The 44,879-nt window shown below is 35.4% G+C and carries 49 protein-coding genes and 3 other annotated features; of the genes, 44 read left to right on the top strand and 5 right to left on the bottom strand.

Annotated features, from left to right (window positions below; translation table 11 throughout):
• Positions 1–130: 130 nt before the first annotated feature.
• From pepV to LJE08_RS04685, 18 genes are all read left to right on the top strand, one after another.
• Positions 131–1,519: a dipeptidase PepV gene (gene pepV / locus LJE08_RS04770; protein ID WP_117923791.1), complete on the top strand. Its 1,389-nt coding sequence runs from the start codon at positions 131–133 to the stop codon at positions 1,517–1,519.
• 1 nt (position 1,520) lies between these two features.
• Positions 1,521–2,162 (top strand): tRNA (guanosine(46)-N7)-methyltransferase TrmB, encoded by a 642-nt coding sequence (gene trmB, locus LJE08_RS04765; protein WP_117923793.1) that lies wholly within the window; start codon positions 1,521–1,523, stop codon positions 2,160–2,162.
• A complete protein-coding gene (locus LJE08_RS04760) occupies positions 2,155–2,493 on the top strand; it encodes a thioredoxin family protein (RefSeq protein ID WP_117923795.1) in 339 nt (112 codons plus the stop codon). Before trmB ends, LJE08_RS04760 begins: the two co-directional genes overlap by 8 nt.
• Complete coding sequence (locus LJE08_RS04755; protein ID WP_117923797.1) at positions 2,487–3,155, top strand: hypothetical protein; 669 nt, start codon at positions 2,487–2,489, stop codon at positions 3,153–3,155. Before LJE08_RS04760 ends, LJE08_RS04755 begins: the two co-directional genes overlap by 7 nt.
• Before the next feature lies 1 nt (position 3,156).
• Positions 3,157–4,464 carry a UDP-N-acetylmuramate--L-alanine ligase gene (murC, locus tag LJE08_RS04750; RefSeq protein ID WP_227402530.1) on the top strand — a complete coding sequence of 436 codons (1,308 nt, stop codon included), beginning with the start codon at positions 3,157–3,159 and terminating at the stop codon, positions 4,462–4,464.
• A 143-nt stretch (positions 4,465–4,607) separates the two neighbouring features.
• Positions 4,608–5,030 carry an arsenate reductase ArsC gene (locus LJE08_RS04745; RefSeq protein ID WP_186998440.1) on the top strand — a complete coding sequence of 141 codons (423 nt, stop codon included), beginning with the start codon at positions 4,608–4,610 and terminating at the stop codon, positions 5,028–5,030.
• 263 nt (positions 5,031–5,293) lie between these two features.
• Positions 5,294–5,644: a hypothetical protein gene (locus LJE08_RS04740; protein ID WP_117923803.1), complete on the top strand. Its 351-nt coding sequence runs from the start codon at positions 5,294–5,296 to the stop codon at positions 5,642–5,644.
• Position 5,645: 1 nt separating this feature from the next.
• The gene (locus LJE08_RS04735) at positions 5,646–6,179 is read left to right on the top strand and encodes a hypothetical protein (protein ID WP_117923805.1); all 534 of its coding nucleotides are present in this window, start codon (positions 5,646–5,648) and stop codon (positions 6,177–6,179) included.
• A gap of 2 nt (positions 6,180–6,181) precedes the next feature.
• A complete protein-coding gene (locus LJE08_RS04730; protein ID WP_117923807.1) occupies positions 6,182–7,189 on the top strand; it encodes a LacI family DNA-binding transcriptional regulator in 1,008 nt (335 codons plus the stop codon).
• Positions 7,190–7,493: 304 nt separating this feature from the next.
• Positions 7,494–7,949, top strand: coding sequence for an rRNA maturation RNase YbeY (ybeY, locus tag LJE08_RS04725; RefSeq protein ID WP_117923899.1), 456 nt, complete (start codon positions 7,494–7,496; stop codon positions 7,947–7,949).
• Positions 7,930–8,277, top strand: coding sequence for a diacylglycerol kinase family protein (locus LJE08_RS04720; RefSeq protein ID WP_186998438.1), 348 nt, complete (start codon positions 7,930–7,932; stop codon positions 8,275–8,277). The genes ybeY and LJE08_RS04720 overlap by 20 nt, the downstream gene beginning before the upstream one ends.
• Positions 8,278–8,289: 12 nt before the next feature.
• Entirely contained in the window at positions 8,290–9,198 is a 909-nt protein-coding gene (era, locus tag LJE08_RS04715; RefSeq protein WP_227402529.1) for a GTPase Era, read from the top strand.
• Positions 9,188–9,910: a DNA repair protein RecO gene (gene recO, locus LJE08_RS04710; RefSeq protein ID WP_227402528.1), complete on the top strand. Its 723-nt coding sequence runs from the start codon at positions 9,188–9,190 to the stop codon at positions 9,908–9,910. Before era ends, recO begins: the two co-directional genes overlap by 11 nt.
• Positions 9,910–10,326 (top strand): HD domain-containing protein, encoded by a 417-nt coding sequence (locus tag LJE08_RS04705; protein WP_117923816.1) that lies wholly within the window; start codon positions 9,910–9,912, stop codon positions 10,324–10,326. Before recO ends, LJE08_RS04705 begins: the two co-directional genes overlap by 1 nt.
• 191 nt (positions 10,327–10,517) lie before the next feature.
• Positions 10,518–11,897, top strand: a complete 1,380-nt coding sequence (locus LJE08_RS04700) for a glycine--tRNA ligase (protein WP_227402527.1) — start codon at positions 10,518–10,520, stop codon at positions 11,895–11,897.
• Positions 11,897–13,666, top strand: a complete 1,770-nt coding sequence (dnaG, locus tag LJE08_RS04695; RefSeq protein ID WP_117923818.1) for a DNA primase — start codon at positions 11,897–11,899, stop codon at positions 13,664–13,666. The genes LJE08_RS04700 and dnaG overlap by 1 nt, the downstream gene beginning before the upstream one ends.
• Before the next feature lie 4 nt (positions 13,667–13,670).
• Positions 13,671–14,894 (top strand): RNA polymerase sigma factor RpoD, encoded by a 1,224-nt coding sequence (gene rpoD, locus LJE08_RS04690; RefSeq protein ID WP_117923820.1) that lies wholly within the window; start codon positions 13,671–13,673, stop codon positions 14,892–14,894.
• Complete coding sequence (locus tag LJE08_RS04685; protein ID WP_227402526.1) at positions 14,894–15,547, top strand: class I SAM-dependent methyltransferase; 654 nt, start codon at positions 14,894–14,896, stop codon at positions 15,545–15,547. The genes rpoD and LJE08_RS04685 overlap by 1 nt, the downstream gene beginning before the upstream one ends.
• Here LJE08_RS04685 and ispH read toward each other — a convergent pair.
• Entirely contained in the window at positions 15,532–16,431 is a 900-nt protein-coding gene (gene ispH, locus LJE08_RS04680; protein ID WP_117923824.1) for a 4-hydroxy-3-methylbut-2-enyl diphosphate reductase, read from the bottom strand. The two genes, LJE08_RS04685 and ispH, sit on opposite strands and share 16 nt — an antisense overlap.
• Positions 16,432–16,512: 81 nt before the next feature.
• On the opposite strand from ispH, the gene LJE08_RS04675 reads away from it, so the two are divergent.
• On the top strand, positions 16,513–17,835 hold the full coding sequence (locus tag LJE08_RS04675; protein ID WP_186998433.1) for a DEAD/DEAH box helicase: 1,323 nt from the start codon (positions 16,513–16,515) through the stop codon (positions 17,833–17,835).
• Complete coding sequence (locus tag LJE08_RS04670; protein WP_117923828.1) at positions 17,832–18,671, top strand: deoxyribonuclease IV; 840 nt, start codon at positions 17,832–17,834, stop codon at positions 18,669–18,671. The genes LJE08_RS04675 and LJE08_RS04670 overlap by 4 nt, the downstream gene beginning before the upstream one ends.
• Before the next feature lie 6 nt (positions 18,672–18,677).
• On the opposite strand, the gene ispG is transcribed toward LJE08_RS04670, so the two are convergent.
• On the bottom strand, positions 18,678–19,727 hold the full coding sequence (ispG, locus tag LJE08_RS04665) for a flavodoxin-dependent (E)-4-hydroxy-3-methylbut-2-enyl-diphosphate synthase (RefSeq protein WP_117923830.1): 1,050 nt from the start codon (positions 19,725–19,727) through the stop codon (positions 18,678–18,680).
• Between the two features lie 102 nt (positions 19,728–19,829).
• Here ispG and LJE08_RS04660 point away from each other — a divergent pair, with 102 nt between their 5' ends.
• The 13 genes from LJE08_RS04660 to tyrS all read left to right on the top strand — a co-directional run bounded on the left by LJE08_RS04660 (position 19,830) and on the right by tyrS (position 31,696).
• The gene (locus tag LJE08_RS04660; protein WP_227402525.1) at positions 19,830–21,905 is read left to right on the top strand and encodes a penicillin-binding protein 2; all 2,076 of its coding nucleotides are present in this window, start codon (positions 19,830–19,832) and stop codon (positions 21,903–21,905) included.
• A 79-nt stretch (positions 21,906–21,984) separates the two neighbouring features.
• Positions 21,985–22,134, top strand: coding sequence for a 50S ribosomal protein L33 (gene rpmG / locus LJE08_RS04655; protein ID WP_003864966.1), 150 nt, complete (start codon positions 21,985–21,987; stop codon positions 22,132–22,134).
• A 39-nt stretch (positions 22,135–22,173) separates the two neighbouring features.
• Entirely contained in the window at positions 22,174–22,797 is a 624-nt protein-coding gene (locus LJE08_RS04650; RefSeq protein ID WP_217255775.1) for an MBL fold metallo-hydrolase, read from the top strand.
• 44 nt (positions 22,798–22,841) lie between these two features.
• Positions 22,842–23,834 (top strand): ATPase, T2SS/T4P/T4SS family, encoded by a 993-nt coding sequence (locus tag LJE08_RS04645; RefSeq protein ID WP_117923834.1) that lies wholly within the window; start codon positions 22,842–22,844, stop codon positions 23,832–23,834.
• Positions 23,794–24,741, top strand: coding sequence for a type II secretion system F family protein (locus LJE08_RS04640; RefSeq protein WP_227402524.1), 948 nt, complete (start codon positions 23,794–23,796; stop codon positions 24,739–24,741). The genes LJE08_RS04645 and LJE08_RS04640 overlap by 41 nt, the downstream gene beginning before the upstream one ends.
• Positions 24,742–24,755: 14 nt before the next feature.
• Entirely contained in the window at positions 24,756–25,055 is a 300-nt protein-coding gene (gene comGC / locus LJE08_RS04635) for a competence type IV pilus major pilin ComGC (protein ID WP_117571621.1), read from the top strand.
• Complete coding sequence (locus LJE08_RS04630) at positions 25,033–25,425, top strand: prepilin-type N-terminal cleavage/methylation domain-containing protein (protein WP_186998429.1); 393 nt, start codon at positions 25,033–25,035, stop codon at positions 25,423–25,425. Before comGC ends, LJE08_RS04630 begins: the two co-directional genes overlap by 23 nt.
• Positions 25,412–25,573, top strand: coding sequence for a hypothetical protein (locus LJE08_RS04625; protein WP_158567574.1), 162 nt, complete (start codon positions 25,412–25,414; stop codon positions 25,571–25,573). The genes LJE08_RS04630 and LJE08_RS04625 overlap by 14 nt, the downstream gene beginning before the upstream one ends.
• Positions 25,536–25,928, top strand: coding sequence for a competence type IV pilus minor pilin ComGF (locus LJE08_RS04620; RefSeq protein WP_158567575.1), 393 nt, complete (start codon positions 25,536–25,538; stop codon positions 25,926–25,928). Before LJE08_RS04625 ends, LJE08_RS04620 begins: the two co-directional genes overlap by 38 nt.
• Positions 25,909–26,277: a hypothetical protein gene (locus LJE08_RS04615; protein WP_227402523.1), complete on the top strand. Its 369-nt coding sequence runs from the start codon at positions 25,909–25,911 to the stop codon at positions 26,275–26,277. Before LJE08_RS04620 ends, LJE08_RS04615 begins: the two co-directional genes overlap by 20 nt.
• An 18-nt stretch (positions 26,278–26,295) precedes the next feature.
• Positions 26,296–26,492 (top strand) — a binding site (T-box leader).
• Positions 26,493–26,529: 37 nt separating this feature from the next.
• Complete coding sequence (gene leuS, locus LJE08_RS04610) at positions 26,530–28,944, top strand: leucine--tRNA ligase (RefSeq protein WP_227402522.1); 2,415 nt, start codon at positions 26,530–26,532, stop codon at positions 28,942–28,944.
• A 12-nt stretch (positions 28,945–28,956) separates the two neighbouring features.
• Positions 28,957–30,210: a peptidoglycan bridge formation glycyltransferase FemA/FemB family protein gene (locus tag LJE08_RS04605; protein ID WP_227402521.1), complete on the top strand. Its 1,254-nt coding sequence runs from the start codon at positions 28,957–28,959 to the stop codon at positions 30,208–30,210.
• Positions 30,211–30,235: 25 nt separating this feature from the next.
• Positions 30,236–30,432 (top strand) — a binding site (T-box leader).
• Positions 30,433–30,463: 31 nt separating this feature from the next.
• Entirely contained in the window at positions 30,464–31,696 is a 1,233-nt protein-coding gene (gene tyrS / locus LJE08_RS04600; RefSeq protein ID WP_117923849.1) for a tyrosine--tRNA ligase, read from the top strand.
• 14 nt (positions 31,697–31,710) lie between these two features.
• Here the strand turns inward: tyrS and LJE08_RS04595 are convergent, their stop codons facing one another.
• A complete protein-coding gene (locus tag LJE08_RS04595) occupies positions 31,711–32,640 on the bottom strand; it encodes a TIGR01212 family radical SAM protein (protein WP_227402520.1) in 930 nt (309 codons plus the stop codon).
• Between the two features lie 50 nt (positions 32,641–32,690).
• The gene (gene aroF / locus LJE08_RS04590) at positions 32,691–33,704 is read right to left on the bottom strand and encodes a 3-deoxy-7-phosphoheptulonate synthase (RefSeq protein WP_227402519.1); all 1,014 of its coding nucleotides are present in this window, start codon (positions 33,702–33,704) and stop codon (positions 32,691–32,693) included.
• 348 nt (positions 33,705–34,052) lie between these two features.
• Between aroF and hpf the strand changes: the two genes are divergently transcribed.
• The 4 genes from hpf to ileS all read left to right on the top strand — a co-directional run bounded on the left by hpf (position 34,053) and on the right by ileS (position 38,856).
• Entirely contained in the window at positions 34,053–34,586 is a 534-nt protein-coding gene (gene hpf / locus LJE08_RS04585; RefSeq protein ID WP_227402518.1) for a ribosome hibernation-promoting factor, HPF/YfiA family, read from the top strand.
• Positions 34,587–34,702: 116 nt separating this feature from the next.
• The gene (locus tag LJE08_RS04580) at positions 34,703–35,134 is read left to right on the top strand and encodes a cell division protein SepF (RefSeq protein WP_117571610.1); all 432 of its coding nucleotides are present in this window, start codon (positions 34,703–34,705) and stop codon (positions 35,132–35,134) included.
• A gap of 54 nt (positions 35,135–35,188) precedes the next feature.
• The gene (locus LJE08_RS04575; RefSeq protein ID WP_227402517.1) at positions 35,189–35,887 is read left to right on the top strand and encodes an RNA-binding protein; all 699 of its coding nucleotides are present in this window, start codon (positions 35,189–35,191) and stop codon (positions 35,885–35,887) included.
• Positions 35,881–36,093, top strand: a binding site (T-box leader). Its footprint overlaps the gene before it by 7 nt.
• Positions 36,094–36,129: 36 nt before the next feature.
• Positions 36,130–38,856 carry an isoleucine--tRNA ligase gene (ileS, locus tag LJE08_RS04570; protein WP_227402516.1) on the top strand — a complete coding sequence of 909 codons (2,727 nt, stop codon included), beginning with the start codon at positions 36,130–36,132 and terminating at the stop codon, positions 38,854–38,856.
• 22 nt (positions 38,857–38,878) lie between these two features.
• Here ileS and LJE08_RS04565 read toward each other — a convergent pair whose 3' ends face one another.
• The gene (locus LJE08_RS04565; RefSeq protein WP_227402515.1) at positions 38,879–39,964 is read right to left on the bottom strand and encodes an FAD:protein FMN transferase; all 1,086 of its coding nucleotides are present in this window, start codon (positions 39,962–39,964) and stop codon (positions 38,879–38,881) included.
• Positions 39,965–40,100: 136 nt separating this feature from the next.
• Here LJE08_RS04565 and LJE08_RS04560 point away from each other — a divergent pair, with 136 nt between their 5' ends.
• From LJE08_RS04560 to LJE08_RS04530, 7 genes are read left to right on the top strand one after another with little or no spacing between them, the layout of a single operon-like run.
• On the top strand, positions 40,101–41,393 hold the full coding sequence (locus LJE08_RS04560) for an RnfABCDGE type electron transport complex subunit C (protein ID WP_227402514.1): 1,293 nt from the start codon (positions 40,101–40,103) through the stop codon (positions 41,391–41,393).
• 11 nt (positions 41,394–41,404) lie between these two features.
• Complete coding sequence (locus LJE08_RS04555) at positions 41,405–42,547, top strand: RnfABCDGE type electron transport complex subunit D (protein WP_117923865.1); 1,143 nt, start codon at positions 41,405–41,407, stop codon at positions 42,545–42,547.
• On the top strand, positions 42,544–43,053 hold the full coding sequence (locus LJE08_RS04550) for an FMN-binding protein (protein ID WP_117923867.1): 510 nt from the start codon (positions 42,544–42,546) through the stop codon (positions 43,051–43,053). Before LJE08_RS04555 ends, LJE08_RS04550 begins: the two co-directional genes overlap by 4 nt.
• A 13-nt stretch (positions 43,054–43,066) precedes the next feature.
• On the top strand, positions 43,067–43,726 hold the full coding sequence (gene rsxE, locus LJE08_RS04545) for an electron transport complex subunit RsxE (protein ID WP_117571603.1): 660 nt from the start codon (positions 43,067–43,069) through the stop codon (positions 43,724–43,726).
• A gap of 1 nt (position 43,727) precedes the next feature.
• Entirely contained in the window at positions 43,728–44,303 is a 576-nt protein-coding gene (locus LJE08_RS04540; RefSeq protein WP_117923869.1) for an electron transport complex protein RnfA, read from the top strand.
• Positions 44,303–44,485: a hypothetical protein gene (locus tag LJE08_RS04535; RefSeq protein WP_117923871.1), complete on the top strand. Its 183-nt coding sequence runs from the start codon at positions 44,303–44,305 to the stop codon at positions 44,483–44,485. Before LJE08_RS04540 ends, LJE08_RS04535 begins: the two co-directional genes overlap by 1 nt.
• 2 nt (positions 44,486–44,487) lie before the next feature.
• Positions 44,488–44,796 (top strand): (Fe-S)-binding protein, encoded by a 309-nt coding sequence (locus tag LJE08_RS04530; protein WP_117923873.1) that lies wholly within the window; start codon positions 44,488–44,490, stop codon positions 44,794–44,796.
• Positions 44,797–44,879 lie beyond the last annotated feature (83 nt).

Here is a 44,879-nt window from a genome sequence, read left to right as displayed (position 1 = left end):
ACGACCCTATAAAAATTTAAGGACTATGTTCGACCCTACAAGAATTTAAATATCCAAAGTTAGGAACTCGTTAAAAACGAGTTCTTTTTTCTTGACTATGTGGTAAAATAGTTGGGTAGAGGTGAAAATTATGGATTTTAATACAGAAGTACTTAAATATAAAGACGATTTCTTAAAAGACTTAAATACACTTGTATCATATGAAAGTGTTCGTGATGAATCAACGAAAGCTGAAAATGCTCCTTTTGGAAAAAACTGTCGTGACGTATTGGATGCCATGTTAGATATGGCAAAGCGCGATGGCTTTGAAACCAAAGACATTGATGGATATGCAGGCGTTGTTGAATATGGTCAAGGAGAAGAAACATTTGGTGTTTTAGGACACTTGGACATTGTGCCACTAGGCGAAGGATGGACAAAAGATCCTTTAAAAGTAACATTAGAAAATGGCTACATCTTTGGACGTGGTGTTATGGATGATAAAGGTCCTGCATTAGCTGGATACTATGCATTAAAGATGATTCGTGACTTAAACATTCCTTTGAAAAAAAGAGTCATGTTGATTACGGGATGCGATGAAGAATCAGGTATGGAATGTATGAACTACTATGTTGATCATGCCGAAGTTCCACAAATGGGATTTGTACCAGATGCCAATTTCCCAGTTATTTATGGTGAAAAAGGTGGCTTACATGTTGGCTTAGTAAGTAGTGATGCAACTGTCATCAAGAAACTTCATGCGGGAAGCCGTCCAAATATCGTGATTGGTAAAGCTGATGTCACAGTGGATGTCATGAGTTATCAACAAGAAGATTTATTTAAATTTTATTGTGCTACGCAAGGCGTTAAGGGTTCCATCAAAAGAAGTGAAGATGGTGTAACTTTACATATTGATGGTGCATTTGCGCATGCAGCTATGCCATATAATGGTGTAAATGCCGCCGTCTTATTGTTGAACTTTATTGGTGAAGCCTATAATGATCAACTTTCAAAAGATTTATATTTCTTACTAAAAGACTGGATGGGGAAACCAGTAGGTATTGAAAAAGATGGTTTATATATGTCTTTCTTGACAATGAATACGGGTATTGTCAATATGGAAAACAATGAAACAGACATCTTAATTGATATTCGTTATCCAAATGATACAAATGCCGATGAAATCATGTCAAAATTTGATGCAACTTGTGCAAACTTGACTTCAAATATCAAAGCAGAAAATCGTGGAGATTCAACACCATTATTCGTAGACCCAGATTCTCGTTTAGTGAAAGATTTAATGAGTGTCTACCAAAAATACACAGGCGATACTTTCTCTTGTCCAATCACAATTGGTGGTGGAACGTATGCTCGTAAATTTGAAAATTTTGTATCTTATGGACCAGAACTTCCAAATGAAGTGATAGAAACCGATGCTTTTGTAGGAGGATGTCACCAACGCGATGAAGGTATTAAATTAGATAACTTATTACAAGCTATCTGTATTTATGCCGATGCGATCGTGGCATTGTGCAGCTAATATGAGAATGCGTAAAGTAAAGTGGGCAACAGACTATTTGCCTACTGCGAGTTGTTTAGTAAAAGAACCATCCAAACAAGCAGGAAACTGGAAAAAGCTATTGGATACAGATACTTTACATATCGAAATTGGATGTGGTAAAGGAAACTATTCTTTAGATATGGCTAAGATGTATCCAGACACTGGATTTATTGCGATTGAAAAGAATGAGAGTGCTGCAGGTATTGCCGCAAAAAAATACGATGAGGATACAGAAAAGAAACGTTTGAAACTGATTCAAGAAGATGCGAGTTCCATTGGAGAATGGTTTGGTCCGCGTGAAGTGGATGTGATCCATTTGAATTTCTCGGATCCATGGCCTAAAAAGCGCTATGCGAAAAGACGTTTATCCAGCGCTACTTTTTTAGATCAATACAAGCGTATTTTATCTTTCAATGGTGAAATCCAAATGAAAACCGATAACAGTGCTTTATTTGAGTATAGCTTGATTGAATTTCAAAATGCTGGTTTTAAGATGGTTGAAATCAGTGTAGATTATCGTCGTGAAAAACATGATGAAGATGCGATTACAGAATATGAACAAAAATTCATTTCTTTAGGTCAACCAATTTATCGTTGTGTTTGGAGATATGCACATGACTGAACTTCGTAATAAAGATGAATTTTTAAACGCATTAACAAATTCAGGCATTCAAGTGATGATGTTTACGGCATTTTGGTGTCCAGACTGTATGTACATCAAACCTTTCTTGCCTGAAATTGAAGAGCAATTTAGTGATTTACAGTTCTATTCTTTAAATCGTGATCATTGTATGGATATTGCGATTGAATATGAAGTGATGGGTATTCCTAGCTTTATATGTTTCAAGGATGGAAAAGAAATATCAAGATTTGTTTCTACACTTCGCAAGACAAAAGAAGAAATAGAAGCATTTCTGAATCAGACAATAGAAAGTGAGAAGGAAATATGTTAAAGGATTTAATGCATGCGATCTTCAATGAAGATGTTGAAGAAGACGATGAAGAAGAAGTCGTAGAAGAACCTGCGAAACAAGAAGAAGTAACACCTGAACCTGTTGTTGCAGAGCCACAAGTTCAAGAAGAAGAAGTTGTAAAGCCAGAGCCAATTTTAAAGGAAGCAGAAAGCTCTATTGAAACGGATCCTGAAAACTTTATGAATTCTCCTATTTTTGAAAAGGCGATTATTCAACCTAAGCCTAAGAAAACAACAATTTTCCAAGGCTTAGATGTCGATTCGATTGCGCAAGAAGAGGCAAAACCGAAACAAAAAGTGTATAAATATGATCGTCATAAATCCGTAAAAGTACGTCGTGTTGCCGAAGATTTAGATTATCAACCAGTCATTTCTCCAATCTTTGGAAATGTGGAAGATTCTAAAAAAGAATTTGATAAAGTGCACGATGCGATTACGTTAAACAAACCAGAAGATGAAGATTTCTCAAAGATCTTATCTCCAATGTATGGAACATACTTACCAAGTATGCAGCCTGCGGATTCCATTCCTGAATACAAGGTTGAAGGATCAAAGAAAAATATGAATCTTTCTGAAATGTTAGAGAAGCCAAAAAAGGAAACCAACAAACAAGAATCGTTATTTGACAAAGAAGGTGAATAAAATGGCTTATCATTTTATTGGTATTAAAGGAACAGGTATGGCTGCCTTGGCATGTATCTTACATGATGAACATAAAGAGGTCACAGGTAGTGATATCGATAAATATATCTTTACAGAAGATGGATTAAGAGCACGTCATATTCCAATCTATTCGTTCAGTTCTGCTAACATCAAGGACAATGACACAGTGATCATTGGTTTATCTTTTGATCAAACGCATCCGGAAGTGAAAGCAGCGATGGACAATCCAACTGTAAAAACATATTATTATAATGAATACTTAGGTATTTTATTAGAGTCATACAGTTCCATCTGTGTTGCGGGAACGCATGGTAAGTCTACAACAACAGGTATTTTAGGCCAAGTTCTTTCTTTACAAGATGAATGTGCATACTTAATTGGAGATGGCCATGGCTATATGCCAGAACATGCCAACCATTTTGTATTAGAATCTTGTGAATTTCAAAGACATTTCTTGGCATATCATCCAGATTATGCGATCATCACGAATATTGAATTGGATCACATTGACTACTATAAAGATATGAATGATTATGTATCGGCATTCCAAAGTTTTGCAAACCAAGTCAAAAAAAGCATTGTCATCTTTGGGGATGATGAACACCTTAAAAATCTACACTACAATGTGCCAGTAACTACATATGGTTTAAAGGATGGCAATGATTATCAAGCCATTCATATAGAACAAGGCCCATTTGGTATGCATTTTGATTGTAAGCATAATGGTGAAATTCTAGCTCACGTTGAATTAAATGAAGTGGGAGATGCCTTTATGCAGGATGCCTTAGGCTGTTTTGCGCTAGCCCATATGTTAGGTATGCCAGCCGATATCATTGTACAAGGCTTACAAGACTACAAAGGAATCGCTCGTCGATTTGTGATTGATGAAGTCAAGGATAGTGTATTAGTCGATGACTATGCACACCATCCAACAGCGATTCGTCTAATGATTGATGCAGTTCGTAAAAAATATCCAAAAAAGAAAATCGTAGCGTTATATAAACCAGATCGTTATTCACGTCTACAATATTTCTTGGATGACTTTGCGAAGAGTTTAAATACGGCGGATCAAGTATGTTTACTGGATTTCCCTAAAAATGCCGTAAGAGAAGATGAAACAATCACAGTCACAATTCAAGATTTAATGGATCGTTGTCCTAATGCGATTTTATTAGATGTAGATGATGCTTCAGCTGAAAAGTTAAAAGAATTAGCTCCAGCAGCCTTCGTCTTTATGTCTAGTAAGGACATCTACTTATTGAGAGATAAATTAGAAAAAATCTTATAAGAGTATCTAAGGATAAAAGTCTATACCTTTTCATTAGGATATAGGCTTTTTGTTCTGTTAAGACAGAAGAAGTGAAATCATATCCTATGGAAAAACATTGACCTAAGACGAAGCTAAAAACTAGGAAAGGTGGGTATGTATTTATGAAAAAACCAAAGGTGGCTTTTATCTGTGTTCATAATTCTTGTCGTAGTCAAATTGCGGAAGCATTGTCAAAACATCTTTCTTCAAATGTATTTGAAAGCTATTCCGCTGGAACAGAAACAAAACCACAAATCAATCAAGATGCCGTACGTTTAATGAAAGACATGTATCAAATAGACATGGAAAAAACACAATATTCCAAACTGTTGTCAGAAATACCGCAAGTAGATATTGTGATCACAATGGGATGTAATGTAAATTGTCCTGCAATTCCATGCAAATATAGAGAAGATTGGGGATTGAGTGATCCTACCGGAAAAAATGATGTGGAGTTTTCAAAAGCCATTCACTCCATTCATACGAAAATACTTGAATTAACAGAGAAAATAATAAAGGATGAGCTGATTTCAAAGAAAATATGAAAAAACAACATGGTCATACATCGATTTAAGCATATCCTGTTTTGAAGAGTATAGAGATATGTGAGTGTTAAATGAAAGCCTGCGTTTATGGTGAACATGTTCATCATTTCCCTAAATTTTGCGTCTAGAATGTATTTTATGGAAGTGTTTGAGTAATTCGACACTTCCTTTATTATTTGTAGCGTTTACACACTTGTGAAAAAAGTTTCAAAATAAATAGATAAGTTAGAAAGTTCATGTTATAATCTTTCTGAGGTGGTATTGTGAGTTTAGATATCTTTATGAGTACATTAGCTCGTGCATTTTCATATGTGTTACCCATCGTTGGTGTCATCGCATTAATTTATATGATTCTTTTTTTGAAACAATTGATTGAAACTTTAAAACAAGTTTCAAAAACATTGGATACGGCCAATGATCAATTGAAAAAACTAGATGCGCCATTAAAAACGGCAGAAAATATTTCAAATACGGTGGATGAGATAAATCAAACCGCAAAAGAAGCGTTTATAAATGTGGTTGGTGCGTTCAGTGAAAATGTACAAAATGCCAAAGACTGGTTTCAAAGTAAAAAAACTGGAAAAGAAAGCATAGAAACAAAGGAGGATGAATGACATGGATGAAAAACAATTAATTGATGATTTAGAAAAAGAATCGATGCTAGAGCTTGAAGTAATGCATGAATCCGAAAATACAGATAATGAAAGAATTATTGAGGATGCCAAGAGCAAAATCGAAAAATTATTCGATGATGTGCGTGACTTATTAAAGGATGCTTCAGATCCTGAAAAGGTTAAGGAAGCATTATCACAGGCAAAAGAAGATGTGAAAGATATTCTTTCTTCGACAAAGGATAAAGTGGTTGAAGTAAGTGAAAGTGAACAATTTAAACAGACAATGACAGCTGGAAAAGAATTCTTACAGGGTACAGCTGGATTGGTTGTTGATGGCTTTAAATATGGAAAAGAAACACTAAGAAAAAATGATTCTTTGCGCAAGGTGATTGATAAGGCGGATGAAAAAGTCGATGAAATTCGTACGAATGATTCTGTTATTCGTGCCGTTGATAAAGCAGAAGAAGTAACGGGTAAAGCTACCGAAGCATTGTTTAGTGGATTAAAGAAGATTTTTAATAAGGGGGACGAATAGGAATGAAACGAATTACCATTTATGATGTTGCCAAAGAAGCCGATGTCTCATTGGCAACTGTATCACGTGTTATTAATGATAGTAATGTAGTGCGCGAAGATACACGTATGCGTGTTCAACAAGCGATTGAAAAATTGGGTTATAAACCAAATGCGATTGCGCAAGGTTTAGCATTGTCTAAAACTACGACAATTTCGATCGTAATGAGCGAGAAATTGTTTGCGTACAACGCAAAAATCTTGAATGGTTTGATGGATGTCGCAAAAATCTATAACTACAACATCATGTTCCATACAACAAGCAAGGGAATTTCAAAAATGCAGGATGTGATTGAATCTATTATTAAATCACGTGTCGATGGTGTTATCTTGTTTAACGACAACTTCTCAGAAGATGAAATGGAAGTTTTACATGAATACCAAATTCCAATGGTTGTAGTTGGAAGTAAATTAAAAGGCCAAAAGATTGGTAACGTTGGAAATGTATATATCAACTTCGAACGTATGGCTTATGAATTTGTGAATGAATGCTTCGAAAAGGGCATTGATGATATCTCTATGGTAGAAGATAAATTGAATCTTTCTATGATGGAACAATTAAAAGCGGGTGTAGATCGTGCTTATGCAGAAAAAGGATTGGTATTTGATAAGTATGTTACATACGATGATAGCTACAAATCAAGCTACACATTCTTATCAGACTACTACAAGAACCACAAGCCAAGTCGTATGGTCATCACATTCCGTGATTCTCAGGCCATCGCTTTAATGAACGCATGTAAAGAATGCGGATATTCAATTCCAGATGACACAGAACTTGTATGTATCTTGAACTCAAAATATTTGACAATGATGCGTCCAACAATTTCAACTTACAACATTCCTGAATATGATTTAGGAGCTGTTGCGATGCGTTTACTAACTAAGATGTTAGTGGAAGATGAGACGGTTAAACAGAACAAAGATATTGAAATTTCATTCTCAAAATTATTTAGAGAAACTACAAAGTAAGAGTTCGTTTTGAACTCTTTTTTTATATTAAGATTTTGGTATCAGAACAGGATCAGAAGTTTATGATATCTTACTGGATGATAGATACATAGATCATGGATGAAATTCTGAAGTATTTATAAAAATGCATATAATAAAAACTTCATCAATAAAGAATGAATGAATCGGAATATCGAATGATTCAGAAAGATGGAGTGGATATCGAAATGTTACCGGACGACTTGAAACAAACCGGCACGTTATTTAGATGTGTGATTTTTTCGAAAAAAAAGTTTTTTTTCTTGGTTTAGTGTATAATCAAGGCATGGAAATAATTTTTACAAATAACGCAAAAGATAGAAGTGTCTATCGATACAAAAAAGATTTTGAAATGATATTAGAACGTGCCTGCAAGGTGTTAGACAGAAAGGGAGACTGGAGTTTATCGGTAATTTATGTAACACCTGAACAGATTCACGAAATTAATCGTGACTATCGTAATGTTGACCGTCCTACAGATGTCATTAGCTTTGCGATTCAAGATGATATGAGTGATATGTGGATTGAAGAAGATCAATATGAACTTGGTGATATTTTCATCAATGTGCAAGCGATTCGTGATCAAGCTAAAGCCTATGGTCATTCGATTCGTCGTGAAGCATGTTTCTTATTCTGCCATGGATTACTTCATTTAATGGGATATGATCACATGAAGGAAGAGGATGAAAAGGTGATGTTTGCTTTACAGGATGAGATCTTAGATGAATTGGTTCAAAGGTAGATTTAAATATGCTTTTCAAGGCCTGTTTTACGCTTTCACTTGTGATCGCAGTATTCGTCTTCAAGGCATCTTTGGATTGATTGTCATATTGTGCGGCATTCTCTTTCATTGTTCACTAAATGAGTGGATGATGTTGATTTTCGCCATTGGTTTAGTATGGTTTAGTGAAATCATCAATTCGTGTATTGAAAGATGCGTTGATTATATTTCTCTTGAACATACAGAACAAGCCAAACATATTAAGGATATGGCCGCAGGAGCTGTCTTTATTATCAGCATGCTTGCCGCATGTATTGGGCTTTATGTATTTTTGCCCAAACTATTTTAAAACGGAGGTAAAATGAGTAAATATAAATCAGGATTTATTGCGATCGTAGGAAGACCCAATGCAGGAAAATCAACATTGTTGAATGCATTGTTAAAAGAAAAAATCGCAATCATGTCGGACAAACCGAATACGACAAGAAACAATATTTCGGGTATTTTGACAAATGAAGATTGTCAATATGTGTTTGTAGATACACCGGGTATTCATAAGCCGCAACAACAACTTGGACGCGTCTTAAATAAGAATGCCTATTCAGCAATGGAAGATTGTGACGTGATCGGATGGATCGTAGATGGCTCTCAAGCCTTTGGAACTGGAGATTCATTCATCTTAAAACGTATTGAAACATTACATAAACCGGTTGTATTGATCATGAATAAGATTGATAAGCTTGGTAAGGAACAATTATTAAAGCGTTTGATGTATTGGCAGAAACAATATGACTTTAATGATATTGTTCCAATCAGTGCTTTGGATAAAGACAATCTCGAAGAGTTGTTGAAGGTGTTCAAAGGGTATTTGCCAGAAGGCGAGCCAATGTTTCCTGAAGAAATGAAGTCGGATCATGATATTAATTTTAGAATGTGTGAAATTGTTCGTGAAAAGATCTTATTTAAAACACATGAGGAAATCCCTCATAGTGTAGCGGTTATTTTAGAGCGTAAAGAAAAACGTGGCAACCGCATGTATCTTCTAATGATGGTGGTAGTCGATCGTGAATCACAGAAGGGAATCTTGATTGGTAAACAAGCGAGTATGATTCGTTCGATTCGTTTAGATGCACAAAAGGAATTAAAAGATATGCTCGGATGCAGTGTGGATTTGGAACTCTTTGTGCGTGTCGAAAAGAATTGGCGTAATCACGAAAACAAGATCAAAGAATTCGGTTTAGACGAATTAGAACAAATCGATGAAGACTAAGATTCAGGCGCTTGTATTAAGTGTTGGTGAATACAAAGATAAGGATGGCCTAGTCAAAGTATTGACGACAGATTCCATTTTAACTTTATACGCAAGAGGACTGTTCAAACCCAATTCTAAGAATTTGCGGCTTGTACAGCCCTTTTCTTATAATGAATTCATGATCGAAGATAAGACGAAAATGCCCTTATTACTACAAGGACAAACCATTCATTATTACTATCACATTCAAGAAGATCTGTTTAAATCGAGTTGTTGTTTTGTATTGCACGACTTGATTTCTAAAACTAAAAAAGAAGAGAATTTATTCAATATAGTATTGGATTGTTGGAAGGCAGCCGACAAAGACTTAGATGATTTTTATTTCTGGGCCTGCATCATTCTAAAATATTGTATTGAACAAGAAGGGATCCAACCGTTTATCCAAGGGTGTGTACATTGTGAAAGCACAAGAGTCGAAACTCTTTCTGTAAAAGATGGTGGATTCTTATGCGAAAAGTGCAATCACAATCAATATCCAAAATGGAGTGTAGAACAATTAAAGAAATATCGCGCTCTATTTAGGTGCAAAGAAGAAAACTTAGAGTATGTTAAAGATCATTTCAATTTCAATCTTGATGACTTAATCTATCTAGCCAAATGGATGGAGTATCATACTCATAAGAATTATCCAAGCATTCGCTTTTTAGAAAGTATACGAGGTTTTAAGTAATGTTTCATGAATTAGCATTTCAAATCGCAAAAAAGGCACATTCTAAACAAGTGGATAAAGCAGGGAAAGATTATATCTTGCATCCGATGAAAGTGGCTTCTTATATGGATACGGATACAGAAAAGGCAGTTGCGTATTTGCATGATGTATTAGAAGATACAAATGTCACAGAAGATGAATTGAGAAATATGTTCCCAAATGAAATCGTAGATGGTGTAATTACATTAACGCATAGAAAAGATGAATCTTATTTTGAATATATATCTAGAGTATCTACATCAAAGTTAGCTAAAAAGATAAAGGTTGCAGACCTTTTACATAACTTGGATATCACAAGAATCAAAGAACCCACAAAACAAGATTATCAAAGGCTAGAGAAGTACAAGAAAGCGATTCTATATCTTGCGACGCACTAGTTTTGTGGTACAAAACATATGAAAATAAGAGAACCTATTTTTAAGTGGTTGATTAAAAACAGGTCATGAGAAATCATGGCTTTTTCTTTGCGTGTGTCTTTGGATTTAGTCTAGAAATTTGTTGATAAATGAGATATAATATGAAAGTGTATCCTTTTGTCTGTATACATGAAAGAAATGAGGTAAATAACATGAACGAAAAGACATTCAATGATGTAGTAAATCACATGAAAACCTCTGGATTTGTTTACCAAGGTTCAGAAATTTATGGTGGTTTGGCAAATACTTGGGATTTTGGTCCTTTAGGCATTGAATTAAAGAACAATATTAAAAATGCATGGTGGAAACGTTTCATCCAGGAAAGTGAACACAATGTAGGATTGCAGAGTGCAATCTTAATGAACCCTAATGTATGGGTTGCCAGTGGTCACGTTGGCGGATTTAGTGATCCATTAATGGATTGTAAAGAATGTAAGAGCCGTTTTAGAGCGGATCAATTGATTGAAGAAGCCAGCAATCACACAGTAAACTGTGGTGGTATGTCAAATGAAGATATGGAAAACTATATCGCTGGACATGAAATTACATGTCCAAAATGTGGAGCTAAAAACTTTACAAACATTCGTCAATTTAACTTGATGTTCAAAACATTCCAAGGTGTATTAGAAGATGCGAAGAGTACAATCTATTTGCGTCCAGAAACTGCACAGGGAATCTTTGTCAACTTCAAAAACGTACAAAGAACAATGCGTAAAAAGTTACCATTCGGTATTGGACAGATTGGTAAGAGTTTCCGTAACGAAATTACACCAGGAAACTTCATTTTCCGTACACGTGAATTTGAACAGATGGAACTTGAATTCTTCTGTAAACCAGGAACGGATTTAGATTGGTTTGAATACTATTGTAAAAACTGTGTTCAATTCTTAAAGGATTTGGGTATCAACAAAGAAAACATTCGTTTACGTGCTCATGATCCAGAAGAATTAGCACACTACTCAAATGGTACAAGTGATATCGAATACCACTTCTCTGAACCCATCGGATGGGGTGAATTATGGGGTATCGCAGACCGTACGGACTTTGACTTAAAAGCACACCAGACAACTTCTAAACAAAACTTAGAATATTTTGATCAAGAAGCAAACGAAAAATACATTCCATACGTTATCGAACCAAGTGTAGGTGTTGAACGTTTGATGTTGGCCGTAATGTGTGAAGCTTACCAAGAAGAACAATTAGAAAATGATTCTCGTGTTGTCTTAAAATTACACCCGGCATTAGCTCCATATAAAGTAGCTGTACTTCCACTTTCTAAAAAATTATCTGATCAAGGGGATGAAGTGTTCGCTAAATTAGCTAAACACTTTAGTGTAACGTACGATGATGCACAAAGCATTGGTAAACGTTACCGTCGTCAAGATGCGATTGGTACACCATTCTGTGTTACGGTAGATTTCGAAACCGCAAACGATGGATGTGTTACGGTTCGTGATCGTGATACTATGCAACAAGAACGTATCGCTTTAGATGACCTTGTTTCATATATTGAAAAAAGAATTGAATTTTAATGAGCTGGATATCAGAAGATGATATAAAGGCCATTCGTCAGCAGGCTGATATTGTTGATGTGATGTCCCGTTATATCACATTAGAAAAAAAAGGCAAAGACTATAAAGCAATTTGTCCATTTCATGATGATCACGATCCTAGTTTATCAATCTCAACTGATAAACAAATATTTAAATGTTTCGTATGCGGTACTGGAGGAAACGTCTTCACATTTGTACAAAAGATTGAAAACATTTCATTTCTAGAAGCCGTTTGTAAGGTTGCAGAACTGATTCATTATCCTTTACACATGGATAAAAGTCAGTTTCAACTCAAGGTTGATCAAAATCAGCCTTTATATGACTGCGTTCAATCGTACATTCGCTTTTTAACATATGAGTTGCAGAGTGAGAATGGCGAAAGCGTGAAAAGGTATTTAAGTCAAAGAAAAATAAATGAAGATATTATAAAAAGATTTGAGATTGGGTATGCACCTGAATCGAGTCGTAGTGTGAAGTATCTCAAGGCAAAAGGTTTTAACGAACAAATACTCACAGATACAGGTTTAATTCGTACTCACGATCTAGATACCTATGCCGTATTCGACAATCGATTGATGATTCCAATTCATGATGAAAATGGAAATCCCGTTGGATTTACGGCCAGGCGCTTAAATGAGGATAAGGATGTAGCCAAATATATCAACACTTCTGAAACAAAGATCTATCATAAGGGCAATTTGATTTTTAATTATCATAGAGCCAAAGCATTTGCGAAAAAGAACAAGCGATGCATATTAGTTGAAGGAGCTATGGATGTCATTGCCTTTGAAAAGGCAGATATTCATGAAAGTATTGCTTGTTTAGGAACAGCTTGTACAAAAGAACAAATAACGCTATTAAAACGCTTAAACGTTCCTTTGGTTGTCTGTTACGATGGGGATCGAGCTGGTAAAGCCGCTACCTATAAGTTTGGAAAATTAGCCGTTGATTACGGACTGAATTTTTCCATAGTAAAAAATACAACCGGTAAAGACCCAGATGAAATCTTTAATGAACTAGGAAAAGATGAACTCTATTTATCTGTTCATAAAACTGTATCATTTGTAGAATTCTTATTTGATTATTTACCGAACCAATATGATTTAGACAATTACGAGGATAAGAAAAAATTCACATCGGAAATGCAGTCATTCATTGAAAGGACATGTACCGATTTTGAAAAGGCCGATTATTATTCTCGTATCCGAGATTTGACAGGATTTGATTTATCACATCAATCTGCAAATATTCCGGCACCCAAAAAAGAATCCAGAAATAATGCGGCTGTGGTTCGAAATATAGAGCCATTAAAAAATGGAAGAACACTTGCCGAACACGGTGTTTTATGGATGATTCTAAACAGTAAACTTGCGGCCGATCAATTCAAAGATCAGATTGGTTTTTTCCAAGATCCAGTCTGTGAAGAATTGTCATTATATTGTTACGACATGTATCGAAATATGGACCACATTGATTTTGATGTACTGATGAGCTACATTGAAAAAGAAGACGTCCGTAATTTGTTGGTAAGCCTGATGGAAAACGCGTTTCATGTTGATGGATATAATGAAGACTTCTTTAACGATAGTTTAATGAAGATCAAAGAATGTACTTTACAAGCCCAAATTGACAATCTCAATGATCAGATCAAGAGTGTGCAAGATCCGATGTTAAAGATTTCCTTGGCTAGTAAAAAACAGGAATTAATTATTCAAAGAAATGAAATCTTACATCGAAAGGAAGGATGAAAGAATGGCAAATGAAAAATTAAAGTTTACAAGCTTAGAAGAGGCAAAAGAATTCTTGCTGAAGAGTAAAGAAGAAAATGCCGATGTTTCCCAAAAACAATTCTTAGATGCGGTAAGTGCTTTAAATTTAGATGATGATACAATGGATGATCTATATAACTGGATCGACGAAAACTTAATCGAATTTATCGATGGGGACGAATTAGATGATGATGAAGTCTTAGACGATGATCTAAGCGACGAGGATTTGGACGAAGAAGATTCAATTGCGGAAGAAATTTCGCAATTGGAAAAGACATTCGCTAATGCATCTCATGCCAAGATTAATGACCCCGTTAAGATGTATCTAAAAGAAATTGGTCAAATTCCATTGTTGGATCCAAAAGAAGAGCCCATCATTGCTCGTCAGATCCAAGAAGGGGAAGAAGCCAAAGAAGCGATGAAAAAACCTGATTTAAGTGATGAAGAGAAAAAGAAACACGCAAAAGTCATTGCGGACGGTGAACAAGCCAAACAAATGTTGATTTCTTCAAATCTTCGTTTAGTTGTATCTATCGCTAAAAAATATGTAGGACGTGGCATGTTGTTCTTAGATTTGATTCAAGAAGGAAACTGTGGTCTAATTAAAGCTGTTGAAAAATTTGACTACACAAAAGGTTTCAAATTCTCTACATATGCGACATGGTGGATTCGTCAATCTATTACACGTGCAATCGCAGACCAGGCACGTACAATTCGTATTCCCGTACACATGGTTGAAACGATCAATAAACTAACGCGTATTCAACGTCAATTGGTGCAAGATTTAGGTCGTGATCCATTACCAGAAGAAATTGCCGAAAAGATGGAGAATATTTCAGCGGAAAAGGTTCGTGAAATCCAAAAGATTGCCTTGGATCCAGTCAGCCTAGAAACACCAATCGGTGAAGAAGACGACTCGCACTTAGGTGACTTCATTGAAGATAAGGATACATTATCTCCAGATGATTACACAAACAACCAATTATTAAAAGACGAAATCAATGCCGTTCTACAAGGTCTTACAGAACGTGAAGAAAAAGTATTGCGTTTGCGTTTTGGCTTGTTAGATGGAAGAACTCGTACACTTGAAGAAGTTGGCAAAGAATTTAACGTAACACGTGAGCGTATTCGTCAGATTGAAGCCAAGGCATTACGTAAATTGAAAAATCCAAATCGTTGCAAGCGTTTAAGAGATTTCGTAAAATAATGATACCTTGTTCGAATCGAATTCAAGAAATATTAGAATGGGTGAATGGAGAGTGCATTGCGGACATTGGCTGTGATCATGCCTATGTTGTCTGCAACGCCATTCTGAATCATCAATCTAAAAAAGGCTATGCCTGTGATGTGGCACAAGGCCCATTAGATAATGCCAAGAAAACGATTGAAGAGAATCACTTATCCGATTTGGTATCTTGTCGATTATTAGATGGCATTCAGGGCTTAGAAAGCGATGTAGACCAAATCATTATTTGTGGCATGGGAGGAAAACTCATTATCGATATCCTATCAAACGGAAATTTGTATCGTGGTTTACGTCTTTTATTATCTTGTCATAAAGATGATTTTGCCTTACGAAAATATTTACACGATCATCATATTCATATTGTAAGAGAAAAAATGATTTATGATCATGGACACTACTATCCTGTTCTTGATTGTGTTTGCGAAGATAAGGAACAAGAGGTTTCTACATCCCAACTTTACTTTGGTGTAAACATGCTTATTGATGAAATATATGCAGCGTATTTAGATTTTGAAGAGAATAAGTATAAAAATATTCTTTCCAAAGTCAATAAACCTGAATTTATTGAAAAAATTGAATATATAAAAGAAATCCGTACTCACAGAATTTCCTGAATACGGATTTTTGGTTTTTTCATATCGAAAGATAAATAATCTTTGACTTGATTCGTTAAATACGTAGGCGTACTTGCACCACTTGTAATCGCAATCGTGGTATATTTTTCAAAATCTTTCTTATCAATATCTTCGGCCGTTTGAATCGAGAAGACATGTTCAATGCCAGCCTGTTTTCCAATATCAACAAGTTTTTGCGAATTGTTACTAGTTGGATCTCCCACGACAATCAAACAATCGACGTTTTTTAAATCTAAAATAGCTTGTTGCCGAACACGCGTAGCGTTACAAATCTCATCGTGGAAGAGGGCATTCGGGTATAAGCGTCTAATTTTTTCAAACGTATCCTTCAATTCATAGATCGACATAGTAGTCTGGTTTGTCACAAAGATCTTTGAAGTATTCACTTTAGGAATCTCTTTATGTGGTTCAATCAAATGCACATGCTCACTCATTGTATAAATAGATTCGGCTTCGGGATGTTTATTTTTACCAATATAGAGAATGGTATACTCTTCATCTAAATATTGCTTCACAATCTTTTGTGTTTGAAGTACAAATGGACAACTCGCATCCACCAAAATCAATCCTTTTTCTTTGGCCTTTTCATAGACTTTAGGACTGACGCCATGCGCTGTAAAGATCACAATGCCTTCATGGATTTCATCTAATAATTCCACGCGTGTCTTTGTCTTATCTTCAATGGTATCAATTGAATAATATTGAAGCGCTTTTTTTACATATTGATTATGCACTAGATTACCCAATATGGTAATCTTTTGATCTGGATATTGAATTCTTGTTTTTTTGGCGGTTTCAATGGCTTTTAAAACCCCACCGCAATAGCCCTGAGGCTTGACTATAATGATATTTTGTGTTTTCATGTATACATTATGCCCTAATTTTTTGTATTTGTAAAATGGGAAGAATTTTGGGATAATACTAAAGTAAAGGATGTGAAAATAATGAATAATCGTATTCAAGAAATAATGGATTTAGAACATTTTAAAACTTTAACACCGATTCAAGAACAGGTGTTAAATCGTAAAAATAAAAATAGAGATATCATTGGTGTATCAAGTACAGGATCAGGAAAGTCACATGCTTTCTTTATGCCTATCTTTGAAATGCTAGACTTTGATCAAGACTGTGTACAAGCTGTTATTTCAGCTCCAACTAGAGAACTTGCATATCAATTGTATGATCGTTGTCGTAAGATTGCCAAACACTTCAATGTACGCGTGAAATTAGTCACAGGTGGTATGGAAAAAGTGACACAAATGGAAAAGCAGCCACAAATCGTCATTGGTACGCCTGGAAGAATGAAAGACATGTTTATTAAAGATAATGTCTTGCGTTTGGATACGGCTAAAATTGTCGTAATCGATGAAGCGGATATGACATTAGAATTTGGTTTCTTAGAAGATATTGATGAAATTCTATCGAAGATGGATAAGAAGGTTCAAATGATGGTTTTCTCAGCAACTATTCCAGAATCTTTACAACCATTCTTAAAGAAATATTTATATGATCCAGAATTTATTGAAATCAAAAAGGAAGAAGCTTTCCAAAGCGATGTAAAACACATTTTAGTTCCTTGTAAGCATAAGAGCTACGAACAAAAGATCTTAGACGTACTTCCATGTATTCAACCTTATGTATGTTTGATTTTTGCGAATACTACACTAGAAGCTCAAAGTATTGCGAAAACCATGCGTGAAAATGGATATGATCTAGTCGAACTTCACTCAGGGCTTGAATCACGTGCGCGTATGCAGGCCATTAAAATGATTCAAAGCCAGAAGAAAAGCTACATTGTAGCCAGCGATATTGCCAGTCGTGGAATTGACTTAGAAGGAATTACGCACGTTATTAGTTGTGGATTCCCAAAAGATTTAAAATTCTATATCCACCGTGCAGGTCGTACTGGAAGAGCGAGTCGTGATGGACAATGTATCGCTTTATATAAAGAAAGTGATGCGAAATCAATTCAGTCATTAATCAAACAAGGCATTGAATTTGAACATCAGGATGTAAAGAATAAACAATTTGTAGATTTAAAACCATATGTGAACAAGCGTCCTATGAAAAAGGATGAATTTCATGAAGAAGTGGAAAAAATCGTTCACAAGAAAAAGAAAGTAAAACCAAACTATAAGAAAAGACAACGCCAGGAAATTGATCGTATGAAACGTAGGAAGCGTCGTGAAATGATTAAGTCGGATATTAAGCGCCAACAAAAAGAGCGTGCTAAAGAAAGACAACGCCAAAAAGGAATGGACGTATGATCTATTTAGGTAGTCACGTATCTTTTAAAGCTCCAAATTACTTTAAAGGCGCTATTGAAGAAGCACTATCCTATGGAGCGAATGCCTGTATGATCTATACGGGTCCTCCAAGTAATACGCGTCGTGTGGACGTATCTAAATTAAAGATAGAAGAAGCCAAAGACTATATGGCTGAACACAATTTTTCTATCGATCGCGTGATTGTACATGCACCGTATATCATTAACTTGGCTAATGCTCTAAAACCAGAAACAGCCCAGTTTGGTCAAGACTTTTTAAAGACGGAATTAGAGCGTGTTTCTCAAATTGGTGCAAAAACACTTGTACTGCATCCAGGAAGTCATGTAGGAGCGGGTATGGATGTGGGTATTGAATGGATTATCAATGGTTTAAATGAAGTGTTAGATCATGATGATACAGAAGTTAAGATTGCCCTAGAAACGATGGCTGGAAAAGGCAATGAGTGTGGCTTTACCTTTGAACAGTTAGCCAAAATCTATGAAGGAATCCATAAAAAATCGCGTGTTGGCTATTGTATGGATACATGTCATATTTGGGATGCCGGGTATGATATTACGCATTTTGATGAAGTTTTAGATAAATTTGATTCTATTTTAGGTTTAGAGAATCTTTTATGTATGCATATCAATGATTCTAAGAATCCACTTGGTGCACATAAGGATCGGCACGAAAATTTAGGCAAAGGTTATATAGGATTTGATGTATTGCACTCCATTGTGCATCATCCTAAATTAGAACATGTCACAAAAATATTAGAGACACCTTTTATTGATGGAAAGGCGCCTTATAAAGAAGAAATCTCAGCTTTGCGCTGAGATTTTTTAAAACTTTTCAATTTCTTCCTTTAAACGAGCCACAATCTTGTCTTGAGGAATCTTTTCAATGATTTCACCCTTCTTGATTAATAACCCCTCTTTTTTGCCGCCTGCAATTGCAATGTCGGCATGTTTTGCTTCTCCTGGACCATTGACAGCACATCCCATGATGGCTACTGTGACATCTTTATTGACGGTTTGAAGATAGCTTTCAATCTCATTTACGGCCGGCTCCATATCCCATTGTGTACGTCCACAAGTTGGACATGCGATTAGATTCGGTACGTTTTGAATCAATTTACAATCTTTTAATAATTCTTTGACAATTGGAATCTCTTTTTCAGGAGCCCCATTCACACTAATACGAATTGTATTTCCAATACCTTCATTTAATAATGTGCCTAAAGCTAAGCTGGACTTAATGGCACTTGTCATTGTGGTACCAGCTTCGGTTACACCTAAGTGTAATGGATAATCAAAGGTTTGGGCAGCCAAACGATAGGCTTCAATACAAAGTAATGGATCACTTGATTTAAAAGATAATACAGTATCATAGAAATCTAGATCTTCTAGAATTTGTACATGTCTTTTAGCACTTTCAATCATACCTTGGGCTGTTGGCCTACCATATTTTTCGTGAATATCCTTTTCTAAAGAACCACCATTGATTCCAATACGAATAGGAATGTGTTTTTCTTTACACGCCTTCACAACCTTTTCTACATTTTCTCTAGCCCCAATATTACCTGGATTTAAACGAATCTTATCTGCGCCTGCCTCAATACATGCCAAGGCTAAACGATAATCAAAATGAATATCGGCTACTAATGGAATATGAATTTGTTTCTTAATATCTTTAATGGCTTTGGCATCCTCCATATCCATACAGCTGACACGAATCAATTCGCATCCCATTTTTTCTAGGCTTAAAATTTGTTTGGCAACTTCATCGGCCTTTTTAGTCTCTATGTTACACATAGACTGAATAATGACGTGATTATTATGTCCAATTTCAAGATTTCCTACTTTTACTTGACGAGTTTCTGTTCTTTTCATAGACAACCTCCATGACTAAAGTATACGCCATTCCTTCTTTTTTTTCCATTTCATCTTGGAAACGTGTATAATATATATTGTTTCGTACAAAGGGGGATCCAATTGAAAAAGAGTAGAAAAACATTGAAAAGGGCAAATCAAAATGTATCTGTTGATCAAGTCATTTCCAATCGTATATTGATACTTACACTCACAATAGTCGTGTGCTTCTTGGTCATCTTTTTACGATTGTTTTATCTGCAGATCATTTCATATAATGACTATACCGCAAAGCGTGAAGACTATACGTCCATCAAACAATATACATCGGCACCACGAGGACAGATTTATGATTGTAAGGGAAGAATCTTAGCTAAAACAGTAGTCAGTCACAATATCGTTTTTACTTCACCCAATAATTTTGATGAAGATGATTATGAACTTTATGCCAAGCGTATTGTAAAAGTCTTCAGTGTCAGTGCTAAAGATTTTACGGATGAAGATAAAAAACAAGCGTATATCACTTACAAATCATTCTTATCACCAAGTGATAGTGAATATGCCGCCAATCATTTATTGACTGCTAAAGAATTTAAACAATATAAAAATGGGGCATGGGGTGGTGATGCTGAAAGTAAAAGATATCAAATTTTAATGGATCGTATTGGTAAGAAACAAATTGGAGAAATGTCTCAGGCCGATCTAAAGATGTGTGTCATCTACCAAAGAATGGTGGCCAAACAAAGTACAGGTCAAGAAAATGTTGTATTAGAAGATATCAGTGATGATGATGTCGCGTATTTGGTGGAACATAAAACGGATTTTCCTGGTTTTGACGTTGATTTTGGAGGCTGGAAACGCGAATATCCATATGGCGAATCTTTATCCGACGTTTTAGGTAGTGTTACTACAAGTACCCAAGGATTACCAAGTGAGCTTTCCAGTTATTATCTATCTAAAGGTTATCAATATAATGCAAGTGTTGGGAAATCGGGCCTAGAATATCAATATAATGATTTACTAGCAGGAACTCCAGAAATTGCCAAGATCACCTATGATTCAAAGGGGCTAGCGCAAAAAGAAGTGATTCAGGAAGCTAAAAAAGGATATGACATTCACTTGTCAATTGATATAGATCTTCAATCTACATTAGATAATGTATTAAAGAATACTTTGAGTGAGAATGGGGGTACGAAAAATCGTGAAAACTTCCAATCTTTATTTACGACTGTTTTAAATTCAAAAGATGGTTCGGTACTTGCGATGTCCGGCTACCAAATGGATTTAGACACTAAAGAAATGACTTACTTTGCCTCTGGTAACTATATGTCTTTAGTGAACCCCGGATCTTGTATCAAAGGGGCTACTGTCTATATGGGTGAGAGTGAACATGTCGTAAGTCCAGGTGAAGTGATTGTCGATAAAGTTATGAATATTGGTGGTCAGGAATTTAGTTCGTATGAAGAACATGGACCTGTTGATGATGTATCTGCACTACAAGTAAGTAGTAACGTTTATATGTTTAATGTAGCCATCCGTTTAGCCGGTTCAAGCTATGTAGAAAAAGAACCATTAGCTGTGTCAGACCTTCAAGGTACGCTAAATTTAATGCGTTCTTATTATTCGATGTTTGGCCTAGGCAATAAGACGGGTGTGGACGTGCCAAATGAATCGAGCTCTTATATGGGTTATGGTTCTGAACCAGGTATGTTACTAAACTATTCGATTGGTCAGTTTGATATGTATACACCACTTCAATTGGCTACATATGGTACAACCATTGCCTCAGGTGGTAATTTATATGAACCACACTTTATGGCCTATGCGACAGAAGTCAATTCGAGTGAAGTAATTGTGAGTAATGGCAAAAAAATTAAATCTACATTGCCTGAAAAGAATGCACAATATTTAGAGCGTGTGCAACAAGGATTTAAAGCCTGTGTATCTTCTGGCTATTGTGGGGATGGGCTAAAGGATATTGGTGTGGAAGTATCGGCTAAAACTGGTACAGCTGAAGTTGGCGACTATACAACCGCAAACCTAGTTGGGTATGCACCAAGTTCGTCTCCAGCGATGTCTTTTGCGTGCTCGGCACCGACTTCTTCAATGAATACTAAGAACGTTGCACCAAACATTTGTACAACGGCTGTTATGCCAGAAGTGGTAAAAACATATTTTGAATTGTATCCAGCTAGTTAAAATTTTGAAAATGACTTGAAATTGACTTGTAAGTTATGCTAGAATCAACTAGTAATTACTAATGTGAGGAGGACTGAACATGAGAGATCGTATTACATTTAAGTGCTCTGTTTGCGGTGAAGAAAACTATATTGGTACAAGAAATAAGAAAAAACATCCTGAACGTATGACTGTTAAAAAATATTGTCCAAAATGCAATCAGCAGACTGAACATAAGGAGAAAAAGTAAGAAAGACCGTTTTATTCGGTCTTTTTTATGTATTAGACTATGAAAGTACTTCAACAACCCTTAGGACCCGTACAGGCTAATTGTTATTTGGTGATGGAAAATCATCATGCCATCTTGATTGATCCTGCAGATATGTATCCAAACCTTGAATTCATCTTAAAAGAAAATGAATGCACTCTAGAAGCCATTGTTTTAACACATGCTCACTTTGATCATATTTCTGGCGTAGATAAGATTGTGGATGTATTCCATTGCGATGTGTATTTAAATCCCAATGAATTTGATTTTCTTCAAGATTCCGATTTAAATTCATCTTCTGCCTTCTATATGGATGTTACATGTGTCGCAAAATGTAAACCCATTTTAGAAGGAAAGAACACCATTGCAGGATTTGATATAGAAGCCATGTATTGTCCAGGACATTCCATCGGTTCAACTGTATTAAAAATTGAAGATTGTTTATTTACTGGAGACGTTTTATTTCAAGGATCTATTGGAAGAATGGATTTGGCAACAGGCTCTGTATCTAGTATGAAACAATCCTTAAAAAAATTGGTTCAATTAGACAAGGATTATAAAGTATATCCAGGTCATGGCCCATCCACTTCTTTATCGCAAGAGAAAAAATGGAACGAAAGTTTAAAATATGCAGAAATTTATTAAAATTTCTGCTTTTTTTTTCGTATATGAGAAGGGGGTGATAAAAAATGGATGACTTATTGCAAGATCTCATTGCGTATGCGATTGAAAAAAAGGCAAGTGATATTCATTTTGTTATGCAGAATCAAAAACTTCAAATCAAACTTCGAACGCAAAATGATATGTTAGATGTTTACCAAGATATTTGGCAACCTGCATTCTTTGAGTATCTCAAGTTCATTTCTAGAATGGATCTTACCAGTCCATATGTTCCACAGAGTGGCCAATTCAAAATTTTACTTCATAATCACGAAATCTTTTGTCGTTTCAGTATGCTGAATAATCATAACGTGCAAACGGGTGTTATTCGAATGTTGAATACGATGCATGCGATTGAACTAAAAGCTTTATCTTTATGGAAAGAAGACACGAATTTTTTCAATTCACTTGTGCCATTAAGACAAGGCCTTGTCATCAGTGTAGGTCCGACCAATAGTGGAAAGACCACGACTCTACATGCCTTACTTCATGAGATTGCCAAAACTAAAAAGCATAAAGTAGTCAGTCTTGAAGATCCCATTGAGATTGAGGATGATTCTTACTTGCAGCTGCAGATCAATGAAAGTATGGGATTTACCTATGATGTCGGCATTGAACAATTGTTGCGGCATGATCCTGACATTATTTGTATTGGTGAAACAAGAAACAGTTATACCGCAAAGATGGTCTTGAGAGCGAGTTTAACCGGTCACTTTGTTTTTACGAGTATTCATGCCAAAGATGGGAAGGAGTGTATTCGTCGTCTTGAAGATCTAGGTGTATCTAAGAAAGATCTGGCTAGTGTTTGTACGGCCATTATTTCGCAACGCCTATATTCTAAAGGTGACTCTAAGGTATGTGTTTATGAAATTATGGATCAAAAAACGTTGCAGTATGTCTTGGAACACGGAAGGTATCCAAAAGAATTTAAAACTTTATCTAAAAAGATTACAGAAGGCATTAAAAAAGGATATATCGTGGATGCCCAAGCAAAGTACGATAGTCTTAGTTTATCGGGATGAAATTGAACAATTTGCGATGTTGATGAATCAAGGCTTGCCATTAGATACGTTGATTCGTTTAACATTTAAAAAGGATGAAGAAATCATAACGTATTTAAAAGAAGGGATGAATCTTCAAGAAATATTTACTCTAAATCAAAAGAAATTGTATTTTAAATATTTGCGAATTCTATCTGAAAAATTAAATTTAAGAGATGCGTTGGATTGCGTAAATAAAATTGAGAAAAGTTCGAATACTTTTTTTGAAACACTTTTAAAGAAGATTAGCTATCCGTTCTTTTTATTGATCTTTGCGTTCTTTATGATTCTATTCTTTTCAGACTATGTCCTTGTTCAAATGAAAGACTATATTTCAAATGGGATGGTATTTGTGCTTATCCATCTATTAAAGTGGGGGTTTGGATTTGCGATTCTATCCATGATCTTCTATTTGTTTCTTTATTATGTATTGTTTTATAAATACAATTCGAAAATGAAATGTCCATTTCGGTTAATGAAAAAAATGATATCGCTCCAATTTGTATGTATGTATCAAGCTTTAGACAAGTCTTATACTTCGACACAGGAAATTTTAGAAACATTAGCGTGTATGGATTTTAGTGTTGTTGGAAAGGTTTCAAATGAAATTCTTGCATGTTTAAAAAATGGAAAGAGTCTAGAAGAAAGTTTTCTAGAAATCGACGTGTTTGATTCGGATTTTAAAAAGATGTTGGTCTATGCCTTAACGAGCAACCAAATGCATGTCTTTTTTGACTTGTACATGAAGAAATGCAGTTTGGATTTAGACAAGTCTGTCAAGAAGATATCGACGGGTATTCAATTGTTTTCGTATATCAGTATTGGAATCTTAGTTTTGATTGTCTATCAAATTATGATGATGCCACTCAATATGTTAAATCAATTCTAAAAGGAGAAAGAAAAATGGAAAAGAAAAATGGTTTTACAATACTTGAAATGATGATTGTGATGTTGATTGTTGCGCTACTTTTATTGATCACACTTCCAAATATTCAACAAAAAGAAAAAATTATTCGTAATAAGGGGTGTGAAGCTTTACTTGAAATTGTCAACTCGCAAATCATGTTATATGAAATCGATCAATTAGAAACGCCAACAAGTGTGCAGGAATTGATTGATTTTGGTTATTTAAAAAAGGGACAGGATACATGTCCGGATCATAGTAAAGTGGTGATCGTAGATGGGCAAGCCGTATCCCAATAAGAATGGATTTACCCTTGTTGAAATGTTAGTGGTGCTGCTTATTGTTTCTATGCTTGGATTTGGACTTTCTACAAAGATGCACTCTTCTTTATATGTGTTTATGAAAAATCTGCAGACTCTATGTGTTACGGCTCAGGAAAAAGCGTATGTAAAACATCGAAAAGTATATGTTGAAATTGGTGATTCGATCTATATGGATGATGTCGAATATAAGATACCACATGGTATTGCGTGTGATCATGTATCTTTTTACTACAATTCCAAGGGCAACATGTCTAAGGCTATGTCACTCCATTGTCAAAATGCATCGAGTCAAATGAAACTTGTTTTCCAGGTTGGAGCTGGGAGGGTTCGTCTTGAAAAAGAATAATGGCTTTTTACTCGAAGATGCCTTGTTTGCGTTCTTTGTGATTTTGGTTTGTGCAAGTCTTATATTGAATGGCATTTATACTTTATATTTCCAAAGGAATCTTAAGATTGATGAAAAAATTGAAAAGAAATGGTTTTACTCTGATTGAAGCTTTGTTGGCGTTGTTTATCACAAGTTTAGTCAGCTTATTAGGCTGTATGCTTATGCGTTGTGCTTTACAATTTGCCCATATGGATGTGGATACACAGAATCAATTTGCGGTTTTACAATTAAGAAGAGAACTTGCACAATCAAATGATTTGAAAATAGAATCGGATTGTCTAAGTTATATTCTAAATCATGAAAAGAAAGTCTTGTATTTTGATAAGCATCGCATTGTGAAGAGTCCTGGCTATGAAATCTATATGGAACAAATTGATGAGGCTATATTTTATAAGAAAGAAGATGGATATTATGTTTGGTTCAAAAAGAAGAATAAAACCTATGACTTTGAACTCTATTAATGGGTATGCGAGTGAAGTAAGTTTAGTGTGTTTATTTCTTGTGCTTCAGATTGTATCCTTTTTATCGTTGAGTACCCTTCAAAATGTGTATTTATTAAAAGCGAATCAACAAAATATTCTTGAACTATCCATTGTAGATCATGCCAAGCATATGATCCATCATAATAATCGCATTAAGTTGTGTCATACGAGTGAAAAAATAATAAAGGACAAAGATGAAAGGATACAGAATATAGATGTGCATTTTGAAGATCATGAGACTTTTATTGAATGTACATATTTAGATGTTTCAATGAAAATCTATTATGATGATAAGGTAATCGTTTCGGTTGATATTGACGAACAATGAAAAAAACGATAAAATTGATGCATAGCGATGAATTAGAGTAGTAGAAGGAAATGACAATTTTTAGAGAGCTAAAGTTGGTGAAATTTAGCATTGTACAGCCTTTGAACTTGCTAAGGAGCTGATGAGTAATGTTATCCGTATACTCTGCGATAAAGAGTTTGAGGGCACAATGAGAATTGTGAACTAAGGTGGTACCGCGTACAAACGTCCTTAGATTTCAAGGACGTTTTTTATTTTTAATAGGAGGCTAATATGTACGATCATTTAGAAGTAGAAAAAAAATGGCAGAAATATTGGGCAGATCATGAAACATTCAAAACGGATGTTTGGGATTTTTCAAAACCTAAATTTTATGCACTAGACATGTTCCCATACCCAAGTGGTGTCGGATTGCATGCTGGACACCCAGAAGGATATACAGCTACAGATATTGTTTCGCGTATGAAACGTATGCAGGGATATAATGTGCTTCACCCAATGGGATATGATTCATTTGGACTTCCAGCTGAACAATATGCTGTTCAAACAGGAAATAACCCAAATGGCTTCACACAAACAAATATCAAGACTTTCACAAAACAGTTGCAGGAATTAGGATTTGACTATGACTGGTCAAAAATGATCGCAACATCTGATCCAGATTTCTATCATTGGACACAATGGATCTTTAAACAATTGTACAAAGATGGCTATGCCAAATATGTAGACATGCCAGTAAACTGGTGTGAAGAATTGGGTACAGTATTATCGAATGATGAAGTTATCGATGGTAAGAGTGAACGTGGTGGATATCCAGTTATTCGTAAAAATATGAAACAACTATGTATCGACCAGGCTGCTTTTGCGGAACGATTACTAGAAGGTTTAAATGAAATTGATTGGCCAGAATCGACAAAGGAAATGCAAAGAAACTGGATTGGTCGTTCAACAGGTGTTGAAGTTCAATTTGATATTGTTGGTGGTGGAAAATTCTCTATCTTTACAACATGTATTGAAACAATTTATGGTATTACATTCATGGTGCTTGCACCAGATGGAGATTTAGTACAAGAATTAATGCCAAGAATTCAAAATCAAGAAGAAGTAAAAGCTTATATTCAAGAAACGGTTTCAAAATCTGAAATGGACCGTACAGAATTGAATAAAGGAAAAACAGGATGTCGTCTAGAAGGTATTAAGGCAATTAACCCAGTCAATGGAAGGGAAGTTGAAGTCTTTATTGGAGATTTCGTTTTAGCAAACTATGGAACAGGAGCTGTCATGGCTGTACCAAGTCATGATCAACGTGACTTTGAATATGCGATTGCCCACAATATTGACAGGATTCAAGTTATCGAAGGACAAGACGTAAGTGAACATGCCTTTGAAAAACAGGACTATTTAGGAAAAGGCTGCAAGCTAATCAACTCCGAAGAATTTACAGGTCTTACTGTAGAAGAGGCAAAAGTAGCGATTACGAAAAAATTAGTGGATATGGGGATTGCCAAAGAAGCAGTTAACTATCGTTTCCGTGAATGGATTTTTGCTCGTCAGCGTTATTGGGGAGAACCAGTACCAATCGTACACTTAGAAGATGGAACTGACTATGTTCTTCCAGATGAAGAATTGCCGTTGATTTTACCGGAGTTAGAAGACTATAAGGGACACAATGGTAATGCACCACTTGAAAATGCGACAGAATGGAAACAATACAACAAAAATGGCGTAAAGGGTGTTCGTGAAACAAGTACTATGCCTGGATCTGCCGGATCTTCATGGTATTATTTACGTTACATTGATCCACACAATGATAAACAATTGGCTGATCCAGAATTAATAAAACACTGGATGCCTGTTGACTTATATGTTGGTGGACCAGAACATGCGGTAGGACACTTGATGTATTCACGTATCTGGAATAACTATTTATACGATAAGGGTATTGTCGCATGTAAGGAACCATTCAAGAAATTAGTACACCAAGGTATGATTTTAGGTGAAAATGGAATCAAAATGGGTAAACGATTCCCAGAATATGTAGTCAATCCTTCAGATATCGTAAAGAAATATGGTGCCGATACACTACGTTTATATGAAATGTTCATGGGACCATTGGAACAAAGTAAACCATGGTCAATGGCTGGATGTGATGGTGCTAGAAGATGGATTGATCGTGTTTATCGTTTATTTATTGAATCTGGTAAAATCACAGATACAAACGATGGTAAATTAGATAAAGTATATAATCAGACAGTTAAAAAGGTTACCGAAGATTATGAAGCATTAGGTTTCAACACAGCTATTTCACAAATGATGATCTTTGTGAATGAAGCATATAAGGCTGACACCGTTTATAAACCATATGCCGAAGGAATCGTGAAGATGCTTTCATGTATTACACCTCATATTGGTGAAGAAATGTGGCAATTATTAGGTCACGAAGATACAATTGCGTATGAGCCTTGGCCAACATATGATGAAGCTAAATTAGTGGAAGATACAATCACTTGTGTTGTTCAGGTCAATGGTAAAGTGCGTGGTAAGTTTGAAGCGGCTGTTGGTTCTAGCAATGAAGAACTTCAAAAACAAGCGATGGAACTTGAAACAGTTCAACGCCAGCTTGAAGGTAAGACAATTCGTAAAGTGATTGTTGTTAAGGGTAAAGTTGTAAACATTGTTGCCAACTAAGAAGGTGTGTTTATGCAAATCAAAACCATAAGTGTTCATAAATATCATGAATATTTGGATACGCTTCACGAAAAAGAGTTTCTTCAATCCGACTATCAAGGTATGAAATTCTCGCAGCGAGGATGGGAAGTTGAATATATTGAAGCCATAAAAGATGGTAAGACAGTTGCCTTTAGTATGATTGCTTGTATGCCGTTAATGAAAGTATTTAAGTATTGTTATATTCCTAGAGGATTCTTTATGGACTATCATTCTAAAGAAGATGTGATTTCTTTTACATCTTCTTTGAAAAAGTATTTAAAAAAGAAAAATGTGATCTATGCTGAAATTGATCCGTGCATTGAATTTGTGCAAAGAGACAAAGATGGAAATATCGTTGAGAATGGTTACGACAACAAAGATGTAGTAGAAAATCTAAAGGCAGCTGGCTTTTTACATTTGCCAATGAAACCAGGCTATGACATCTCTAAAGAGTGTCGCTGGGTTTCTGTTTTGAATCTAAAAGGCAAGACAAAAGAAGAAATCTTTAAAGAGTTTTCATATCAGACACGACAAGACATTCGTACTTATGAAAAGTATTGTGTGAAGACACGTGTCTTGAATGAAGATCAATTGGATGTTCTTGATGAAATGGAAAAGGAAACCAGTGAAAGACAAGACTTTGAAGCTATGAGTTTGGATTTCTATAAAGATTTATATCATTTTTATGGTAAATCCCACATTGAAACGGTATTGTCTTATCTCGATCTAGATGCTTATACGATTAAGATGCAAAGTGAGTTTGATAAGACTTCAAAAGATATTGAAAAGACAAAGACTTTCTTGGAACAAAATCCTGGTAATGTCAAAAAGGAAAAACGTTTAAAGACGGATGAAGAATACTACAATTCTTTACAGAAGAAGCTTTCGCATATTGAAGAATTGAAACAAGAGTATGGTAAAGAGATTCCTTTGGCATGTTGTTTATTTGTCAAATATGGACATCAAATCGTATATCTAGTTGGTTCTAGTAACTATGAACATAGAGTTTTTAGAGGTCCTTATGCGATTCAATGGAAGATGATTCAAGAAGCTATTGATGAAGGCTATGATCTATATAATTTCTATGGTATTAGTGGATACTTTCGTAAGGATGAAGAAGGGTATGGTGTATTTGACTACAAGCGTGGTTATAATGCGGTTGTACGTGAATATATTGGTAACTTCATCCTTCCATGTAAACCATTTATTTTTAAAATTTACAACAATTTAAAACATATTTATTGAGTTTAGATTCTAGATTCGATATAATAAATGCGCTATGATAAGAAAGAGTACACAGATTATCTATTTCTTAGAGAGAAACTGGCTGGTGTAAAGTTTCAAATAGGCCTGTGGAATACACCTTGGAGCTTCAATTTTGACGTATACCTGCGTTAAAGGTTTAAGTGCATACAAAAAAATATTTTGTATGAAGTAAGGTGGTACCGCGATTCAATCGTCCTTATAGGGCGATTTTTTTTATTATCAGGAGGAAAAAATGGAATTATTTGAAGAATTGAAATGGCGTGGTTTAGTTGACAACGTCACAAGTGAAGAAGTAGAAGATGTCATCAATAATGGGGAAGTTACATTCTATATTGGTACAGATCCAACGGCAGATAGCTTGCACATTGGGCATTATTCATCTTTATTAATGGCAAAACGTTTAGAAAAACATGGACATCACCCAATCATGTTGGTGGGTGGAGCCACTGGATTTATTGGAGATCCAAAGGCAACTGGAGAAAGAAGTATGTTGACTCCAGAAGTATTAAAATCAAATTATGATGCATTACATGCACAAATCTCTAAATTATGGGGCTTTGACATGGTCAATAACTTAGATTGGACAAAAGATATCACAATTATTGATTTTTTACGTGACTATGGAAAATTATTCAACGTAAACTATATGTTGAATAAAGAAACTGTTAAAAAACGTTTAGATTCAGGAATCAGTTATACAGAATTTTCTTATATGATCCTTCAATCTTTGGACTTCTTAAATCTATACCAGACCAGAGGTTGTACAATGCAGATTGGTGGACAGGATCAATGGGGAAATATCACTTCAGGTCTAGAGTTAATTCGTAAAAAATGTGGCGCGGACGTGAAATGTTATGGGTTGACTATGCCATTAATTACGAAAGCGGATGGAACTAAATTTGGTAAGAGTGAAACGGGAACGGTTTGGTTGGATCCTAAAAAGACTTCACCTTACGAATTATATCAATTCTTATTCAACACGGATGATTCAAAGGTCATTGAATATTTAAAGAAATTAACATTCCTAACAAAAGAAGAAATTGATGCTTTAGAAGTATCTTTAAAGGAAGATGCTGGAAGACGTGAGGCACAAAAGAAATTGGCTGAAGAAGTTGTACGTGATTTACATGGTGAAGAAGGTTTACAATCGGCTTTAAAAATCACAAACGCATTATTCAGAGGTCAACTCAATGATTTGGATGAACAACAACGTTTAGATGCGGTTAAAAACATGGATAAAGTAGATCAAGAATCTGGAAAGACTTTAATCGATGTTTTAGTAGAGGCTAAGATTGCTTCGAGTCGTCGTGAAGCTAGAGAGTGGATCAAAGGGAATTCCATTAGCTTAAACGGTGTCAAAGTCAATGATGAAGCTTTAGTTATTGATTCTACTCAAGCATATGTATCTAACTATGTAATCATTCGTCGTGGTAAGAAAAGATATTATTGTTTAAATTTGAAATAAATAAAAATACGTGGTTAGACATGTTTGCCTTGCCACGTATTTCTTTTTACCATTAACTTATCAATTTCATTTGTCACAATCGTTTTCTTGATTGTCCATTTTGGCACAATTAGATCTTTCGCAATTCCATCACCTGTTAAACGTTCAATGATGACTTCTTGGGGTAATAACTCCAATTGATCGACTACAATATCGACATATTCTTCTAAAGTTAAAATATGAAATGGTTCTTTTTCATATTCTTTAGCCATTTGTGTCCCTTCAATCAAATGCAGCATATGAATCTTGATCGCATCAACAGGATGTTTAGAAATCTGTTTGACAGTTTCTAACATGTCTTGTTTGGCTTCACCAGGAAGTCCATTGATAATATGTACACATGTTTTGATGTTTGTGTCCTTTAATTTGTCTAACCAATCAAACACGATTTGTGTTGAATGTTTTCGATTACAGCGTTCCATGGTGCTTTCATGTACGCTTTGAAGACCTAACTCTAGCCAGACTTCTTTATTTTGACTATTTAAGTAGTCTATAATTTCATCATTTATACAATCGGCACGTGTTGCGATCGCAACGCCAGGAATGTATGGGTCTTTAAAGAAAGGGTCATATATTTTCTTCAAGATAGGTAGTGGAGCATATGTATTGGAATAACTTTGAAAATACGCAAACCCAATACAATCAGGCCACTTATTTTGCATGCGCTTTAAGCCTTCTTTATATTGTTTTTGTAAAGAATCATCAAAACATAAAATACTATCACCTGAGCCCATACTCGAACAGAAAGTGCATCCTCCTGTTCCTTTAAATCCATCACGGTTTGGACAGGTAAAGCCAGCATTTAATGGAATCTTCGCTACTTTTTGATGGTATTTGTTGCGAAAATAATAATTAATGGTTTGATATCTTTTATTGTCATTTGAATAAGGATAAGGATTGTTCATTATATCACCCAAAACATTCTAACATAAAAAGAAACTGCGTGTGCAGTTTCTTATAACTCTCTTCCAATAACTTTTGCGATGGCTTTTCCTTTTTCAATAAGTTCGGCATAACGTTTTGGTTTTAAGCTTTGAGCACCATCACTCCAAGCATTTTCTGGATCGTCATGCACTTCAATGATCAATCCATCAGCACCAGCTGCAATAGCAGCAAGAGATAAGGACTCAATTAATTTATAATCACCAGCGGCATGACTTGGATCAATGATGATCGGTAAGTGTGTTCTTTCTTTAATGATTGGTACAACACTTAAATCCAATGTATTTCGTGTATAGGTTTCAAATGTACGAATACCACGTTCACAGAAAATGACGTTTGGATTTCCTTCTGACATAATGTATTCAGCAGCCATGATCCATTCTTGAATCGTAGCACTCATACCGCGCTTTAATAAAATTGGTTTTTTCGTTTTTCCTACAGCTTTTAATAAATCAAAGTTTTGCATATTACGCGCACCAATCTGAATGATATCTACGTTTTCTACGAATTCATCTAAGTGTTCTGCACTCATAAGTTCAGATACAATAGGAAGTCCTGTTTCTTCTCTAGCTTTTACCATGGACATGATTCCTGCAGTACCCATACCTTGGAATGCGTATGGGCTTGTTCTAGGCTTATAAGCGCCACCTCTTAACATATCAGCACCGGCTGCTTTTACTTCTTTGGCAATACGACAGATTTGGTCTTCACCCTCAACAGAACATGGACCTGCAATCATCGCAATTTTTTTGCCGCCGATTTGAATACCATTCACATCTACAATGGTATCTTCTGGATGAAACATACGGTTGGCCAATTTATAAGGTTGAGCAACACGTTGCACGTTATAGACGATAGGGTTAGCCATAACGCTTTTTTCATCTACGATACTTGTATCTCCAACTAAACCAAAGACGTTATAGTTATCTCCTTGAATCATTGTGACTTGAAGATTCATGCCTTCGAATTTGTCAATCAATTTGTCGACATCGTGTTTGGGTGCATTTTTCTTTAAAGTAATAATCATAATAATATCCTTCTTTCCATTTGTGAGTAACAAAAAAGCATTAACAGTAAAATTGTTAATGCTTAAAAGCCCTAATTAAAATACCATTCAGTTGTGATTGGCTTAATTAGGGCTATCTAAAGTAAAAGTAAAAATATGTAGATTGAATGTTCATGTTAATCACCTGGCTATACTATAGCTCATTCAATGAAAATATGCAAGTTATTTTCTGAAAATAGTTACATTGTATCTTGTCAACCTCCTTGGCAAAACTGGTTATATTTTTGTCATTTCTTGTCGAAAAATGTAAAACAAAATAAACGTGCTATAATCTAAGTAGCAATACAAATCATATAGGAGGTACATAATATGAAAGTCAATATTGTAGGAAAAAACATCACAGTAACTCAGGGAATCTCAGATAAGATCCATAAAAAATTGGATGTTTTAACAAAGTACTTCATTATCGGAGAGGATGATGTAGCGAATGTCTTGGTTCGTACATATCCAACAAAACAAAAAATTGAAGTTACAATCCCAACACGTTATGCGATTCTACGTGCCGAGGTTGTAGATGACGATTTATATGCAGCTATTGATCGTGCTATAGATAAATTGGAAGATCAAATTCGTAGAACAAAAACACGTTTAACACGTAAAAATAAAGAATCACTTGCGGAAGCTTTCTTAGATCATGAATTATTTAATGATGAAGATGTAGATGATGACGAAGTAGTTCGTACTAAATCTATCGTTCCAAAGGAAATGAGCTTAGATGAAGCCATCATGAAAATGGAATTATTAGGACACGATTTCTTCATTTATAAAGATGATGAAACAAATAAGATTGCCGTTTGCTACAAACGTCATGATGGTGGCTATGGCTTGATTGAAACAGAATAAACGCGTGAAAGACATGTCAAAATGGCATGTCTTTTGTTCTGAAAGAAAAAAAAGAATATAAGTTTGAATAAGTTATTCTTTGTGCTATAATTATGTTCGTTAAGGAGGTTTTTCCCATGGGATTTATGGATAAAGTAAAAGACTTCGTTGCTCCAATCGAAGAAGATGATGATTATCAAGAAGCACCACAAGCTGAAAAGGTAGAAGAAGTAGAACCTCAAAGTCGTTATGAGAGACCAAAAACTCGTACGAACGCAACTTCTTTGAATTCAAATACAAAAATGGTATTGTTTGAACCAAGAAGCTTTGGAGAAGCTGAAGAAGTAGGACAACGCTTAAAAGAAGGTCGTGCTGTAGTAGTTAACTTACACAAGCTAGATCGTGATTATGCACAACGTACAATTGATTTCTTAACAGGTGTTGTTTATGCGCTTGATGGAAAAATTCAGAAAATCGGTCAAAACGTAATTTTATGTTCTCCAGCTGAAATTGGTGTACAAGGAACTATTTCATTAGGAAGTCCAGACGACTTCGAAGATGAAGACTAATAATTACTTTTAATGAGCTCATTTATGGTAGGTCATGAGGTGTTTATTTCGCAGATGAAAGATCAAATTCGTATCTTTCAAAAACAAAATAGGCCGATCATGACCTATTTTTTATCGATTTCTGAACAGAACATTCTTCAAAGCATGGTGCCCAAAAATATATGTCTTGTTTTTGATGGTGGGTACGAGAATGCAGAAAGAAAGATCGCATGTTTTATACCTGAAGGGTATGAGGGCTTTAGTGATTGCGTTTGTCTACATGCCACATACAATTCAAAATTTAAAACATTAACCCACTCCGATCTTTTAGGATGTTTAATGCACTCTGGCATTGAAAGAAGTGTTATTGGGGATTTGATTGTGCAAAAAGAGAATCTATATATCTTTTGTAAAGAAAAGATTTCAAAATATATCATTGACAATTGTACGCAGATTGGTAAGTGTACAGTTCATTTTGAAGAGTGTTTAGACTATATCATTACGGAAAATAACAAAAAAGAAATACATGTTATGTGCAGCAGTTTACGGTTAGATAGTGTAGTTGCGCAATTGTCACATTGTTCTAGAAGTGAAGCGTTAAAAAAGATTCATGCAGGATTTGTGAAAGTTAATGATGTGGTACTTGAACAAAATTTACAATTGTGCAATAATGATTTCGTGTCAATCAGAAAGACAGGTCGATTCCAGTTTAAAGAAGTGGTTTCTACCACAAAAAAGGGTAGACTTGTTTTGAACTTTGATCAATATATTTAGCTAAGATAAAGACACGCCTTTATTCGTTAGGATTGTAGAGAGCAATGAGTTTTGGTGAAACATTGTATGAATAAGAATTAAGGTATCCCTTTTGAGCTGATCTTATGAAATGATAGTAGTTTGATCCGGTTGAGCCGTTATCTCATGAAAGTGCATAGTGAAAACTATGAATTAAGGTGGTACCGCGTGTTTATTACGTCCTTTTATAAGGACGTTTTTTTATTTGGAAAAGGAGATAAAGTATGGACTACAAAGAAACACTTCATATGCCTAAAACGGCATTTGAAATGCGTGGAAATTTGACTAAAAAAGAGCCTGGTTTCCAAAAACGCTGGCAAGATGAAAAATTGTATGAGAAGATGTTAGAAAGAAGAAAAGGAGCAGAATCATTTGTATTACATGATGGTCCTCCTTACGCAAATGGTGACATCCACTTAGGACATGCCTTAAATAAGGTATTAAAAGATGTCATTGTAAAATCTCACTTTATGGAAGGATACAACACACCATATATTCCAGGATGGGATACACATGGTTTACCAATTGAAACCGCTGTGACTAAATTGGGGTATGACCGTAAGAAAATGGGAATTGCTGAATTTAGAAAAATCTGTTACGACTATGCTTTAAAACAAGTAGCCAATCAAAAAGCAGGATTCTTAAGCCTAGGATCGATTGGAGATTATGATCATCCATATATCACTCTTCAAAAGGGTTTTGAAAAACACCAGATCGAAATCTTTGGAAAGATGGCCATGAAAGGTTTAATCTACAAAGGATTAAAACCAGTATATTGGTCACCAAGTAGTGAATCAGCTTTAGCGGAGGCAGAAGTTGAATATAAAGATGTAAAGAGCCCAACTATTTATGTTAAATTTGCTGTTAAAGACGGAAAAGGTGTATTGGAAACAGACTGCAACTTTGTGATTTGGACAACAACACCTTGGACAATTCCTGCAAACTTAGGAATTAGTGTAAATCCTGATTTTGACTATTCATTAGTGGATACAGAAAAGGGAAAATTGATTATGCTTTCAAGCATGGTTGAAGAATTATGTGATAAGTTTGAAGTTGAAAAACGTGATGTTTTAAAGACTTTCAAAGGAAAAGAATTCGAATACATTACATGTACACACCCATTGTATCCAGAAAGAGAAAGTTTATTGATGTGCGGAGATCACGTAACAGCTGATGCTGGTACTGGATGTGTTCATACAGCACCTGGATTTGGTGTGGATGACTTTAACATTGGTATGAAATATGGTTTACCAGTATATTGTAACGTTGATGCACAAGGATGCATGATGGATGATGTTGGTGAATGGCTTGCCGGCCAATATGTGGAAGATGCCAACAAGACAGTCACTCAAAAATTAGATGAATTGGGTGTATTATTAAAACTTCAATTCATTACCCACTCTTATCCACATGACTGGCGAACTAAAAAGCCTATTATTTTCCGTGCTACAACACAATGGTTTGCGTCAATTGATCAAATTCGTGATGAACTGTTAGAACAAATTCACTCTGTATCTTGGGTACCTGCTTGGGGTGAACAACGTATGCACAATATGATTGCTGATCGTAATGACTGGTGTATTTCTCGTCAACGTGCTTGGGGTGTTCCAATTCCTATTATTTATGGAGAAGACGATACTCCAATTATGGATCAAGCTATTTTTGATCATGTAGCCAAGTTAGTTAGTGAATATGGATCAAACGTTTGGTTTGAAAGAGACGTTAAAGATTTATTACCAGAAGGGTATACAAATGAACATTCACCAAATGGTATCTTCCGTAAAGAAACAGATACTATGGATGTTTGGTTTGACTCAGGATCAAGTCATACAGGCGCTATGATGGATCGTGGTTTGGGCTATCCTGCTGACTTATATTTTGAAGGAAGTGACCAATATCGTGGTTGGTTCAACTCTAGTTTGATTGTTGGTACTGCCGTTCATGGTAAAGCTCCATACAAACAAGTTTTATCACATGGTTTCGTTATGGACGAAAAGGGAGTTAAGATGTCTAAATCACAATGGAATGCCGTAGCTCCTAGTGAAATCACAAAGAAATATGGTGCAGATATCTTACGTTTATGGGCTTGTAGCGTAGATTATCAAGCGGATGTTTCAATGGGTCAAAAGATTTTGAAACAAGTCAGTGAAAACTATCGTAAAGTACGTAATACATTGCGTTTCTTAATGGCAAACTTAGATGATCAAAAATTTACTGCCAAAGATTGTGTAAACTTCAATGAATTAAGTGAATTGGATCAATATATTTTAACCGAATTAAAGGATGCTGTAGATTTCTGTAGAAAAGCTTATAATGAATATCGTTTCTCCGATGTTGTTACATATTTGACAAACTTAATGACAAATGAATTATCCGCTTACTACTTAGATTACACGAAGGACATTCTTTATATTGAAAAAGAAGATGCACCAGTTCGTCGTCAAGTTCAAACTGTACTTTATAATGCTGTTGAAGTGATGACTAAATTGTGGGCTCCAATCTTGGCTCATACTTGTGAAGAAGTCAATGACTACATGCACTTTGATGCCGAAAGTATTCACTTAACGACATTCAAAGATCTAGAATTGGATTTTGATGTTGAAAAGATCAAAGCGGATATGGAAGAATTATTTAAAGTTCGTAAGGATGTCTTCAAAGCATTAGAAAATGCACGTGCTGAAGGTTTAATTGGTAAATCATTAGAAGCACATGTCGTATTACATGTAAGTGATGCACAAAAAGAAATTATGGATCGTGTATTAAGTAATGCAGCACAATGGTTTATTGTATCTAAAGTCACATTCACAACGGATGAATTAGAACAATTTGAAGTTTGTCAGGTACAAGTAGAAAAGGCTACAGGTCATGTATGTCCTCGTTGCTGGAACTATACTGAATCTGATAATGAAGATGGATTGTGTGATCGTTGTAACCACGTATTACATGACTAATATGTAAATGAAAAGAGTAACTCTAATCGACAAGAGTTACTCTGTTTTTTATTTTATCAGTTGTGATGATTTTATAATCTTTTGTTTCTAAATCCGATGAAACATCACTATCTTTATCTACGATCCATATGGCTTGTACATCATAATCCAGTGTGGATAAATATTTCTTTCCATCTTCAACACTCATACAGAACAACGTTGTACTTAAGGCGTCGGCCTTGCCTGAATCTTTTGTGATGACGGTTACACTTCGAACATAGTTTGCAGGATAACCGGTTTTAGGATCAATGATATGGGAATATTTTTTATTCTTATATGTAAAATATCTTTGGTAATCTCCACTTGTAACTAAACAAGTGGCTTTTTTTGTTGAATATTGAACTAGGGCATCACTTGCATCTGGACTTTGAATACCAATCTTCCAATTTGTGCCATCTTCTTTTTCGCCAAGTAAGACAACATTACCTCCCGCATTGATATATCCATTGGTTAGGCCAGCTTTATTTAATGCTTCTTTGGCAAGTTGAGCGGTATATCCTTTGGCAATGGCACCAAGATCGATGGATAGTTTTGGATCTAAATAAGATACTTCATGACCTGATATTTGAATTTTATCTAAGTCAATATGATTTAAAGCTTCTTGAATCTTGTCATCACTTGGAGGGATTTGCGTGTTTTCTCTAGCCTCATGCCATAGATTTAAAAGTGCACCTTGGCTGATATCAAATTGTGAGTTTTCAGACTGCATCTGCATGGCTAGTTTTAAACAATCTATAAAGGTTTCATCCATTTGAATCGGATGATTATAAGCTTCATGATTTAATGTATATAGGTTATTCATATTTTTATAGGCGTGGTACTGGTCAAAGCGTTTATTGTTTTCTTTAAATGTCTTTCTTATAATCTTTGTATACTTGGCAAAATCGGCTTGTGAACATGAGCAATTTAGAGTGATGGGCGTGTCAAAGCCAACATCTGTTAATGTAACATTTAGGTTTTCTGTTGTTTCATTACCTTTATTTTGAACAAAGAATATAACGGAACTAATAAAGATTAGAAAGCATACGGATATTACCAGCCAGGATAGAATGGATTTATTTTTTTGCATAAAAGTATTATAAAATGTTTTCCATTTAATGTAAATGTAAGTACTTACCTGAATTATGGGAAATTGTCAAAAAATTCTTGAACTTGTGAAAAAAAAGGCCTATGATTAAAAAGTATAAATGGGAGGTAGGATTTATATGTCACTATTTTTAGGACCAATGAGACAGCATATCCGTGGTAAAAAAGAATTGACAGAAAAGTCTGAATTATTACATCTTATGCCTAAAAAGGAAGTCTATATTCCTTTGGTTGCAGGCCGTACTTTAGACTTTGATATTCTTGTCGAAGAGGGTGATACTGTATCGGTTGGAACAAAACTGGCTGAAACAAAGTCAGGTTTTTATGTGCCAATTTATTCAAGTGTTTCTGGAACTTACAAAGGAATTGTTAAGCGTATGCACAATTCTATGCGTCCACAAAATCACATGGTGATTGAATGCAATTTTAAACAAACGAAAGTTCAATCTTTTGCGCCATTAGACTGGCAAAGTGCTACTCGCCAAGAGTGTGTTGATTTTGTAAAGAATGCAGGTATTGTTGGTTTAGGTGGAGCTGGTTTCCCAACCTATGTAAAATATATGAAACCAGATGGAGTTGATTATGTTTTGATCAATGCCGTTGAATGTGAACCATACATCACAGCCGATTACCGATCTGTCATGGATGATGCCAAAGATTTAGTTACAGGTGCAAAAATCATGAAGAAAATGGCTGAAGCCAAAACGGTTTACATTTGTATCAAAGAATCTCACCCAGATTTAATTGAAAAAGTAAAATCTGTATTGACAGATGCGGCTGGAGTTGAGGTTCGTCCAGTCCCTGATGTGTATCCAATGGGTTGGGAACGTGTTTTAGTGCGTGAAGTATTACATAAAGAATATGGTGGATTACCTGCAGAAGCGGGTGCTATCATTGGAAATGCTTCAACTGCCATCGCGATTGCGAAAGCCTTTGAAAAAGGAGAAGCCATCACACAAAAGAATCTAACGGTTAGTGGTGAATGCGTAAAGGATCCTCATAACGTATGTGTACCAGTTGGTATGCCTGTTAGTGAAATCATCGAAGCTTGTGGTGGATATACACAAGATACTGTCCGCTTGATTTCAGGTGGACCTATGATGGGTAAAACCATTGTCAATGATATGTTCGTCGTTGATCGTGCTATGAATGCATTAACTGTACTTCCAGCTGCAAACGATGATGCGATCGCATGTTTACGTTGTGGTAAATGTAGTGATCATTGTCCAAGTGGTTTACAGCCAGTAAGAATTACAGCTGCATTAAAAGCCAATGACGTTGACGAAATGTCAAAACGTGGCGTTATGAGTTGTATCGAATGTGGAATGTGTACATATATTTGTCCATCTCATATCGATGTAACTGAAAATGTTCGTAAGGCAAAACGTATTGTTATGCTTAAGAAAAAGTAGGGAGGATTCAAATGAAATTTACTTTTCATGTAAGTCCAAGCATTAAGAATAACTTGTCAACACAACGTATCATGAAAGAATTATCTTTAAGTTTACTTGTTGTGTTTGCAGCAGCCGTTATTTACTATGCCTCTGCATGGGGAGCTAGTGCTGCTTTACATTGTGTTCTTTTATTAGCTTGTTCTTTAATTACTACATTCGTTTGCGAATCCATTTTCGCAAAGATTATGAAGAAAGATGTTAAAACTTTCTTAAAGAGCTCATTTGGATGGGTAACAGCTATCATTTTAACTTTAATGGTACCTGTGAATATGTCTTGTTATGCAGTTATTATTGCGACAGTATTCGCAATTGTACTTGCGAAATTATTATTTGGTGGTTTTGGACAAAACATCTTTAACCCTGCAGCTGTAGGACGTGCTGTGATTCTACAAGCTTTTACAGGTGTGAGTGTAGGCCTAATTTCACAAGCAACACCAACAACAGTGATTGCGAGCACATACCATTGGTTACCAAGCAATGCAACTGTATTGGATTCATTCTTGTCTCAATATGGAGGCTTTGCAGGTCTAGCTTTAGGTACATATCCTGGATCTATTGGTGAAACATTCTCAATCTTGATTTTGATTATTGGTGTAGTACTTGCGGTTCGTCAAATTATTGATTGGAGAGTTCCCGTTGTTTATTTAGGGACAATCTTTGTATTAACAGCCGTTGTAGCGGCTATTACAGGCATTGATTCATACCATGGAATTCCAGCTGTTATTTGGTATCCATTATTACACTTATTAACAGGTGGTGTTATTTTTGGTGCTGTATTTATGTTGACAGATCCAGTCACTAGTCCAACAAGTGCAAGTGGTCGTGTTGTATTTGCGATGGGTGCAGCAATTTTAACAACTTTAGTTCGTTTAAAAGCAAATCTTCCAGAAGGATGCTTATATTCCATCTTATTGATGAATATGTTTACACCTTGGATCGAATCTTATTTCGATGGAAAACAATTGGAATTGGTAAAAAAATCAAGAATTGTTTGTGCATGTCTAGCTTTGATTGGTTTAGCTATAAGCTTCTATGCAGCTAGTTCCATTCAAAAGGTAGATGCTGTTCCTGAAACTGCAGCTGTTGTTGAAACAGTGGAGGTAACACTATGAACAAGATCGTACATTTAGGTTTATTCTTGGCTATTGTTTCAGCCGTTGCAGGTGGTGCCTTGGCATTTGCGAATCAAATGACTGCCCCTGTTATTGCTGCAAATAATGAAAAACAAGAAAAAGAATCATTATTAGCTATGTATCCAGATGCGAACGCAAATGATTTTAAAGTGGTCGATGCAACATTGGATTCTAATACAGTTCAAAAGGTTTATGAATATAAAAACGTTTATATCTTTAACATGAGTGTAAGTGGATATAAAGAAGGAACAGTATTCTTAGTTTCTATTGATAAAGACAGTAAGAAAATCGACAAATACAATGCCATCAGCAATGGAGATACCAAGGGCTTAGGTTCGAAAGTAACAGAAGCTCCATTTAAGAAATCTCTAGAAGGAAAAAATGCGACTGGTGAATTGGATACAATTTCTGGTGCGACTGTTTCTTCTGGTCCTGTTGTTAGTGGTATTCATGAAGCGGCAAAACTTGTCGATACATTAAAGTAAGGAGGTTATCTAGATGAATCGTTTTGAAAACTTTAAAGCGGGTTTAATAAAAGATAACCCAGTATTCTCATTGTTCTTAGGAATTTGTTCAACACTAGCCATCACTACAACTGTAAACAATGCGATTGGTATGGGTGTTAGTGTTATTATCGTATTAATCATGTCCAACGTGATTATTTCATGTGTTCGTAAAATTACGCCAGATGAGATTCGTATTCCCGTTTATATTGTCATCATCGCCACATTGGTAAAAATCATTCAAATGTTGATTCAAGCCTATGCGCCAAGTTTAAATACAAGTTTAGGTGTATTCATTCCGTTGATTGTAGTTAACTGTATCATCTTGGGGCGTGCAGAAGCTTTCGCAAGTAAAAACGGTGTTTTAGATTCAGCTCTTGATGGTTTAGGAATGGGTCTAGGATATACTCTAGCAGTATTAGCGATGTCATTTATTCGTGAATTGATTTCAACAGGTGGAATCAAAGTGGTAAACCCATTTAACGAAGCGCAAGTTTGGTTAAACTTACACATTATTCCCGAAGACTTCACAGTGAGTATCTTTGGATCTAGTGTTGGAGCCTTCATTACATTTGCGGTTTTAGCCGCTGCTGTTGGTGCTTATAAACAACATGTAACAGCAAAAGAAGAGGCTGCAGCGAAGGAGGAAAAGTAAGATGGGTGAATTAATGGCACTTTTAGTAACGAGTGTTTTAGTTAACAACGTTATCTTAACTCAATTCTTAGGTATGTGCCCATTCATGGGTGTTTCTAAAAAGAAAAGCTCAGCAATCGGTATGGGTGTTGCCGTTGTCTTCGTTATCGTTGTTGCAGCACTTGTTACATATGCACTTTATTATTTAGTACTTGTACCTTTACAACTTGAATTTATGGATTTGATTACATTTATCTTGGTAATCGCTTCTTTAGTTCAATTAACAGAAATGTTCATTAAAAAGACAAGTCCAGCACTTTATAAATCATTAGGTGTTTACTTACCATTGATTACGACAAACTGTGTTGTTTTAAATGTATGTTTAGTAAATATTTCTAGTAGTTATAATTTTGCACAAATGTTAGTATACTCAATCGGTACTCCATTAGGATTTGCCCTTGTATTATTCATTTTCTCTACAATTCGTGAAAGACTAGAACAAAGTGAAGTTCCAAATGCCTTTGTTGGGAATCCAATCGCATTGATTGTGGCTGCCATCATGGCTATGGCTTTCTCTTGCTTTACAGGAATTGTATAATGAAATACTTATTGGCAATATTGTTCTTTGGCGCATTAGTCGCTATCTATATTGTTTTGTACTTAATGAATAAAAAAACACCCAAACCTGAAGGGTGTGAAGATTTAAAAGCGGATTGTGATGGATGTAAGGATTATGCCTGTACAAACAATCCAGCTCACAATCAAGTGAAGGGAGAATAAATATGGTAATCGTAGCCGTAATTATGATGCTTGTACTTGGTGCAGTACTTGGCTTAGGTTTAGGTGTTGCCGACAAATATTTAAAAGTAGAAGCAGATGTACGTGTAGAAAAAGTAACATCATTACTACCTGGATATAACTGTGGAGGTTGTGGATTCCCTGGATGTAGTGGTATGGCTGAAGCCTTGGTAACAGGTGATATGGATCATATCGCATGTAAGCCTTGTAAAGCGGAGAAGCGTCAAGAAATCATTGATTACTTGAAAAACACACCGGGTCCTGATGGTTCTACAGTCGAAGTAAAAGGATAAAAGAAAGAGATGGAATTTTCCATCTCTTCAGACTGTTGACAAAGTGACTGTCGACAGTCTTTTTAAAATCTGATAGAATATCT

The organism is Holdemanella sp. DFI.5.55, from assembly GCF_020593575.1.
GTDB lineage: Bacteria > Bacillota_I > Bacilli_A > Erysipelotrichales > Erysipelotrichaceae > Holdemanella > Holdemanella hominis.
The sequence above is the reverse complement of the archived record's forward strand: the minus strand, read 5'-3'. Positions and strand labels throughout refer to the sequence as shown.

What these genes read in the sequence shown, in the direction of transcription:
- LJE08_RS04730 (WP_117923807.1), top strand. Translation starts at nt 6,182, where the DNA reads ATGAAACGAATTACCATTTATGATGTTGCCAAAGAAGCCGATGTCTCA.
- LJE08_RS04550 (WP_117923867.1), top strand. Translation starts at nt 42,544, where the DNA reads ATGAACAAGATCGTACATTTAGGTTTATTCTTGGCTATTGTTTCAGCC.
- LJE08_RS04615 (WP_227402523.1), top strand. Translation starts at nt 25,909, where the DNA reads ATGACTTTGAACTCTATTAATGGGTATGCGAGTGAAGTAAGTTTAGTG.
- comGC (WP_117571621.1), top strand. Translation starts at nt 24,756, where the DNA reads ATGGAAAAGAAAAATGGTTTTACAATACTTGAAATGATGATTGTGATG.
- LJE08_RS04605 (WP_227402521.1), top strand. Translation starts at nt 28,957, where the DNA reads ATGCAAATCAAAACCATAAGTGTTCATAAATATCATGAATATTTGGAT.
- rsxE (WP_117571603.1), top strand. Translation starts at nt 43,067, where the DNA reads ATGAATCGTTTTGAAAACTTTAAAGCGGGTTTAATAAAAGATAACCCA.
- LJE08_RS04620 (WP_158567575.1), top strand. Translation starts at nt 25,536, where the DNA reads ATGAAAAAATTGAAAAGAAATGGTTTTACTCTGATTGAAGCTTTGTTG.
- ileS (WP_227402516.1), top strand. Translation starts at nt 36,130, where the DNA reads ATGGACTACAAAGAAACACTTCATATGCCTAAAACGGCATTTGAAATG.
- rpoD (WP_117923820.1), top strand. Translation starts at nt 13,671, where the DNA reads ATGGCAAATGAAAAATTAAAGTTTACAAGCTTAGAAGAGGCAAAAGAA.
- LJE08_RS04675 (WP_186998433.1), top strand. Translation starts at nt 16,513, where the DNA reads ATGAATAATCGTATTCAAGAAATAATGGATTTAGAACATTTTAAAACT.
- aroF (WP_227402519.1), bottom strand. Translation starts at nt 33,704, where the DNA reads ATGATTATTACTTTAAAGAAAAATGCACCCAAACACGATGTCGACAAA.
- LJE08_RS04640 (WP_227402524.1), top strand. Translation starts at nt 23,794, where the DNA reads ATGCCCAAGCAAAGTACGATAGTCTTAGTTTATCGGGATGAAATTGAA.
- LJE08_RS04535 (WP_117923871.1), top strand. Translation starts at nt 44,303, where the DNA reads ATGAAATACTTATTGGCAATATTGTTCTTTGGCGCATTAGTCGCTATC.
- LJE08_RS04555 (WP_117923865.1), top strand. Translation starts at nt 41,405, where the DNA reads ATGAAATTTACTTTTCATGTAAGTCCAAGCATTAAGAATAACTTGTCA.
- LJE08_RS04560 (WP_227402514.1), top strand. Translation starts at nt 40,101, where the DNA reads ATGTCACTATTTTTAGGACCAATGAGACAGCATATCCGTGGTAAAAAA.
- LJE08_RS04530 (WP_117923873.1), top strand. Translation starts at nt 44,488, where the DNA reads ATGGTAATCGTAGCCGTAATTATGATGCTTGTACTTGGTGCAGTACTT.
- LJE08_RS04705 (WP_117923816.1), top strand. Translation starts at nt 9,910, where the DNA reads ATGTTTCATGAATTAGCATTTCAAATCGCAAAAAAGGCACATTCTAAA.
- rpmG (WP_003864966.1), top strand. Translation starts at nt 21,985, where the DNA reads ATGAGAGATCGTATTACATTTAAGTGCTCTGTTTGCGGTGAAGAAAAC.
- ybeY (WP_117923899.1), top strand. Translation starts at nt 7,494, where the DNA reads ATGGAAATAATTTTTACAAATAACGCAAAAGATAGAAGTGTCTATCGA.
- LJE08_RS04670 (WP_117923828.1), top strand. Translation starts at nt 17,832, where the DNA reads ATGATCTATTTAGGTAGTCACGTATCTTTTAAAGCTCCAAATTACTTT.
- LJE08_RS04630 (WP_186998429.1), top strand. Translation starts at nt 25,033, where the DNA reads ATGGGCAAGCCGTATCCCAATAAGAATGGATTTACCCTTGTTGAAATG.
- tyrS (WP_117923849.1), top strand. Translation starts at nt 30,464, where the DNA reads ATGGAATTATTTGAAGAATTGAAATGGCGTGGTTTAGTTGACAACGTC.
- LJE08_RS04720 (WP_186998438.1), top strand. Translation starts at nt 7,930, where the DNA reads ATGAATTGGTTCAAAGGTAGATTTAAATATGCTTTTCAAGGCCTGTTT.
- ispH (WP_117923824.1), bottom strand. Translation starts at nt 16,431, where the DNA reads ATGAAAACACAAAATATCATTATAGTCAAGCCTCAGGGCTATTGCGGT.
- LJE08_RS04700 (WP_227402527.1), top strand. Translation starts at nt 10,518, where the DNA reads ATGAACGAAAAGACATTCAATGATGTAGTAAATCACATGAAAACCTCT.
- dnaG (WP_117923818.1), top strand. Translation starts at nt 11,897, where the DNA reads ATGAGCTGGATATCAGAAGATGATATAAAGGCCATTCGTCAGCAGGCT.
- LJE08_RS04595 (WP_227402520.1), bottom strand. Translation starts at nt 32,640, where the DNA reads ATGAACAATCCTTATCCTTATTCAAATGACAATAAAAGATATCAAACC.
- LJE08_RS04540 (WP_117923869.1), top strand. Translation starts at nt 43,728, where the DNA reads ATGGGTGAATTAATGGCACTTTTAGTAACGAGTGTTTTAGTTAACAAC.
- LJE08_RS04580 (WP_117571610.1), top strand. Translation starts at nt 34,703, where the DNA reads ATGGGATTTATGGATAAAGTAAAAGACTTCGTTGCTCCAATCGAAGAA.
- LJE08_RS04755 (WP_117923797.1), top strand. Translation starts at nt 2,487, where the DNA reads ATGTTAAAGGATTTAATGCATGCGATCTTCAATGAAGATGTTGAAGAA.
- LJE08_RS04650 (WP_217255775.1), top strand. Translation starts at nt 22,174, where the DNA reads ATGAAAGTACTTCAACAACCCTTAGGACCCGTACAGGCTAATTGTTAT.
- LJE08_RS04760 (WP_117923795.1), top strand. Translation starts at nt 2,155, where the DNA reads ATGACTGAACTTCGTAATAAAGATGAATTTTTAAACGCATTAACAAAT.
- LJE08_RS04565 (WP_227402515.1), bottom strand. Translation starts at nt 39,964, where the DNA reads ATGCAAAAAAATAAATCCATTCTATCCTGGCTGGTAATATCCGTATGC.
- recO (WP_227402528.1), top strand. Translation starts at nt 9,188, where the DNA reads ATGAAGACTAAGATTCAGGCGCTTGTATTAAGTGTTGGTGAATACAAA.
- ispG (WP_117923830.1), bottom strand. Translation starts at nt 19,727, where the DNA reads ATGAAAAGAACAGAAACTCGTCAAGTAAAAGTAGGAAATCTTGAAATT.
- murC (WP_227402530.1), top strand. Translation starts at nt 3,157, where the DNA reads ATGGCTTATCATTTTATTGGTATTAAAGGAACAGGTATGGCTGCCTTG.
- era (WP_227402529.1), top strand. Translation starts at nt 8,290, where the DNA reads ATGAGTAAATATAAATCAGGATTTATTGCGATCGTAGGAAGACCCAAT.
- leuS (WP_227402522.1), top strand. Translation starts at nt 26,530, where the DNA reads ATGTACGATCATTTAGAAGTAGAAAAAAAATGGCAGAAATATTGGGCA.
- LJE08_RS04575 (WP_227402517.1), top strand. Translation starts at nt 35,189, where the DNA reads ATGAAAGATCAAATTCGTATCTTTCAAAAACAAAATAGGCCGATCATG.
- pepV (WP_117923791.1), top strand. Translation starts at nt 131, where the DNA reads ATGGATTTTAATACAGAAGTACTTAAATATAAAGACGATTTCTTAAAA.
- LJE08_RS04735 (WP_117923805.1), top strand. Translation starts at nt 5,646, where the DNA reads ATGGATGAAAAACAATTAATTGATGATTTAGAAAAAGAATCGATGCTA.
- hpf (WP_227402518.1), top strand. Translation starts at nt 34,053, where the DNA reads ATGAAAGTCAATATTGTAGGAAAAAACATCACAGTAACTCAGGGAATC.
- trmB (WP_117923793.1), top strand. Translation starts at nt 1,521, where the DNA reads ATGAGAATGCGTAAAGTAAAGTGGGCAACAGACTATTTGCCTACTGCG.
- LJE08_RS04685 (WP_227402526.1), top strand. Translation starts at nt 14,894, where the DNA reads ATGATACCTTGTTCGAATCGAATTCAAGAAATATTAGAATGGGTGAAT.
- LJE08_RS04745 (WP_186998440.1), top strand. Translation starts at nt 4,608, where the DNA reads ATGAAAAAACCAAAGGTGGCTTTTATCTGTGTTCATAATTCTTGTCGT.
- LJE08_RS04645 (WP_117923834.1), top strand. Translation starts at nt 22,842, where the DNA reads ATGGATGACTTATTGCAAGATCTCATTGCGTATGCGATTGAAAAAAAG.